39 protein-coding genes and 2 pseudogenes are annotated in these 40679 nt (G+C 71.4%); 26 read left to right on the top strand and 15 right to left on the bottom strand.

Going from position 1 to position 40679, the window contains the following annotated elements:
* Positions 1 to 4088: beta-ketoacyl synthase N-terminal-like domain-containing protein (locus ABZY57_RS18635; RefSeq protein ID WP_356513198.1), on the bottom strand; the 4088-nt coding region annotated here is incomplete at its 3' end.
* A gap of 347 nt (positions 4089 to 4435) precedes the next feature.
* Between ABZY57_RS18635 and ABZY57_RS18630 the strand changes: the two genes are divergently transcribed.
* On the top strand, positions 4436 to 5971 hold the full coding sequence (locus ABZY57_RS18630) for an amino acid adenylation domain-containing protein (RefSeq protein WP_356513196.1): 1536 nt from the start codon (positions 4436 to 4438) through the stop codon (positions 5969 to 5971).
* 177 nt (positions 5972 to 6148) lie between these two features.
* Here ABZY57_RS18630 and ABZY57_RS18625 read toward each other — a convergent pair whose 3' ends face one another.
* Positions 6149 to 7726 carry an MFS transporter gene (locus ABZY57_RS18625; RefSeq protein ID WP_356513194.1) on the bottom strand — a complete coding sequence of 526 codons (1578 nt, stop codon included), beginning with the start codon at positions 7724 to 7726 and terminating at the stop codon, positions 6149 to 6151.
* A 100-nt stretch (positions 7727 to 7826) separates the two neighbouring features.
* On the opposite strand from ABZY57_RS18625, the gene ABZY57_RS18620 reads away from it, so the two are divergent.
* On the top strand, positions 7827 to 8486 hold the full coding sequence (locus ABZY57_RS18620; RefSeq protein ID WP_356513192.1) for a helix-turn-helix domain-containing protein: 660 nt from the start codon (positions 7827 to 7829) through the stop codon (positions 8484 to 8486).
* 43 nt (positions 8487 to 8529) lie between these two features.
* Here the strand turns inward: ABZY57_RS18620 and ABZY57_RS18615 are convergent, their stop codons facing one another.
* Positions 8530 to 10065, bottom strand: coding sequence for an AMP-binding protein (locus ABZY57_RS18615; protein WP_356513190.1), 1536 nt, complete (start codon positions 10063 to 10065; stop codon positions 8530 to 8532).
* 183 nt (positions 10066 to 10248) lie between these two features.
* On the opposite strand from ABZY57_RS18615, the gene ABZY57_RS18610 reads away from it, so the two are divergent.
* Positions 10249 to 10491, top strand: coding sequence for an acyl carrier protein (locus ABZY57_RS18610; protein WP_356513188.1), 243 nt, complete (start codon positions 10249 to 10251; stop codon positions 10489 to 10491).
* Here the strand turns inward: ABZY57_RS18610 and ABZY57_RS18605 are convergent.
* Positions 10488 to 11477, bottom strand: coding sequence for an ACP S-malonyltransferase (locus tag ABZY57_RS18605; protein WP_356513186.1), 990 nt, complete (start codon positions 11475 to 11477; stop codon positions 10488 to 10490). The two genes, ABZY57_RS18610 and ABZY57_RS18605, sit on opposite strands and share 4 nt — an antisense overlap.
* 279 nt (positions 11478 to 11756) lie before the next feature.
* Here ABZY57_RS18605 and ABZY57_RS18600 point away from each other — a divergent pair, with 279 nt between their 5' ends.
* Positions 11757 to 12515, top strand: coding sequence for an alpha/beta fold hydrolase (locus tag ABZY57_RS18600; RefSeq protein ID WP_356513184.1), 759 nt, complete (start codon positions 11757 to 11759; stop codon positions 12513 to 12515).
* 67 nt (positions 12516 to 12582) lie between these two features.
* Here the strand turns inward: ABZY57_RS18600 and ABZY57_RS18595 are convergent, their stop codons facing one another.
* Positions 12583 to 12819 (bottom strand): hypothetical protein, encoded by a 237-nt coding sequence (locus tag ABZY57_RS18595; protein ID WP_356513182.1) that lies wholly within the window; start codon positions 12817 to 12819, stop codon positions 12583 to 12585.
* Positions 12803 to 13123, bottom strand: a complete 321-nt coding sequence (locus tag ABZY57_RS18590) for a hypothetical protein (protein ID WP_356513180.1) — start codon at positions 13121 to 13123, stop codon at positions 12803 to 12805. The genes ABZY57_RS18595 and ABZY57_RS18590 overlap by 17 nt, the downstream gene beginning before the upstream one ends.
* 653 nt (positions 13124 to 13776) lie before the next feature.
* On the opposite strand from ABZY57_RS18590, the pseudogene ABZY57_RS18585 reads away from it, so the two are divergent.
* Positions 13777 to 13968, top strand: a pseudogene (locus ABZY57_RS18585) (CorA family divalent cation transporter); the annotation flags it as partial.
* 499 nt (positions 13969 to 14467) lie between these two features.
* Here ABZY57_RS18585 and ABZY57_RS18580 read toward each other — a convergent pair.
* Positions 14468 to 14803: a hypothetical protein gene (locus tag ABZY57_RS18580; protein ID WP_356513178.1), complete on the bottom strand. Its 336-nt coding sequence runs from the start codon at positions 14801 to 14803 to the stop codon at positions 14468 to 14470.
* Positions 14804 to 14844: 41 nt separating this feature from the next.
* On the opposite strand from ABZY57_RS18580, the gene ABZY57_RS18575 reads away from it, so the two are divergent.
* From ABZY57_RS18575 to ABZY57_RS18560, 4 genes are all read left to right on the top strand, one after another.
* Positions 14845 to 15090: a DUF5959 family protein gene (locus ABZY57_RS18575; protein ID WP_356513176.1), complete on the top strand. Its 246-nt coding sequence runs from the start codon at positions 14845 to 14847 to the stop codon at positions 15088 to 15090.
* A gap of 284 nt (positions 15091 to 15374) precedes the next feature.
* A complete protein-coding gene (locus tag ABZY57_RS18570; protein WP_356513174.1) occupies positions 15375 to 15758 on the top strand; it encodes a hypothetical protein in 384 nt (127 codons plus the stop codon).
* Between the two features lie 339 nt (positions 15759 to 16097).
* Complete coding sequence (locus tag ABZY57_RS18565) at positions 16098 to 16436, top strand: non-heme iron oxygenase ferredoxin subunit (protein ID WP_356513172.1); 339 nt, start codon at positions 16098 to 16100, stop codon at positions 16434 to 16436.
* Entirely contained in the window at positions 16433 to 16912 is a 480-nt protein-coding gene (locus ABZY57_RS18560; RefSeq protein WP_356513170.1) for a thioesterase domain-containing protein, read from the top strand. The genes ABZY57_RS18565 and ABZY57_RS18560 overlap by 4 nt, the downstream gene beginning before the upstream one ends.
* Here the strand turns inward: ABZY57_RS18560 and ABZY57_RS18555 are convergent.
* The 3 genes from ABZY57_RS18555 to ABZY57_RS18545 form a co-directional block, all read right to left on the bottom strand.
* Positions 16898 to 17044 carry a hypothetical protein gene (locus ABZY57_RS18555; protein WP_356513168.1) on the bottom strand — a complete coding sequence of 49 codons (147 nt, stop codon included), beginning with the start codon at positions 17042 to 17044 and terminating at the stop codon, positions 16898 to 16900. The genes ABZY57_RS18560 and ABZY57_RS18555 overlap by 15 nt on opposite strands.
* A 14-nt stretch (positions 17045 to 17058) precedes the next feature.
* The gene (locus tag ABZY57_RS18550) at positions 17059 to 17214 is read right to left on the bottom strand and encodes a hypothetical protein (protein WP_356513166.1); all 156 of its coding nucleotides are present in this window, start codon (positions 17212 to 17214) and stop codon (positions 17059 to 17061) included.
* 65 nt (positions 17215 to 17279) lie between these two features.
* Positions 17280 to 17861, bottom strand: coding sequence for a TetR-like C-terminal domain-containing protein (locus ABZY57_RS18545; protein WP_356513164.1), 582 nt, complete (start codon positions 17859 to 17861; stop codon positions 17280 to 17282).
* Positions 17862 to 18259: 398 nt separating this feature from the next.
* Here ABZY57_RS18545 and ABZY57_RS18540 point away from each other — a divergent pair, with 398 nt between their 5' ends.
* Entirely contained in the window at positions 18260 to 19144 is an 885-nt protein-coding gene (locus tag ABZY57_RS18540) for a TIGR03620 family F420-dependent LLM class oxidoreductase (RefSeq protein ID WP_356513162.1), read from the top strand.
* A 39-nt stretch (positions 19145 to 19183) separates the two neighbouring features.
* Here the strand turns inward: ABZY57_RS18540 and ABZY57_RS18535 are convergent, their stop codons facing one another.
* Positions 19184 to 19363 (bottom strand): hypothetical protein, encoded by a 180-nt coding sequence (locus ABZY57_RS18535; RefSeq protein WP_356513160.1) that lies wholly within the window; start codon positions 19361 to 19363, stop codon positions 19184 to 19186.
* On the opposite strand from ABZY57_RS18535, the gene ABZY57_RS18530 reads away from it, so the two are divergent.
* Positions 19352 to 19684: a DUF6059 family protein gene (locus ABZY57_RS18530; protein WP_356513158.1), complete on the top strand. Its 333-nt coding sequence runs from the start codon at positions 19352 to 19354 to the stop codon at positions 19682 to 19684. The genes ABZY57_RS18535 and ABZY57_RS18530 overlap by 12 nt on opposite strands.
* Before the next feature lie 31 nt (positions 19685 to 19715).
* Here the strand turns inward: ABZY57_RS18530 and ABZY57_RS18525 are convergent, their stop codons facing one another.
* Both ABZY57_RS18525 and ABZY57_RS18520 read right to left on the bottom strand, forming a co-directional pair.
* The gene (locus tag ABZY57_RS18525) at positions 19716 to 20366 is read right to left on the bottom strand and encodes a DUF1326 domain-containing protein (protein ID WP_356513156.1); all 651 of its coding nucleotides are present in this window, start codon (positions 20364 to 20366) and stop codon (positions 19716 to 19718) included.
* A gap of 172 nt (positions 20367 to 20538) precedes the next feature.
* Complete coding sequence (locus ABZY57_RS18520) at positions 20539 to 21408, bottom strand: DUF2182 domain-containing protein (RefSeq protein ID WP_356513154.1); 870 nt, start codon at positions 21406 to 21408, stop codon at positions 20539 to 20541.
* An 856-nt stretch (positions 21409 to 22264) separates the two neighbouring features.
* On the opposite strand from ABZY57_RS18520, the gene ABZY57_RS18515 reads away from it, so the two are divergent.
* The 10 genes from ABZY57_RS18515 (at position 22265) to ABZY57_RS18470 (ending at position 32295) form a co-directional block, all read left to right on the top strand.
* Positions 22265 to 22723 carry a hypothetical protein gene (locus ABZY57_RS18515; RefSeq protein WP_356513152.1) on the top strand — a complete coding sequence of 153 codons (459 nt, stop codon included), beginning with the start codon at positions 22265 to 22267 and terminating at the stop codon, positions 22721 to 22723.
* Positions 22724 to 22861: 138 nt separating this feature from the next.
* Entirely contained in the window at positions 22862 to 23971 is a 1110-nt protein-coding gene (locus tag ABZY57_RS18510; RefSeq protein ID WP_356513150.1) for a PLP-dependent cysteine synthase family protein, read from the top strand.
* Positions 23968 to 25269 (top strand): MFS transporter, encoded by a 1302-nt coding sequence (locus ABZY57_RS18505; RefSeq protein WP_356513148.1) that lies wholly within the window; start codon positions 23968 to 23970, stop codon positions 25267 to 25269. The genes ABZY57_RS18510 and ABZY57_RS18505 overlap by 4 nt, the downstream gene beginning before the upstream one ends.
* A gap of 415 nt (positions 25270 to 25684) precedes the next feature.
* Positions 25685 to 26890: an ATP-binding protein gene (locus tag ABZY57_RS18500; protein WP_356513146.1), complete on the top strand. Its 1206-nt coding sequence runs from the start codon at positions 25685 to 25687 to the stop codon at positions 26888 to 26890.
* Positions 26887 to 27726, top strand: coding sequence for a roadblock/LC7 domain-containing protein (locus ABZY57_RS18495; protein WP_356513144.1), 840 nt, complete (start codon positions 26887 to 26889; stop codon positions 27724 to 27726). Before ABZY57_RS18500 ends, ABZY57_RS18495 begins: the two co-directional genes overlap by 4 nt.
* Positions 27719 to 28111, top strand: coding sequence for a DUF742 domain-containing protein (locus ABZY57_RS18490; protein ID WP_356513142.1), 393 nt, complete (start codon positions 27719 to 27721; stop codon positions 28109 to 28111). The genes ABZY57_RS18495 and ABZY57_RS18490 overlap by 8 nt, the downstream gene beginning before the upstream one ends.
* 5 nt (positions 28112 to 28116) lie before the next feature.
* Positions 28117 to 28677, top strand: coding sequence for an ATP/GTP-binding protein (locus ABZY57_RS18485; RefSeq protein ID WP_356513140.1), 561 nt, complete (start codon positions 28117 to 28119; stop codon positions 28675 to 28677).
* Between the two features lie 10 nt (positions 28678 to 28687).
* Positions 28688 to 30121, top strand: coding sequence for a cytochrome P450 (locus ABZY57_RS18480; protein WP_356513138.1), 1434 nt, complete (start codon positions 28688 to 28690; stop codon positions 30119 to 30121).
* 111 nt (positions 30122 to 30232) lie between these two features.
* The gene (locus tag ABZY57_RS18475) at positions 30233 to 31483 is read left to right on the top strand and encodes a cytochrome P450 (protein ID WP_356513136.1); all 1251 of its coding nucleotides are present in this window, start codon (positions 30233 to 30235) and stop codon (positions 31481 to 31483) included.
* Positions 31480 to 32295 carry an enoyl-CoA hydratase/isomerase family protein gene (locus tag ABZY57_RS18470; RefSeq protein WP_356513134.1) on the top strand — a complete coding sequence of 272 codons (816 nt, stop codon included), beginning with the start codon at positions 31480 to 31482 and terminating at the stop codon, positions 32293 to 32295. The genes ABZY57_RS18475 and ABZY57_RS18470 overlap by 4 nt, the downstream gene beginning before the upstream one ends.
* 114 nt (positions 32296 to 32409) lie before the next feature.
* On the opposite strand, the gene ABZY57_RS18465 is transcribed toward ABZY57_RS18470, so the two are convergent.
* The gene (locus tag ABZY57_RS18465) at positions 32410 to 32559 is read right to left on the bottom strand and encodes a hypothetical protein (protein WP_356513132.1); all 150 of its coding nucleotides are present in this window, start codon (positions 32557 to 32559) and stop codon (positions 32410 to 32412) included.
* A 552-nt stretch (positions 32560 to 33111) separates the two neighbouring features.
* Here ABZY57_RS18465 and ABZY57_RS18460 point away from each other — a divergent pair.
* Together ABZY57_RS18460 and ABZY57_RS18455 are read left to right on the top strand one after the other, a co-directional pair.
* Positions 33112 to 34401 (top strand): NAD(P)/FAD-dependent oxidoreductase, encoded by a 1290-nt coding sequence (locus ABZY57_RS18460; protein WP_356513130.1) that lies wholly within the window; start codon positions 33112 to 33114, stop codon positions 34399 to 34401.
* Positions 34402 to 34555: 154 nt separating this feature from the next.
* Positions 34556 to 37138 carry a protein kinase gene (locus ABZY57_RS18455; protein ID WP_356513128.1) on the top strand — a complete coding sequence of 861 codons (2583 nt, stop codon included), beginning with the start codon at positions 34556 to 34558 and terminating at the stop codon, positions 37136 to 37138.
* Between the two features lie 78 nt (positions 37139 to 37216).
* Here ABZY57_RS18455 and ABZY57_RS18450 read toward each other — a convergent pair whose 3' ends face one another.
* Positions 37217 to 38263 (bottom strand): M4 family metallopeptidase, encoded by a 1047-nt coding sequence (locus ABZY57_RS18450; RefSeq protein WP_356513126.1) that lies wholly within the window; start codon positions 38261 to 38263, stop codon positions 37217 to 37219.
* A gap of 294 nt (positions 38264 to 38557) precedes the next feature.
* Between ABZY57_RS18450 and ABZY57_RS18445 the strand changes: the two genes are divergently transcribed.
* The 3 genes and pseudogenes from ABZY57_RS18445 to ABZY57_RS18435 form a co-directional block, all read left to right on the top strand.
* On the top strand, positions 38558 to 39205 hold the full coding sequence (locus ABZY57_RS18445; protein WP_356513200.1) for an RNA polymerase sigma factor: 648 nt from the start codon (positions 38558 to 38560) through the stop codon (positions 39203 to 39205).
* Positions 39202 to 40104 carry a hypothetical protein gene (locus ABZY57_RS18440; protein ID WP_356513124.1) on the top strand — a complete coding sequence of 301 codons (903 nt, stop codon included), beginning with the start codon at positions 39202 to 39204 and terminating at the stop codon, positions 40102 to 40104. Before ABZY57_RS18445 ends, ABZY57_RS18440 begins: the two co-directional genes overlap by 4 nt.
* A gap of 137 nt (positions 40105 to 40241) precedes the next feature.
* Positions 40242 to 40679 (top strand): annotated as a pseudogene (locus tag ABZY57_RS18435) (hypothetical protein); the annotation flags it as partial.

Below are 40679 nucleotides of genomic sequence, written 5' to 3'. Positions count from 1 at the left end.
GGCAACACCACCCCACCGGCATCGAACAACACCACCGGCGGAACAACACCACCCTCAACCAACCCACCCAACAACGGCAGATCAACACCCACCACACCATCAACCACAGCCAACGGATCCCAACCCAGCCGGAACAACCCACCACCCGACCGACCACGACCCGCCACAACCAACTGCTCCGCCGACACCGCACGCGACACCAACGAACCCACCACCGCAACCGGCACACCCACACCATCCGCAACGGTGAGTGACAGTTCGTCGGCTCCCTTCGTCGTGATGCGCACGCGCAGCGACTCGGCCCCGGCCGCGTGGAGTTCCACGCCGTTCCAGGAGAACGGCACCCTGGTCCCCTCGGGCAGCGGTTCGCCAGAGCCGAGTTCCGCCGCGTGCATGGCGGCGTCGAGCAGCGCCGGGTGCAGTCCGAAGTCCCGGGCTTCGGAGCCCGCTTCCTCCGGCAGCGCCACCTCGGCGAACACCTCGCCGTCGCGCCGCCAGACGGAGCGGACGGCCTGGAAGAGCGGGCCGTATCCGTAGCCCTGGTCGGCGAGCTTCGCGTAGAGGCCGGTCGTGTCGACGGGCTCGGCGCCCGGGGGCGGCCAGGCCGTCAGGCCGAAGGAGTCGGCGGCGGGCGGTACGGCGGAGCCGGCGTCGAGGAGGCCGCTGGCGTGGCGCTCCCAGGGGGTTTCGGGGGTGGCCTCCTGCGGGCGCGAGTAGCAGGCGACCGTACGCCCGCCCGAGGCGTCGGGCTCGCCCACCGCGATCTGGAGCGTGATGCCGCCCTCGTCAGGGAGGACCAGCGGTGCTTCCAGGGTCAGTTCGACGACCCGCGGCACGCCGGCCCGGGCGCCGGCCGCGACGGCCAGTTCCACGAAGGCGGTGCCGGGCACCAGGGTGGTGCCGGCGATGACGTGGTCGGCGAGCCACGGGTGGCTGCTCAGGGAGAGGTTGCCGGTGAGGACCACGGAGTCGGAGCCGGCGAGTTCCACCACGGCCCCGAGCAGGGGGTGTTCGGCGGCGGTCTGGCCCAGGCCGGCGGCCTGCCCGTGCGGGATCGGCGGGGTCAGCCAGAACCGGCGCCGCTGGAAGGCGTACGTCGGCAGCTCGACGGGGAGCGTGGTGCGGTCGGCGTGGTGGGCGTGCCAGTCGACGTGCGCGCCGCGGGCGTGGGCGAGGGCCAGCCCGGAGAGGGCCTGGCGTTCCTCGTCGTGGTCGCGCCGGAGCAGGGCGGCGAAGGCGGGGGTGCCCGGCCGGCCGTCGAGCGCGTTCTGGGCGAGCACGGAGAGCACGGGGTCCGGGCCCAGTTCCAGGAAGGTGTCCACCCCGCTGTCGGCGAGCCGGAGCACGCTGTCGTGGAAGCGGACCGCTTCGCGCACGTGCCGGACCCAGTACTCGGGCGTGCACAGTTCCTCGGGCCGCGCGGGCAGCCCGGTGAGGTTGGAGACGAGGGGGATGTTCGGCCGGTGGTAGGTGACGATCTGCGCGACGCGGCGGAACTCGTCGAGCATCGGTTCCATCAGCGGCGAGTGGAAGGCGTGGCTCACCCGGAGCCGAGAGGTGCGGCGGCCGGCGTCCTTGAAGTGGCGGCCGATCTCCTCCACCGCCTCCTCGGCGCCGGAGACGACGACGGAGTCGGGGCCGTTGACGGCGGCGATGCCCACCTGGGCTCCGAGCAGCGGCAGGACCTCCTCCTCGGTGGCCTGCACCGCGAGCATCGCGCCGCCGGAGGGGAGTTCCTGCATGAGGCGGCCGCGGGCGGCCACGAGCGTGGCGGCGTCCTCCAGGGAGAGGACGCCCGCGGCGTGGGCGGCGGCCAGCTCGCCGATGGAGTGGCCGCACAGGAAGTCGGCGCGCAGCCCCCAGGACTCCAGCAGCCGGAAGAGCGCCGTCTCCACGGCGAACAACGCGCACTGGGCGTACGCGGTCTGGTCGAGCAGGCGTGCCCCGTCCGAGTCGGGTTCGGCGAACAGGACGTCCCACAGCGAGTGTTCGAGTTGCAGGTCGAGGTGGCCTACGGCCTCCTCCAGGGCGTGGCGGAAGACCGGCTGGGTGTCGTACAGCCGTGCGCCCATGCCGATGCGCTGACTGCCCTGGCCCGTGAAGAGGAAGGCGAGGCGTCCGCCGGAGGCGGTGCCGCGGAACACGGCGGGGTCGGCGGCGCCGTCCGCCACGGTGCGCAGGCCCTGGAGGAGTTCGTCGCGGCCCGCGGCGAGGAGGACGGCCCGGTGGCCGAGCAGGGCGCGGGTGGTGCCGAGCGCGTGGCCGAGGTCGGCCGGGGCGGTGTCCGGGTGGGCCTCGGCGAAGGTCAGCAGGTTGCGGGCCTGGGCCCGCAGCGCCTGCTCGTTCCTCGCGGTCACGACGAGGGGGGTGAGCGCCGCGGGCTCCGCCGCCGTCGGTGGGGCGGGCTCGGTCGCGGGCGGTTCCTCCACGATCACGTGGGCGTTGGTGCCGCTCACTCCGAACGCGGACACGCCGGCGCGGCGCGGGCGCTCGCCGCGCGGCCAGGGCTGCTCGCTGGTGAGGAGCTCGATGTTGCCCGCGGACCAGTCGACGTTCGGCGAGGGGCCGTCCACGTGCAGGGTCCTGGGCAGTACCTCGTGGCGCATCGCCATGATCATCTTGATGATGCCGACGGCGCCGCCCGCGGCCTGGGTGTGGCCGAGGTTCGATTTGACGGAACCGAGCCACAGCGGCCGGTCCTCGAGCCGCTCCTGGCCGTAGGTGGCCAGCAGGGCCTGCGCCTCCACCGGGTCACCGAGGGTGGTGCCCGTGCCGTGGGCCTCCACCGCGTCCACGTCCGCGGTGGTGAGGCCCGCCGTGGCCAGCGTCTCGCGGATCAGCTTGCGCTGGGCGGCTCCGCTGGGCGCGGTGAGGCCGTTGCTGGCGCCGTCCTGGTTGATGGCGCTGGCACGGATGACCCCGAGGATCGGGTGCCCGTTGCGCTGCGCGTCGGAGAGCCGTTCGAGGACCAGTACGGCGACGCCCTCGCCGAACGCGGTGCCGTCCGCGGCCTCGGCGAACGCCTTGATGAGGCCGTCGGGGGCGAGTCCGCGCTGGCGGCTGAACTCGGTGAAGACCGCGGGGCTGCCCATCAGGGTGGCTCCGGCGGCCAGCGCCAGCCCGCATTCGCCGCGGTACAGGGACTGGACGGCGAGGTGGAGGGCGACCAGGGAGCCCGAGCAGGCGGTGTCGACGGTGAGCGCGGGGCCTTCCAGGCCGAGGGCGTAGGCGATGCGTCCGGAGGCGATGCTGAGGGCGCTGCCGGTCAGCAGGTAGCCGTCGAGTCCGGCGGAGGGTTCGTGGGAGCGGGGGCCGTATTCGAGTGCTCCGGCGCCGACGAACACGCCGGTGCGGCTGCCGCGCAGCGCGGTGGGGGCGATCCCGGCCCGCTCCAGGGCCTCCCAGGAGGTCTCCAGGAGGAGCCGCTGCTGGGGTTCCATGGCCAGTGCCTCGCGGGGGCTGATGCCGAAGAAGTCCGCGTCGAACTCGGCTGCCCGCTCCAGGAAGCCGCCGGTGCTCGCGTAGCTGCGGCCGGAGGCGTCGGGGTCCGGGTCGAAGAGGTGGTCGAGGTCCCAGCCCCGGTCGGAAGGGAAGGGACCGACCACGGTGCGTCCGTCGGACACGACCTGCCACAGCTGCTCGGGACTGTCGATGCCGCCGGGGAGGTGGCAGCCGATGCCGACGACCGCGATGGGCTCGTCCTCCGAGGGGCGCTGCGGGAGTTCCGGCGCGGCGTCCTGCTCACCGAGGAGTTCGGCGCGCAGGTGCGCAGCGAGCAGGATGGGCGTCGGGTGGTCGAAGGGCACCGTGACGGGCAGGGCCAGGCCGGTGGCCGCGTTGAGCCGGGCGTGGACCTCGACGAGCGCGAGGGAGTCGAGTCCCAGCGTCTTGAAGGGAAGCGCCGGGTCGATCGAGGGCTCCTGCGCCGGGCGGACCCGGCGCAGGACCTGGCGGGCCTGTTCGACGACCAGGTCGAGGAGGACGCGGGACTGCTCGGAACCGGGCAGGCCTTCCAACTCACGGGTCAGGGCTTGCCGCTCCGTCGGGAGGTGCTCGCCATCGGAACCGACCTGGCCGGGCTTGGTCATCGAGACTCTCCGCGTTTCTGCTTCTGATCGTGGGCAGGTTTCACTTGAAGACACTGGCAAAACTGCACCGTACGGAGAGGAAGTGGGTCGATGAACCCCTAGGCCCCCCTAGGCAATACCCCGGGAACAAGACCCCGACGTACAGCGGAAACATCCCTCCCGGAGAATGCCCACTGTTTACACCGGGGAAATAGCCGACGATTATTGCCGGGCCAACCTGCCCGTGATACTGAATCGTTGGAATTTCCCTCCGCGGGGCATCACCGGCAGACAAGGGACCAATCGTGACGGCTTTGCTGGAATCTCACACGACCACAGGCACACCGCCTGATTTCCTCCACGAGTTCATGCTGGAGACGGCACGCACCGACCCCGGCCGGGCGGCCGTGACGGAAGCCTCCGCCGACGGGGAGCCGCGCGTGTACTCGTACGGCGAACTGGAGGCGCTGGCCCATGAGTACGCCGGGGCCCTGACCGGGATGGGGTTGGACGTCGGGGACCGGGTCCTGCTGGAGTCGGACACCTCCGCCTGCGCCGTGGCCGCCCTGCTGGCCTGTTCGATGGCCGGGCTGACCTTCGTACCGGTGAGCCCGGAGACCCCGGCCAAGCGGCTGGAGGCCATCGCCGAGGCGGCCACCCCGGCGCTGCACCTTCAGGCCGCGGACGGGCTGCGCGAGGCCGGGGCCCTGCCCGGGGACGTCGGCCTGGCCCGCTTCGGTCCGGCCGGGCTGGAGGTGGAGCGGGCTCCGCGGGAGCGGGTGCGCTACCGCCGCAGCGCCGCCACCACCGACCTCGCGTACGTCATCTTCACCTCGGGAACCACGGGCCGCCCCAAGGGCGTCGCGATGAGCCACCGCGGGGTGCTCGCCTTCTACCGCGGCATGCTGCGCAAGGGGATCGTCGGTCCGGGCGACCGGGTCGCGACCACGTCCCCGCTCCAGTTCGACTTCGCGCTGCTGGACATCGGCCTGGCGCTCGGGAGCGGAGCCACCCTGATCCCGGTGCCTCGGGCCATGGTGACCTGGCCGCGGCGGCTGCTGCGGTTCCTCAAGGAGTCGGGGGCCACCCAGGTCAACGGAGTGCCCTCGATGTGGCGGCCCGCGCTGCGCCACGAGGCGGAGCTGGTGGCGCAGCTCGACCAGGTGCGCGGGGTCCTGTTCTCGGGTGAGCCGTTCCCGCTGCCCGAGCTGCGGGCGCTGCGGCAGCTGCTGCCGGCCGTGCGGATCGTGAACTGCTTCGGCCCCACCGAGGCCATGGCCTTCTCGCTCACCGACGTGCCCCACCCGCTGCCGGCCGATGCGGACCGGCTGTCGATCGGGCGGGCCTACGACGGCGCCGAGATGATGCTGGTGGACGAGGACGGCACGGTGATCGAGGGGACCGGGCGCACGGGTGAGATCCACATGCGCGGGCCCTCCCTGTTCACCGGCTACTGGGGCGACCCCGAGGGGACCGCGGCCGCCCTGGTGCCCGACCCGCTCAACCCCGCCTCGGGCCAGCGCGTGTACCGGTCCGGGGACCTCGCGTACCGCGGGGAGGACGGCGAGTTCTACTTCTGCGGGCGGATCGACGCGCAGGTGAAGATCCGCGGCAACCGTGTGGAGCTGGGCGAGGTGGAGCGCAGGATCACCGGGTACCCGGGGGTGGCCGCGGCCGTCGCCCTCGTGGTGCCGAAGGGGGAGGACGGCGAGGCGGTCCTCGGCGTCTGCCTGGTCCAGGAGGCGAACGCGCCGGCCCTGGTCCCGGCGCGGCTCAGCGCCTTCTGCAAGGAGACGCTGCCCACGTACATGGTTCCCCGCGAGCTGCGGGTGCTCGACGAGTTCCCGGTGACCCGCAACGGCAAGACCGACCGGGCCGCGCTGCTGGAACTGCTGCGTTCCTGACGGATCGCGCAGGGCGTGCGGCGCACGGCGCGTGACGCGCCGTGCGCCGTACCCTTCGGGCCTCAGGCACGACAGAGCTCTCCGCCGGATCCGGCCCCCTGGGGGTCGGATCCGGCGGAGAGCTCTGTGTTGTCACCTCCGTCGCGCCGGCGGCCCTCCCGAGGAGGGGCCCGCCGGTCAGGACGGGTGGGCCACCGGGGTGGCCTGATCCTCTTCGGCCTCGTCGGCCTGTCCCTGCTGTCCCTCGTACGACAAGTGGCGCAGCCGCAGGACCGCGAAGACCGCGGCGAGGACGGTCAGTCCGATGCCCAGCCACGCGACGTTGTTCATCGAGGTGGTGAAGGCGTCACGGGCGGCGCTCGCCAGTTCCGCGCCACGGTCGCCCGTGTACGTGGCCGCCTCGGCCAGAGTGGCACCGAAGGTGTCGTGCACCGTGTCCGGCAGCTCCTTCGCGGCCGGGAGTTCCTCGTCCAGCCGGGACACGTACAGGGCGGTACCGATGCTGCCGAAGATCGCGATGCCGCTCGCGCCGCCGAACTCCTGGAAGGTGCGCTGGAGGGCGGAGACCGCCCCGGTGCGCTCCGGCGGGGAGACCGTGACCACCACGTCGGTGAGCAGGACGAGCGTGGTGGACGTGCCGGCTCCGACCAGGGCGATGGCCGGGATGACCAGCCACAGCTGCTGCTCGGTGCCGAGCCGGGTCATCAGGAAGAAGCCGGCCCCGGCGAGGAGCAGCGCGCCGGCGATCACGTAGGCCGGCCGGATCTTGTTGACCAGCTGGGTGGCCATCGATGCCAGGAATCCGGTGGCCACCGGGGTGACCAGCATCCAGCAGCCGGCGATCATCGGGGACATGTCCAGTACGTCGAGCAGGTACTGGGTGCTGAAGAGACCGAAGCCGATGACGCAGAAGAACGCGGTCATGCTGAGCAGCAGCACGGGACCGAAACCGCGGTTGCCGAACAGCTTGAGGTCGATCATGGGCGAGGCGAGGCCGCGCTGACGCAGCAGCAGGGCCGCCCCCGCGATCAGACCGAGGGCCACGGCGCCCGCCCGCTCCGGGGTGAAACCGTTGATCGCCAGTTCCTTGACGCCCCAGATCAGGCTGAGCACGGCGACGAGCGAGAGCAGGGCGGTGACCGGGTCGAAGCGGGAGCGCTTCTCCTTGGGCACGTGGCTCTCGGGGACGAGGAACGGCACCGCCACGAGCAGCACCGCGATGATCGGAATGTTGATCAGGAAGATCGAGCCCCACCAGTAGTGGCTGAGGAGCAGACCGCTGATCACCGGCCCGAGGCCGGTTCCCAGGGCCATCCCGGTGGAGAAGATCGCGATGGCGCCGCGGCGCTGCTTGTCGTTCTCGAAGAGGGAGCGCACCAGGGCCAGTGCCGACGGCATCAGGGTGGCGGCTGCCACGCCCTGGGCCGCACGGGCCGCGATCAGCATCCCCGGGCTGTCCGCCAGGGTGGCGGCGACGGAGGCGAGGCCGAAGAGGCCGGCGCCGATCAGCATCAGGCGGCGGCGTCCGATCACGTCGCCGATGGTCCCCATGCTGATGAGGAGGCCGGCGAGCATGAAGCCGTAGATGTCGATCATCCACAGCTGTTCGGTACCGGTCGGCTGGAGGCTGCCGGCGATGGACGGCACTGCGAAGTACAGCACCGTCAGATCCATGGAAATCACGATGGGCGCGACGGTCAGCGCAGCTAGCGCTATCCATTCTTTACGCCCGGCCAGAGAGCCAGGTTCAGTCATGACGGCAAATATACAGCGGTCCAAGACGTTTGTACAAGTCATTTGTATAAGACAGTCGATGTATAAGACATCTGTTTGAAACTGGGGTAGGCTTCGCGGCATGGGACATCGTGAAGACCTGCTGGTCGGTGCCAAGCGCTGCCTGATCGAGAAGGGTTACGCCCGCACCACGGCCCGCGACATCGTGGCCGCGTCGGGGACGAACCTCGCTTCCATCGGCTACCACTACGGATCGAAGGAAGCGCTGCTCAACCAGGCGCTCATCGCCGCCCTGCAGGACTCCACCGAGGAGCTGCAGCGCGCGATCATGTCCGATCCGCTGCCCGACGAAGACCCCGCCGATCCCATCGCGCGCTTCGAGAGCATCTGGAGCAAGGTCATCGAGCAGTTCACGACGCACCGTCAGTTGTGGCTGGCGAGCATGGAGATCTTCGCTCAGATGGACCACGTGGAACTGGTGCGCGAGGCGCTGAGCGAGGGCATCGAGCAGGGACGCAGCGGTATGGCGGACCTGTTCATGCACCTCACCAGCGATGCGAGCGACCCGGAGGAAGCGGACACGGTCCGAGCCGTCGGATCGCTCTTCCAGGCCCTGGCCACCGGCGTGATGGCGCAGTGGCTCGTCGACCCCGACCGGGCACCGACCGGGCAGGACCTGGGCATCGCCCTGCGCTCCCTCGTGTCCTGGGTGGACCCGAAGCAGCGCGCCGCCCTCACCCGCGCGGCGACCGCCCCCGTGGCGGAAGCCACCACGTCCTGACCGGCGCCACGTTCCCGCTCCGCCGGCTCACCGCTCCGCCTGCTCACCGCTCCGCCGCCGGGCCCACCAGCTCGGCGGCCTCCTTCGTCAGCAGCCCGCGGTCGGTCTTGCGGTTGGAGTTCAGCGGGAACTCGGGCAGGTTGCGGAAGTACCGGGGCATCATGCCGCGCGGCAGGATCTGTCGCAGTTCCCTCGCGAGCACGGCCGGCTCCGTCTGCGCACCGGTGTAGAAGACCACCAGCTCGGTACCGCCCGCGCCCTCGGCGGTGACCGCCACCGCGTCCTCCACTCCCCCGCACTCGCGCAACGCGTGCTCCACCTCGGCCAGTTCCACCCGCCAGCCGTGCAACTGGACCTGGGTGTCGAGGCGGCCCAGGTAGACCAGTTCCCCGTTGTCCCGCAGCCGCACCCGGTCGCCGGTGCGGTACCAGTCGCGCCCGTCGCGGCGTACGAACCGGCCGGCGTCGTCCGCCGGGTCCAGGTAGCCGCGCGTCAGCTGGGGGCCGCTGATGCACAGCTCCCCCTCCCGCGCCGCCGGTTGGTCCTCCTCGTCCAGCAGTACGTACGCGTGTCCCTCGTGCAGGGCCCCGATCGGGGCCAGGCCGTTGACGCACAGCCCCGGTGAGAGCTCCGGCGACCAGCGGTGACGGGTCACCGTGATGGTCAGCTCGGTGGGCCCGTAGATGTTCTCCAGCGTGGAACGGTCCGCGGCCGCCTGCCAGGCCTCGGCGTCCGCACCGCGCAGCGCCTCCCCTGCGAACAGGCTCCAGCGCAGCGAGCGCATCCCGCCGGGAGCCAGCCCGCCGGTCCGGCGGACCAGGGAGATGGCGCTGGGCGTGGAGAACCACACCGTCATCCGACGGTCCTCCAGGAAACGCGGCAGGTCCAGATAGGCCTGCGCGGGCACCGCTTGGGCCGTGGCCCCGGCTCCCCAGGCGCAGAAGAGATCGAACATGGCGCAGTCGAAGTTCAGGTCGAAAGTCTGCGAGAAGACGTCGTCGGGTCCGAAGTCGTAGCGTTCGTCCATCAGCCGGAAGTAGTGCCCCAGACTGGCGTGGCTGATCGGGACGCCCTTCGGGCGGCCGGTGGAACCGGACGTGAAGAGGATGCACGCCGTGGCCCCGTCGGCCGCGGCGATCGGCTCCGACAGTGCGCTGCCCGGCCCCGCGGGGGAGGTCCCCGGGGCCAGGACCGGCAACTCGATCCCGGTCGCGGCCAGTGCGGCCAGGCCCGCCTCGTCGGCGATCAGCGTCGAGGCCCCCGACAGCTCCAGCATGTGGCGGGTCCGGGCGGCGGGGAAGCCGGCGTGCAGCGGTACGACCGTGGCGCCCGCGTACAGAGCGGCCAGGACGCCCGCGTAGGCGGTGATCCCCTGGTTGGCCAGCACCCCCACGGCGCGCGGGCGCTCCCCCGCCCTGGCGGTCAGCGTTCCCGCCCAGTCCAGCGCGAGCTCGTGGAGCTGCTCGTAGCTCGCCGAGTCCGCGCCCACCCGCACGGCCGTACCGCGTGGCGAGGCCGCCAGTCCGTGCAGGAATCGGTCGTGCAGGGAGACCTGGGTGTCCGGGGTTCTCTGGTTCATGGTCGCTCCGGGGCTGGGCCTGCGCGCCGCTCGGCGACGAGGCGCTCGTCTGGCTCGGGTCGGAAGCCGGGCACTAGGGGCAGCCAGGGGTTGTCCCGGCACCGGCGGATGGAGTTCGGTCAGGACGGGCCCCGGCCGGGCACCCGTACGAACCGTCAAGCAGTCGGAGAAGTGGAGAAACCCATGTGGGACAAGCAGTTCGAAGAGACCCTGCGCCATCACCTGCCGTTCCTGCCGTCCTCGCAGGAACTCCTCCCCGACGCCGACTTGCGGGACCTCGGCCTCGACTCCCTCGGGACCGTGGAACTGCTCGCCGCGCTGGAGTCGGCCTACGGGATCCGCTTCGTCGACGACGCGCTGAGCCTGGAGAACTTCTCCCGGCCGGACGCCTTGTGGTCGGTGCTCTCCCGCCGCACCGCGGCCTAGGCCGGGCTCCGTGCGGGCAGAGCCGGCGCCCGGCGCGGGCCGGGCTCCCCTCGCCGGGGCGCCATCGCCGTCCTCGGGTCCACCTGGACCACCTCGAAGTTCCGGGTGGTGACGGCGACCCGGCCGAACAGGCGGTCCGGCCCGCACATGAAGAGCCGGCTGACCCCCTGACCACGCAGCCCGGAGACCACCTCCGGCCAGCGGACCGGCAGCGTGTAGCCGTCCAGAATCATCCTCCGCACCCCCTCCCCGGAGTCCACGACCCGGCCGTCCTGGTCGGCGATCAGGGGCATCTCGGGGGTGCGGAAGGTCAGCTCGGCCACCACTTCCCGCTCGATGCGCTCGCGCAGCTCGCCGAAGGCGGCGCAGTGCATCGGCGGCTTCATGCTGTACAGGGGGAGGCCACCCACCGCGCGCAGCCGGGCATCGAGCCCCTCGACCTCGGCGCCGTCCAGGGACAGCATGAAGAAGTCCTCGTCGATGTGGCACGAGATCTCGTGCCAGGCACCGCGCTCCGCCAGCTCGGCGAGGATCTCGTCGAGCCGGTCGCCGGGAGTGCGGGCGAAGGAGTGGGTGACCGCGTCGCGGTACTCACGGGCGAAGTACTCGTCCTCGCGTCGCGCCATCTCGGCGGTCATCCACACCGCATCCGCGAAGTCCAGGGACCCCGTGTGGACCGCGGCCGCCTTCCCCCCGAAGCTGGCCCCCGCGCAGACCGAGGGGCGTGCGCCCAGCGTCTCCTGCGCCCAGGCCGCCAGCGCCAGGCAGTTCACCAGGAACGCGACCTGGGCGGCCTCGGAGTAGTCGCCCTCCGATTCGCGGTAGCGATCCACCAGGGAATAGCCGAGCACCTCGTCGGCAGCGGCGGCCATTTTGCGCGCGATGGGATTGATCAGCATGAACTTCGCCGACTCGGAGAAGGGGGAAGGCCCCATGCCGGGAAAAGCGATCGCATCGCCCGCACGGAACTCCGGCTGTGCTTCCATGGATTCCCTCCACTCGGTGGCCACAAAGGCCGGTATGCCGCCGTTCGGCTCGGCCAGTCTGCAGGTGCTCACCACTGGCAACACCCCCTAACGGCCCCTTACCCGACCGCACCGAAATGGTCCGCGCCGATAGTGGTAAGGGCCGCTCCGTGCTCGTGCCGAACAGTGGCTTTGAGGGGCCGGCGGGGATTGGCCGCATCCCCGAATGGCGTTTGAATGAAGCACTGCTCACGCCCATCACGAGCTCGTGCGGCGTGATCCGTCGACGGAAGGCACGCCATGACCCAAAGCCCCGCGCAGACCGGCGACTGGGTGCGCCGGTTCCATCCGGCACCGGCCGCGCCCGTGCGCCTCGTGTGCTTTCCGCACGCGGGCGGGTCCGCCCCGTTCTACTTCCCCGTGTCCCGGACCCTCTCGCCGGACGTGGACGTCCTGGCCATCCAGTACCCGGGGCGCCAGGACCGGCGCACCGAGCCCTGTGTGGACGACGTGGGCCGGCTTGCCGACCTGGTGACCGCCGAGTTGCTGCCCTACGCCGACCGCCCGTTGGCCCTCTTCGGCCACAGCCTGGGAGCGACCCTCGCCTTCGAGGTCGCCGTCCGCCTGGAAGCGGCGGGGATCGTCCCGCTGTGGCTGTTCGCCTCCGGCCGGCGCGCGCCCTCCCGCAGCCGCCAGGAGCAGGTTCACGAACTCCCCGACGAACTGCTCGTCGCCAACCTCAAGCGGCTGAGCGGCACCGACCCCGTGCTGCTCGCGGACCCGGAGCTGCTGGCGACCGTACTGCCCGCGCTGCGCAGCGATTACCGGGCCGCCGAGACCTACCGCTACCAGGAGGGGCCTCCGCTGGCGTCCCCCATCCTCGTCCTGACCGGTGACGAGGACCCCGAGGTGGACCTGGAGGAGGCGAAGAGCTGGGCGGAGCACACCACGGGCGCGTTCGAGGTCCAGGTCTATTCCGGCGGCCACTTCTACCTCACCGACCACGCGGCCGCGGTCACCCGGGAGATCTCCCGACGCCTGGTGTCCGCGTCCTCATGAGGACGGCCCTGCCGCCATGAGGACGGACGGCTCGGCAGGCTTCGGGCGGAGCCGGTGCGGCATGGCCTCACCAGGGAATCGGGCCGTCCTCGGCCAGGAAGGCGCCCGTCGGGCCGCCCTCGCCCGCCGTCGCCAGGCCCACCGCCATCGCCGGGCCCACCGCCATCGCCGGGCCCACCGCCATCGCCGGGCCCTCCTCCGCCGTGCGCATCCCGGTGTGGCGGTTGAGGTCGGTCGCGCAGTAGCCGGGACTCACCGCGTTGACCAGAATCCCCTCGGCGCGCAGTTCATCGGCGTAGAGCACGGTGATCGCGTTCAGCGCGCTCTTCGAGGTGCAGTAGGGGAGGAGGAGAGAGGAGTAGGCGGACCACGGCCTGCTGCCCGAACCACCAAGCCGCCAGCCCCTCCGTATGGAAGGGGCCGTTGAGTTTCACCGTGATGTCGACGTCGCCGTCACCGCGGTCGTTGGCGTTGTTGGGGTACGAGCCCTTCGACGCCACCGTGATGTCGAGCCCCTGGAACGGCACGTGTCGGAGCACCGCCTGTTTCACCATGCGCTCGGCGCGCTCCAGCCGGAGCTGTTCGGAAGCACCCGGGGGGTTTTCCATTTGTTGATCAAAGCGATCCGCTGTTCATACGTCAGCTGTCGTGCCATGAACACCTCCAGGATCCGGCGCGCCTGCGCCGGCCAACAGCGTACGAGCGGGCACCGACAGCGGCACACCTATGAATCCGCATGGCCGCCCACGTCAGAGGCGACCAGGGCAGGGAGCTTGCCACCACGGCGTAAGCAGGGGGAGCGGCTCGACATCCCAGAGCCGCAGTGCCGCCGACCAGGGTCAGCGAAAGACCGCGGGCCGCCCAGCGCGCCCGGGGTTCCGCCTGTCAACGTCGCATCGTCACCAGTCATCGGATACGTTGCCCACCCAAGCGATCGGCCGGCCCTCGCTGGTCCGTCCCCAGTGCGGTTCCTCCAGCCTCGCCGAGCCCCTCCAGCCCCGCTGCGTTTCCTGCTCTCGCCCCGCCGCCACTCCCCTGAGTAACCTGTCGTGAGCGACGGAGGACGCCCCCGGACCTGCGGCGCCCTCTTGGCGAGACAGTCTCCGCTGGGGGGAATCTGGGGGGAAAGAGGCCTCGTTGGGGGGCGGCTGGGGGGAATCGGCTGCACAAACGCGCAGCAGGGTGAAAGAACCTGGAAGGTCGATTGCTGCAGGTCAGACCGCCCGCGCTACCGATTCCCGCAGGTCAGCGGTGTAAGGGTGACGACTTCAAGACGATCTCCTCGTGGGCCGCCATCTTGTTTGCACCCACACTCGTGGGAACCATCTACGGCATGAACTTCGGGGACATGCCGGAACTGAAGTGGGCGGGCGGCTACCCCTTCGCAATCCTGCTGATGGCAGTCGTCTGCGTGAGCCTGTATGTCATCTTCAAGAAGCGCGACTGGCTGTAGGCAGCAGCTCCATCCCATCCACCGTCGTGAAGATGCTCGATGACCTGGAAGAACTTGTCGACGTGGGACCGCAACGCGGGCGACCGCTCGGCATCCCGAGGTAGTGGCGACCTCTACCCAGAACCCAGGCATTTCCGATCACTACGGAGTGTTCCACTCGACGAGGAACAACAGGAGGGTGAGCGCGCACACCAGAAAGACCCCCCGACACGAGGAGACAGCCAGTACGGGATTCCTTCGGCCTGAAATATGCGACGGCAATACACACCGCGAGGACGACGAGGACCGGAACCATAAATAATATCCTTGTACGCCTCTGCGGCCGTCTTTGCCGGGTCTGGGCGATTGTTGGACATGGCCATCCGCTGCGGAATGGACATAGCGGGCACGCCATCGTCCGCCCTGACCGTCTTGCCGCCGGCCAGGATCTGTCGTGGGCGGGATCGGTGACGTACGACCACCACCGCCGGCCTGCCGGCCGGTTCGCGGAGCCGGGCGATCAGGTGGTCGAAGGTGCCGAGGGTGCATCCGGCGCGTCTGTCGGCGGGCCGGGCGGGGAGGGGTCGGCGTCCCGGGCGTGGTCCGGGCCTCCCGGGTCGTGCCGGCGAGTCCGTACGAAGCGCAGCAGGCGGGTGCTGCCGTATCCGAGCAGCCAGGGCAGCAGCGTGATGCCCCCGACGTACACGGCCAGGTAGCCGAGGAAGTCCGTCAGGTGCTCCGGCGCTTCCACCGCGCCGTCGACCCGTACCGGGCGTTCCCACCGGCTCAACCACCCGAGGCGGAGTTCACGGGCTCCCAGCGCGGGTGCGTGCCGCCCCTCGCGCCCAGCAGCCAAATCGCTCGGTCTCCTTCTAACAACCGCCAACAGAATGCCGATTGGGCCGGTCCCCGGCTCGCATCATCACGACCGCCTTCGCCAACGGGCGCCTTGGGTTGCGTTTGTCGCCCGAAGCCATGGATGACTGGTCAACAGCCGTGGACGGACTGTGCAACGGGCAAGGCGTCTGCTGGACGGCCGCTGGCGACACCGAGATCCGGATGGAGATCGCCAGCAACTTCTCGATGCCCCGTCCCCTCGTCACCGTGGACGACAGCGGCGGGTCCGGGGTTTCGGTCCGGTAGTGACGACGACGCGGTCAAGAAAATACTGGCAGTGACTTCAGGTCGGGACGAGGCCACACGTCGGCAGCGGTGCACTCAGCCAGGTCCCTGAGCGATCCAACCACCTGGGAGATCATTCTGTTTGGGGTTGTAAGGGCCGTCCCGTAGATGATCTCCGGTCTTGATCGGGGGCGGATGGCGGCCAGGTCAGTCCGTCGCCTGGCCGGTGGGCAGGGCAGTCAATTCGGTTGCCGACCCTCCTCCCCGCGGCTGATCCTGGGCACTCGCCGAGCAGGGAGGGCAGGATGGGTCTCATGCTCTTCCCCGGAGACGACGACGTGAGCAGCCCGGACGTCTCCTGGTCCTACAGCGGCTTCGCCGCGTTCAGGAGCTGGTTGGCACAGGCTGACGGGTTCACCCTCGCCGACATGCACGGCTTCGGCGGAGACCGCCCGTGGAGCAACGTCTCCACCACGCTGGCACCGCTCCTCGATCACCCCGATGACAGCGGTCCCGATCTGACACCGGCTCAATGCGCTGCCATGTTGCCCCGCCTGGAGGCAATCACCGCCCAGTGGCCACACGGTGACAGCGACCCCGTGCTGGGGCGGCGCATCGACGACGTCCGCGAGCTGATCGCCGTCATGAAGTTCTGCCTGGACAAGGACGTCGAGCTCATTTTTGGTTGACCCTCGACCACAGACGATCTCGGCGTTCGACGTCACCTGCGTGGACGGTGTGCGGCTGGACTGCTTCCGGGGACGCTGGATGATGCTCCGGGATCTGCTGGTCACGGCCATCACCGTCGCGGCGGACGACGCGGGACCGTCGGCGCCTCCCAGCCGGGCGTTCGACAACCGGCGCGTCCCAGACGGGCGTTGACCGTCGGCGCCTCCCGGCCCTGCGCTTGAGAGCCGGCCCGTCGGGGCCGCGGTGCCGCGTCCCAGTCAGCGCTTAGCGCGCTTTTAGGGTCGGGCGCCATGCTTGCGACACGCAATGTCGCCCCTACGACACCACAAGGAGCTGGGATGAGCCAGAGCTATGTCCGCGCCTGCGCATTGGCCGACGTACCCGAGGAAGGGGTGCTCGCCGTCAACGTCGACGGGACTCAGGTGGCCGTCGTCCGCAGCGCCGGCCAGGTGCACGCGCTGGAGGACCGCTGCTCGCACTCGGACGTAGCGCTGTCGGAGGGCGAGGTGTACGACGGCGTGATCGAGTGCTGGCTGCACGGCTCGTGCTTCGACCTGCGCACCGGGAACGCCGACAGCAAACCGGCCACCAAAGCGGTTCCGGTGTACAGCGCGAAGGTCGAGGGTGACTCGGTCTTCGTCAGCCTCGCGACCGACAACCAGGAAGTACCGCGATGACCCTTGCCACGACCGACGCCCAGGTGTGGATCCGGCGCTTCCACCAGGCTCCGGCCACTGCCCCGCGGCTGGTCTGCCTGCCGCACGCCGGAGGCAGTGCCAGCTACTACTTCCCGTTCTCCGCCGCGCTGTCCCCGGCGGCCCAGGTTCTGGCCGTGCAGTACCCGGGCCGCCAGGACCGCCGGAACGACCCGAGCCTGCGCAGCGTGCCCGAGCTCGCCGAGGCCGTCTTCGGGGCTCTGGCCGTCGAGACCTACCGGTGCGATCCCGGCGCGACGGTGTCCTGCCCGATCTCCGTGCTCACCGGCGACGCCGATCCCCGCACCAGCATCGAGGAGGCGCGGGACTGGCGGCAGCACACCGGCGCCGACTGCGCGGTCCGTGAATTCAGCGGCGGCCACTTCTTCCTCAATGACCACCAGCCAGAAATAACCGAATTCATCACCCGTGCAAGCGGGTGGTCATTCCTCAATTGAATCCCGCCCCCCGCGAGGAGTGGTGACCCCCAGGACGACGCCGGCCCTGGGGGTCACCCAACGCAGGGCATCGGCCTGGCGATCCGCCTGATAGGGGGCCAACGTCAATGGCCGGTAGAACGTCTCCCGCATCGGGATCTCGGAGATCAGCTGGAGCAGGGGGCCGGCCAGCTGCCGCGATCCGTCTGCTCCAGGCGACCCATCAGCAGGTGGTTGCGTCCCGAGGTCATGCGCTGCTGGAACTGGTGGACGTCGAGCGTGTTCTCGCCGAGCGAGAGCAGGTACCCCGGCACCCGGGTCACCAGCCCGCTCCCGGCGGAGCCGGGGCGCGCAAGCCCGCATCAGGGAAATCACCCGGGGCTGGGATTTACGCAGCCGTCAGCGGCACGAGGATGTCATCCACGATGGATGCCAGGTAATCGTCCGGAACCTTCGGACCCTGGTGCACGACATAGTGGACGATCATGGCCGGGCCGACCGTGGCGACCATCTCGGAGTCGGCTCCCGCCCGGAGCCGACCCCGGCCGACGCCGGCCCGGAGCACCTCGAGGAGCAGCTCGTGGCACGGGTCCATGACCCGCTGGCCGACGACGACGTGCATCATCCCGCCGGCCGCCTCGGCGGCTTCGCTCCGGACGACCTGGAAGACGGTGCCGTGCGTGACGGCGATGGCGTCGCGCACGCAGCCCAGGAGCGCCAGGAAGTCCTCTCGCACATCGCCGGTCAGCACGATCGCGGAGGGGTTCGGCAGAACGCTGCTGAGCGCCGAGGTGACCAGTTCCTCCCGGTTCGACCATCTGCGGTACAGCGCGGCCTTGCCCGTACCGGCACCGGCGGCGACGCCTTCCATGCTGAGACCTGCGTAGCCGACGGTCCGCAGCTGTTCGAGGGTCGCGGCCAGGATGGCGTCCTCCAGTACCTTGCCACGCCTGCGCGTTCCCGAACTCATCACGGCTGCTTGCCCGTTGGCCTCCGCCATGAACTCAACACCTCCGACTGGACGCCGCGCGCCGCCACTTGTGAGCCAACCCCCACCCACCCATAGTGAACAACACCCCCGCCCGGCTTCGAGCACCGCGGAGGAGTACGTCGCGAGTCGAACCGTCGCGATTGCGGGTGGTGGGCCCGTTGGCCGGGACAGATCTGGCGAAGACGGACGCGGTGAACACGTTCCTGATGGGCGGCGACGAGCCTCGACCCGCGCCCTTGGGCAGGCACTGGTCAAGCGAATCCGCGGCGCGGCGGCACGGCGCGCCGGGCAATCAAGGAATCCATTGATAGGGAACGGCCCCGTACCGTATCGTGAATTGCAGCCCAACTACCTGCGAGAGCAAGGGTTTTGTCCTGATGAATGACGTCAGGCCGGATGTCGGCCGACTCGGATTGTGGACCGACCAGTTCGACAACGTGCCACTCCCGCAAGCGGTGGAGGCGACCAGGGAGATCGAGGAGCTCGGCTACGGCGCGCTCTGGCTCGGCGAGCTCTCCGGCCGGGAGGCCATGACCCAGGCCACGCTGCTGCTGTCGGCGACGTCCCGGCTGAAGGTGGCCACCGGCGTCGCCACCGTCTACGGGCGCGACCCGGTGACCATGGCACAGGCGCAGCGGACGCTGCACGAGTGTTTCGGCGACCGCTTCGTGCTCGGCCTCGGGATCAGCCACCCCTGGTTCGTGGAGAGGATCCGCGGGCTGTCCTTCGGCCCGCGCGTGTCCACCATGCGCGACTATCTCGACCGGATGGACGCCGCCCCGTTCGGCCCTCCCGGGGCGGCGAAGCAACTCCCCCGGGTCATCGGTGCCGTGGGCAGCAAGATGCTCGGGCTGGCGGCCGAACGGGCCTCCGGCGCCGTGCCTTTCGGCATGCCGGTCGAGCACACCGCGCGCACCCGGGCCCTGATGGGCCCTGATGCGTTCCTCGGGGTGTTCCAGGCCGTACTGCTCGGTCCCGAGGACCGGGCGACCCGGGACCAGGCCTGGTCCCACGTGGCGGAGTCGCTGCCCAACCGGGCGGACATGCTGCGCACGCTCGGCTACTCGGTCGACCTCGCGGGCCCGGACGCCGAGCGGCTGGTGCGCTCCCTGGTCGTCTGGGGCGGCCGGGACGCGATCGCCGCCCGAGTCAGGGAGCACCTGGACGCGGGTGCCGACCACGTCTCGCTGTCCGTGATCGGCACCCGCCCGGATGAGCTGCCGCACCGCCAGTGGCGCGAACTGGCCGGCCTGCTCGACTGACGGGCGGCCCGGCCCGCCGGCCCGCCGGCCGGCCCGCCGTCAGAGGGCGGGATCGGCGGAGAGCTCGTCGAGCGGGTGCCACGCCGGCGAGCGGGGCGTCGGCCGGTCCATGACGACCACCGGCACCAGCTCCAGCTCCAGCTCCACGCCCACGCCCTCGGCCTCGGCCTCGACGTCAGCGAGACCTTCCCTCCGGCGCGCCGCCCAATGATCGCCCAAGAGCCTGTCGCCATCCTGGTGCCGACCGGCAGCAGCGATCCGAATCGGAGGCACGTGATGGGCAGAAGCCTCTGGGCAGTCATCCTCCGGGGGATCCGCAAAGTCGTGCCGGACTGGGAGACACTCGGCCTGTGCTGGGGATCGATCTCCGTAGGAGCAGTGTCCCTCCCTCCGATCCCTCCCACCGAGGCCGCCGACCCCCCGGCAACGCCGGCAACCGACGCCTCCCTCTCGGGTCCCCCCTCGGGCCATCCGGAGCGCGTGGACCCGTCCGCCCCCCTCAGCGAGGTCGAGCGCGCGCTGTGGTCCCAGCTGACCTGACTCGTGGGCTGGCGACCTGACTCCCGGGCTGCTACGGCCCGGTCCAGTCGAAGGTGATGTGCTTGCTGGACTGGCCCTCCCGGCTCCAGTGGAAGCCGAAGGCATCGGCGCGGTCCGCGGTGGAGCGGCCCCAGGTGGCGACCTGCCCCGGCCCGGTCTCCGAGCCCGGCAGATTGGTCGACTGGACCCGCGCGCCCTCCGGCGTGGTCGGCCCGGTGAGAGCCACCGCACTCGCCTCCACCCGGCCGGGGATCGTGGCGCGCCAGCCGCCGAGGTCCTCGTCGACCTCGATCTCGATCGGGGCGAAGTCCATGCCCCGCATCTCGGGGCCGAACATGGTGACCATCTCGGCGGGCCAGCTGCCCGCCTGACCACCGAAGATCATCTGCAGGGCTTCGCGCTGCGCGTCGTCGGCACGCTCGTCGAGGAACACCGCCCCGTAGGAGTCGGTGTGCTCGGCCCACACGTTGCCGACGAACGAGCCGAGCATGAGCACGTTGAGGCCGTCCAGCGGTACGTCGCCGTAGTTGCCCTCGCGTACGTGCCAGGCCAGGACTCCGTCGCATTCGCCGTACGTGGGCAGCTGGGCAAAGGAGCAGGGGCAGGGAACATTGCACCTGCACGTGTCGAACCAGTCCCCGGCCGCGTGCCATCTCGGGACGGTCACTGTCGTCTCGGACATCTCATCGCCTCCACATGGCCCTGCGCCGGGCTGGGAGCACAGCGGGGGCGAGCGGGGGCAGGGGGCACAACGGCGACTCCCCCGCCGGCCGTCACCACGGGCGCTCGGCGGCACGGGCCATCACGTCAATTCTCCTCCCGGCTCCTGCGCCGGTCAAAGCCGGGACCGCCGCTCAGAACAGACTCGTCAGGGCCGTCAGCGCCGTCGAGGCCGTCAGGCCCGCCATCTCGTGCATGTCCTCCATCGGGGGAGCGCCGCCCAGGCCCGGCAGCAGCCAGTCCTGGAAGGGGGCCAGAGCCGCCAGGACGAGGAAGGCGATCCCGACGGCCCAGGTCAGCCAGGGGCCCCGCCGCCAGAGCTTCTCCAGGAAGATCACCAGGGCCACGGCCGCCATCGCGGCCACGTTCATGACGCCGAGCGGGATCAGGACGATCATCAGCCCCCAGCAGCAGCCGACGCAGTACAGCCCGTGATGCGCACCGACCCGCAGATCCCTCGCCCACGGCCGGAACCGCGAGTACCGCAGGAGCTGGAACATCGGATTGCGGCAATGCCGCAGGCAGACCCGCTTCAGCGGCCCGAACTGGTGCAGCCCTGCGAGGAGGAAGGCCCCGGCTCCGATCCAGCGGCCGGCGTCCGGGTTGCCCTCCACCAGGCGTCCGGTCACCGCCAGGGCGCCGTACGCGAGCAGCCCGAAGCCGGTCCAGGCCAGCAGATAGCCGCTGACGAACTCGGCGATGTGCAGCGCACGGGCCGGGCCCGCCGAGCGGCGGCCGATCCCCCGTACCCAGGTGATGGCGACCGGCGCCACCGACGGCAGCATCATCGCCGCCATCATGACCACCCACAGCAGCAGGAAGAGCGGCAGCGCCAGCCCCATGGTGCCGGGCTCCATGCCCATGTGGCGGGCCTGCCCGATCGTGAGCACCCACGCGAGGACGGCGATGAGCACCATCAGCGTCCAGCCGACCGCCAGATCGCGGCGCGGAAGAAGGATGCCCGGCCGGGTCGGCGCCGGCGGGGCCAGACGGACGTGCGGCATGGCCTACGCACCTCCGGGGATGGCGGATGCCGTGTCCCGAGCACCTCTCCAGCTCAGCACAGAACCCGCGCGTCAGCGATGCAGCGGCTGAACGGCGCGGCTGCGGCAGGCCCCTCGCCCCGCGCCGTACTCCGGGCCTCCCCCGCTGATGACTTCCTACAACCCTTGCCCCGGCGGGCAGTTGGATCGGACACTCTTGCGCGAGCGGCCCGCGGGACCCGGCGGACGGCGACTACGATCACGGGGTGATGACAGCTCGGTCGCGTTCCGCAGGCCGGCCGACGCTCTCGCTGGCGTATCGGCTGGTCATCGCCGCGCTGACCTTGCTCCTCCTCCCCCTGTCGGGCACGTGCTGCTCACGTGCGGAACACCACGGTGGAGGCGTCGCGCCGGTCGCCTCCGGCTCCCTCGCGCATGCGGCGGGCCCGGCAGCAGCGCCTGCTGCGGGCTGCTCCGAGGACGCAGGCCACGCCGCCGATGAGGGTGTGCGCCGCTCGACGAGCGCACCGTCGCGGGTCGCGGACACGCCCGCCCTGGCCCACGCGCCGGACGAGGGGCAGAATTCCCGACCCCTACGGGTTACGCGACCGGCCGAGCGGTCGAAGCGATTCCCTGCCGGGCCCGCAGAGCATCTCAGATCACGGACCGTCCTCCAGGTGTAGGCGCCGGACCCTTCGAGCTTTCCGAGCTTTCCGACGACACCCCACGGGGTGCGGGATACACGGATGTGCCCACGAGACGGCGATATGTTCAACCATCTCGGCCTCCGGCGTTCACATCCACCTGGCCCCGCGTGCACCCGCCCATGCCGTTTCTCCGTCCGTCGGCCGAGAGGAACGACTGCCACGGAGGACCTGTGCTCCGCTTCCGCCTTCCACCCTGGGCCCGCCGCGTTCCGTCCTGGGCCGGCGTCCTGCTCGCCTGCGCGCTGAGTGTGCTGCTCCTGGCTGCCGTCCACTGCTCCTCCGCCCTCTCCAACGACGGTCACGGCCACCTCTCCCTCTCCCTCTCCCCTTCCCCTTCCGAGTCGGCCGAGTCGGCCGAGTCGGCCGGATACGAAGAGCCCCCGCACGATGCCCCGTCCCCCGGCCGTTCTCAGCACGAGCACGGTTCCGCCTGCTCCGCGCCCTGCCTGACCACCTGGGTCTCCGGCGCGGTGCAGCGCCCCGCCGAGACGGACGCAACCCCCGTCCCGCGCGAGCCCGGGGCGGTGCACCCCACACCGGCCACCGCGGTGGTGTCCGACTCCGCCAGATCGCCCATAGCCCGCACCGGTCGCTCCGCGCTGGCCTGCACGTGCCGGTGGCGGATCTAGACCACTCGTCCCGTCCCGCAGCCGTACGCCGCGGCTGCCGCACGTCGTCCTTGGGTGCGGGAACCCCGGTTCCTGATGCCCTCCGATGGCGTGCCGTCCGAACGAGTCGTCGAAGCCACCACGAACGAAGGCACAGCCATGCATTTCGCGACCACCGACACGTCAGCCACAGGCCCGGGCCGCACGGCCCTGTCGGAGCTGGTGGGCAACACCCCGCTGTTGCGCATCTCCGAACCCCTCACCCCGACGGGACGCGGCTTCTGGGCGAAGCTGGAGGGCTTCAACCCGGGCGGCATCAAGGACCGTCCCGGCCTGCACATGGTCGAACGGGCCCGAGCCCGCGGCGACCTCAAGCCCGGTTCGAGGATCATCGAGTCCACCAGTGGAACCCTGGGCCTGGGCCTCGCACTGGCGGGCATGGTCTACGGGCACCCGATCACCCTGGTCACCGATCCGGGCCTGGAGCCGTCCATGACCCGACTGCTGGTCGCGTACGGCGCCCAGGTCGACATGGTCTGCGAGCCGCACCCCGACGGCGGTTGGCAGCAGGCCCGCCGCGACCGCGTGCGGCAGCTCCTGGAGCAGTACCCGGACTCCTGGTGCCCGGACCAGTACAACAACCCCGACAACACCGGCGCCTACGCCCCGCTCGCCCTCGAACTGGCCACCGAGCTGCGGCACATCGACGTACTCGTGTGCAGCGTCGGTACCGGGGGCCACTCCGCCGGGGTCTCACGGGTGCTGCGTCAGCTCTACCCGGATCTGACGCTGGTGGGAGTGGACACCATCGGCTCCACGATCTTCGGACAGCCCGCCCGGCCGAGGCTGATGCGCGGACTGGGGTCGAGCATCTACCCCCGCAACGTCGCCTACGAGCACTTCAGCGAGGTGCACTGGGTCTCCCCCGCCGAAGCCGTGTGGACCTGCCGCCAACTGGCCGGTTCCCACTACGCCACCGGCGGATGGAGCGTCGGAGCGGTCGCGCTGGTCGCCGGCTGGCTCGCCCGGTCGCTTCCCGAGGACGCACGGATCGCGGCCGTCTTTCCGGACGGCCCGCAGCGCTACCTCGGCACCGTCTACGACGACGGCTACTGCGCGGCCCACGGTCTGCTCGGCTCCCCGCCCGCCCCGGAGCCGGACCTGATCGGCCGCCTGGACGAGAAGGAGGTCACCCGCTGGACCCGCTGCACCACCGTCGTCGACCCGCTCACCCTCGGCGGAGCCGGAGCACGGGAGCAGTCCCGGTGAAGGACACGATCGAGCAGGTCCGCTCGTACGGGAGCAGCGTCCAGCTCCTGATGGTCAACCAGTTCACCATCAACCTGGGCTTCTACATGCTGATGCCCTACCTGGCCGCCCACCTGGCCGGTCCGCTGGGCCTCGCGGGCTGGCTCGTCGGGCTGATCCTCGGTGTGCGCAACTTCAGTCAGCAGGGCATGTTCCTCATCGGCGGGACCCTGGGCGACCGGCTCGGCTACAAGCCGATGATCATCGCGGGCCTCGTGCTGCGCGTCATCGGATTCGCGGCGCTCGGACTGGCCGAATCGGTGCCCGCGCTGCTGGCCGCTTCGGCGGCCACGGGCCTGGCGGGAGCGCTGTTCAACCCGGCCACCCGGGCCTACCTGGCGGCAGAGGCGGGTGAGCGCCGTGTCGAAGCGTTCGCCCTGTTCAACGTCTTCTACCAGGCGGGCATCCTGCTCGGCCCGCTGGTCGGCATGGTGCTGACGGGTGTGGACTTCAGCGTCACCTGCCTTGCGGCGGCAGGCATCTTCGCGATCCTGAGCATCGTCCAGATCCGGGCCCTGCCCGCCCGTCGCGCCGACCGCGCCGGCACGGCGGAGGAGGAGCGCGAGGGCGTCCTGCGGCAGTGGCGGCGGATGTTCTCGAACCGACCGTTCCTGCTGTTCTCCCTGGCCATGATCGGCTCGTACGTCCTGACCTTCCAGGTCTACCTGTCGCTCCCCCTGGAGGTCAGGCGCCTGGGCGGTGACGGAACGTCCGGCACGGTCGCGGTGGCGGCCTTGTTCGCGGTGTCCGGGCTCTGCACGATCGTCTTCCAGACCAGGGTCACCGCCTGGTGCAAGGCCCGTATGGAGGCGGGCCGCGCCCTCACCTGGGGTCTGCTGACGATGGGGGCGGCCTTCGTGCCGCTCCTCGCGGCCTCGGCGGTGCCGGTGCCCGACGGCGGGGTGGGGCTGTGGCTCCTGGCCGCACTGCCCTCCGCCACGGCAGCGCTGCTGCTGGCGGTGGGGACGATGATCGCCTACCCCTTCGAGATGGACACCATCGTCCGCCTGGCGGGCAGTCACCTCGTGGCCACGTACTACGGCCTGTACAACACCATCTGCGGAATCGGCATCACGCTCGGCAACCTCGTGACGGGCATGGCGCTGGACGCGGCCCGGGAAGCGCGCGTGCCCGCGCTGCCCTGGGTGGCGCTCCTCCTGCTCGGCCTGGCCTGTGCGGCCGCGCTCCACGCGCTGCACCGCACCGGCAGGCTCTCCGCCGGGCGGACGGAGGGGGAGCGTCGCACGGTGGCCGCCTGACCCCCGGCCGCCCGTGCCGGCGGAACACCGCCGGCCCGGGCGGCCCCGGGCCCGGTTGACGGGGCCTCAGGCAGATGTGAGAGATCGCCACTCCTCTCGTGAAGAACTGTTTAACGACTCGATAGCGGGAGGGGTGGCCGATAGCAGATGTGACGGGCCGAAACAGCATGTCAACCGGCGCCTGTGACACCCGGGTTGGGCGGATTTCGCGCCATAGCGGGCGTCAGGGGGGTTGAAGATCCGGTGATAGCATCCCGGCATCTGCGATCTTGTTCCATTTCGACGCAGATGCTGATTTGGATCGGCGGCATGCTCTCCGCGTAACAGCAGGTGAACCGTGCCGATCAGCTGTGTTGCGGGGCCTCGCGAGGTGTATCTGCAGCCGTCCGCATGGCACGCGCCGGGAAAGGTTTCCATGAATCGAGACGCACTTGTGTGGTGCCTGGTTGCGGTGGCGGCGATAGCCGTTGTCGCGGTCGTGGCACTCGTCGCCCGCAACAGAGCGCTGGGGGCGAAGAAGGAGCACACCGAGGCCGAGCTGAGGCACCAGCTCCTCACGGCGGACAGCTACCTGCACGCGTCGCACGCCGAGCTGCAGAGATTCCGCAGCGAGCAGGACGCCACGCTCCGCGCAGCCAAGGAAGCGGCGGAGGAGAACACCAAGGCGGTCCTCAAGGGTGCCGCCAGCCTCCTGCAGAGCCTCGCGGCCGAGCAGACGACGCTGCTGGACGGCATCCAGCGCAAGTACGGCGGACACACGGTCCTCAGCGACCTGTTGGACGTGAACCACGCCAACGCCCAGATGGCGCGCAAGGCTCAGGGCATCGCCGTCATGTGCGGTGCGCCGCTCGGCCGGCGCAACAGGCCCGCCAGCGTCTACGACGTGGTGCGCAGTGCCCAGGGCCAGATCCGCAACTTCCACCGGGTCGCCATCATGCAGCAGACCAGTCTCGCCCTGAAGGCGTCCGCGGTCGCGCCCGTCGCCCTCGCCGTGGCGGAGCTGCTGGACAACGCCGCGAGCTTCTCGCAGCACGACGCACCGATCGAGGTGACGTTCCAGCGCGTCCAGAACAACCTGTGCATCGTCATCGACGACGCCGGTGTCAGCATGAACGACGAAGAGCGGCAGCGGGCGACCGCGCTGCTCTCCGGGGAAGTCGCCCCCCGCCTGTCGCAGCTCGGGACCCAGCCGAAGTTCGGCTTCCCGGTCATCGGCCTGATCGCGCGCCAGCACGGTTTCAAGGTCGACGTCACCGGAGTCTCCCGATACGGCGGCGTCAGGGCCGTCGTCCTCTTGCCCGAGGAGCTGTGGACCATGGAGGAGATGCCGCCCGTCCAGGAGGCTCCGGTCAGCGAGATCCGGCGCGTCACCGAGAGCCGGCCGCCGCAGGCCACGACGCCCCCGAGCCCGACGTCGCGCACGATGCACGGTCTGCCCAAGCGCGGCGCACGCCAGGCGCCCATCGCGAGCGTCCCGGATCCGGACGCCACCGCACCGGCGCCGCGGACCTCGGGGGAAACGGGCCGCGCCTCCGGGCGCAGTCTGGGCGCCTTCCAGCGCGGCACGCTCTCCGGCCGCAACCTTGACGCCACCTCGTTCGAAGGGCCCGAAGAGGCATGACCTCAGACCTCTCGTGGATGCTCGAGGACATCGTGCACAACGTGCCCCGTGCGCGGCACGCCGTCCTGCTCTCCGCCGACGGCCTTCCCCGAGGCGCGACCGAAGGGCTGGCCGAGAAGGACGTACGCACCATCTCCGCGGCCATGGCCGGGATGCAGTCGCTCAGCCGGGCCACGGCCCACTTCGCCGGACCGGAGGAGGACCGGCAGTGGAACCAGACCATCATCGAGTTCTCCCACGGCTGGAGCTTCCTGATCGGGGCGGGTCAGGGCTCCTACCTCGCCGCCGCGGCAGCGCCCGATGTGGACATGCAGCAGATCTCCTTCCGCATGCACCGCCTCGTCGCACGCCTGGGCAACAACCTCACCTCGCCGCCGCGGGTGAGCACCGAGGACGCCGGAGGTCCGCGCGGGAGCGCCCCCCGGCAGCAGAGCGCCGGTGACGCGGGATTCGCCCTCGGCGAGCTCGACCGGGTGATGGCCGAGGTCAAGGGCGCCCGGCACGCCGTGCTGCTGGGATCGGACGGTCTTCCCCGCGGGGCGACCGAGGGGATGAGCCGCGACCTCGCGGACACGATCTCCGCGGCCATGACGGGCATCCACGCCTACAGCCGGGTCACCTCCCAGTTCGCGGGAGCCGTCGAGGACGCGGAATGGCGTCAGACGGTCATCGAGTTCCAGCACGGCTGGATCTTCCTGATGGCGGCCGGCCCCGATGCCTTCCTGGCCGCTGCCGCCGAACACGACTGCGACATAGAACAGTTCACGACGCGTCTGCACGAGGTGGTTCCCAGACTGACCGCGACGGCACCGGCGAAGGGGACAGGTCATGCCTGATGGGTTCGAACAGGACGAAGAGCTGGAACTGACCTCTCCGTTAGTCCCCCTCTTCGTGATCACGAACGGACGGGCACTGCCCCCGGAGCACGAGTACGAGCACACGACGCTCGTGACGGCGGCGGTGGAGAACGGACAGGCCGCGGCGCGCACGCTGTCGCCGGAAGCGGGGCAGGTCATGGACCTGGTCGCCAAGGGCTTCCTGTCCGTGGCCGAGGTGGCAGGGCACACGCACCTGCCCCTGGGCATCGTCCGCATCCTGCTGGCGCAGTTGGAGGACGACGGTCTCATCCTCGCGAGGACACCGATACCACGCGCCGAACGTGTCGACAGAGAACTGGTCAGCGCCGTGCTCGAGGGCCTGAAGAATCGATTCGGAGCGTAACGCGCGTGTACCTGGATCCAGACGTCTCCCACGCGGTGAAGATCCTCATAGTGGGTCACTTCGGGGTCGGCAAGACCACCTGCATCGGCAGTCTCTCCGAGATCGAGCCCCTGCGGACCGAGGAGGAGATCACCGAGGCCAGCGTGGGCTTCGACGACCTGTCGGGCACGCCCGACAAGACGACCACCACGGTCGCCATGGACTTCGGCCGGCTCACACTGAGCGACACCCTGGTGCTCTACCTCTTCGGAACGCCCGGCCAGGAGCGCTTCAAGGAGATGTGGGAGGAGCTCTCGCGGGGCGCTCTGGGTGCGCTGGTGCTCGTCGACCCGGAGCGGCTGCACGAGTCCTTCCCCGTCCTGGACCTCGTCGAACGTTTCGGCCTGACGTACGCCATCGCCGTGAACCACTTCGAGGGCACCACGCACTACCCGCTCGACGAGGTGCACGAGGCCCTGAACCTCACCGCCGACACTCCTGTCGTGGAGTGCGACGTACGGGACCAGAACTCCTCCGCGCGGGCCCTCATCACCCTCGTGAAACACCTCATGTCCCAACTCGGCTAGGAGCGCAGGAATGCAACAGCCACGTGATCCGCAGGAGATACCCCCCGGCTGCCCCGCGCACGGGAACGTCCAGATGTACGGCCCCTCGTTCGGAGCCGACCCCGACAGCCACTACGCACAGCTGCGCGCCTACGGTCCCAGTGCGCCCGTGGACATCGCCCCCGACGTCCAGGTCGAGCTCGTCACGAGCTACGACGCCGCCCTGTACGTCCTGCAGAACCCGGCGTCCTTCGTGCGCGACTCGCGCCGCTGGAACGCCCTGGCCGAAGGCCGCGTCCCGGCGGACAGCCCGGCACTGCCCATGATGGGATACCGCCCCAACGCGCTCTTCAGCGACGGTGCGGCCCATGCCCGGCTGCGGCGGGCCGTCACCGACAGCCTCGCCACGGTCAACGAGCACCAGCTCATCAGGCAGACACAGCAGTCCGCCAACTACCTGATCAGTCAGTTCAGTACCGACATCCGCGGCCAGGCGGAGCTGATGGCCGAGTACGCCCAGCCGCTGCCCCTGCTCGTCTTCAGCGACCTGTTCGGCTGCCCGCCCGAGATCGGCGACCGCGTGATCGCCGGCATCAGCGGCATCTTCGAGGGAACGCCCGGCGCCGACGAGGTGCTCGGCGGGGCGCTCACCGAGCTGATCGCCCTCAAGCGGCGGCGTCCGACGGACGACCTGACGACGCGCCTGATGGAGCACTCGGCCCAGCTGAGCGACGAGGAGGTGCTGCACCAGCTGGTCACCCTGCTCTCCGGCGGCACCGCACCGCTGGCCGCGGCCATCGGCACCAGCAGCGCCCTGTACCTCGGCGAGGACTGGCAGGGTGGCCTGCCGGTCGAGGACGCGGTCTCGCAGACGCTCTGGAACTACGCGCCGATCGCCAACTACGCGGCTCACTACCCGACGCACGACGTGGAGCTCGGCGGCAGGGTGATCCGGGCCAACGACCCGGTCCTCGTCTCGTTCGCCGCGGCCAACACCGACCCGAAGCTGACGCAGCACCGCGAACAGCTCAGCGCCAAGGCCCATTTGGCCTTCGGGGCGGGCCCGCACGCCTGCCCCGCCAAGGACCCGGCTTTCATGATGGCCGTAACGGCCGTCGAGACGCTGCTCAACCAGCTTCACGACGTCGAGCTGCGCGTCCCGTTCAAGTCGCTGACCTGGGCTCCGAGTCCGTGGAGCCGCTCGCTGGTCACCCTCCCGATCCGCTTCACCCCGCGGACCGTCCACCAGGCAGCCGGACCGGCCGGTGTCATGGGGTCGGCCGGGGCGCCCGGGGCGCCCGGATCTCCCGGATCACCCGGATCGCACGCGGGCCGGATGCCCCACCAGCAGGCGCCCGCCGGCTCCCCCGCGGGGGCAGGCCCCTCGCGTACGAACGCCGGTGCCGCGCCGCAGCCCAAGGGCGGCCTGTTCAGCCGCTTCCTGGCGTGGACCAGGGGCGAGTGACCGAGAGGTCCAGTGTGATTCTAGTAACGTCCTGAGTACTCAGTGGTAGTGGATGCGCTAACGATCATGCGGGTATGCATGGCGGCTGGTTCTCAGAAAGGAGCCGCCATCATGGGCGTTGCCATCACTCCGACGTACGACCGTCGGGCGTCCGCCTCCCTCTTCTCCCGTCTCCGGACGGCCAGAGGGCAGGCCGACCCCTTTCCCATCTACGGCGAACTCCTCGCACGGGGCGAGGTGGTGCCCGCCCCCTGGGGCGGTTTCGCCGTGACGGGCTTCGCCGCCTGCGATCAGATCCTGCGCAACCGCCAGTGGCTGGAGCCCGACCGGGAATGGCGCGAGCGCCAGGGGACCGGGACCCGCTGGAACGCCCCCTCCTCACGGGAGATGGGCCATACGCTCGCCGCACTCAACGCCCCGGACCACACCAGGGTGCGGCGGGCGGCGGGCACGTTCGACCGCGGCACCGTGGAGCGCATCGGCCGCAACGTGAAGGGGACCGCGGATCAACTCCTCGACGCCTTCACGGAGCGAATACGCACCGGCGAGGCGGCGGACTTCTCCGAGCTCGTCTGCGAGGAACTGCCGGTGGCCACCATAGGCGACTGGCTCGGACTCCCGCGGGCCGACTGGCCGAGGCTCCGGGAACTGACGCACGATCAGGTGTTTACCCAGGAGCTGCTGCCGTCGGCCAGCCAACTGGCCCTATCGGACGCCGCCACGGCCGAACTCCGCACCTATTTCATGGACCTCGTGCACGACCGGCGCGCCCATCCCGGCGATGACCCCGTCACCCGGTGGATCCAGACCTGGGACGCGATCGAACCCGACCGGGACTTGGCCGACGAAGGCGTCTACCACCTGGTGCTGTTCGTCCTGCTGGCCGCCCTGGAAACCACCGCGACCCTCCTGTCGACGATGACGCTCCGGCTCGTCGAGAGCCCCGACCGCTGGGCCATGGTCGCCGACAACCCGGACCTCGTGGCCGGGTTCGTGGAGGAGACGCTCCGCTACGACCCGCCCACCCACGTGATCAGCAGGGTCGCCTCCCGGGACACCGTGCTGGGCGGCTTCGAGATCGGCCGCGACGAGATGGTCCACCTCATGATCGGAGCGGCGCACCGGGACCCGGCCCGCCACCGCGACCCGGACCGGTTCGACCCCGAACGCTCCCCCGACCACCTCGCGTTCAGCGGCGGCATCCACTACTGCCTCGGCGCGCCGCTGGCCCGCCTCGAAGCCCAGACCCTGCTCCGCCAACTGGTCCGGCGCCTCCCCCGCCTCACCCTCGTACGCCCCCCGTCGATGGCGCCCCGCGTGGCGTTCCGGCGACTCCTGAACCTGGACGTAGCACTCGCATGACCGACTCGCTCCCCGTCGCCAAGCCTGTCCCCGCCCCCGCCCCCCTCCCCGCGTACGTCCGGACCGCCCCCAAGTCGGTACGTGCCGAACAGGACGGACCCGTCCTGCACGTGCGCCTCAACCCCTGGGGGCAGGACGACACGTTGGACACCGCGGTCCTCGACGACCTCATCACCCTGCTCGACGAACTCCACGAGAGACCCGACGTCCGGATCCTGACGCTGTCGTCACTGGGTACGGACTTCTGCCTCGGCGCCGACCGGAGCGAGTACCAGGCGGCGCTGGCCGCCGATCCGTCCGGCGTGGGCCTGCGGCGCATCGCCGACAAGGCGCACCGCCTGTGTCAGGCCCTGGAGAACACCCACGCGGTCACCATCGCCCGGCTGCACGGGCGGGTCGTCGGCGCGGGCCTCGCCCTCGCCTCGTTCTGCGATCTGCGCGCCGGCGCCGACACCAGTCGCTTCCGCATGCCGGAGATCGGCATAGGGCTGCCGCCCGCCTGGGGCGGCGCGATGGGACGCCTCGTCTCGGAGGTCGGCGCCTCCAGGATCCGCGAGCTCATGCTCACCTGCGACGTCTTCGACGCCGACACGGCCCACCGGATCGGCCTGCTCCACCGGACCGCCCCGCTCGACCAGTTGGACAGGGTGATCGATTCCTGGACCAGGCCCCTGGTCCGGCGCTCCCCCGAGGCGCTCGTCCTGACCAAACGGATGCTGGCCGGCTACGCGCGGGCGGACAGGACGGCCGACGTCTCCCTCCTCGACTCCCACCTCCTGGCAGCCACCCTCCACCAGCACGCCAGGAGCTGATCCCCGGGGGGACCTCGGGCACCGGGCCGCGGCCTCCTCCGCCCGTCGCGGAGGACGGCCGGAATGGCCGCTCATCGCGCTCGGGTCGGATGCCGGTGCGTTCCCGGGTAGGGCCTAAGCCAGGTGATCCAGGAGCCAGGAGCCGTGTGCGGGGGAGATCAGCAGGCCGTCCGGGTCCGCGGGGCCGGTGGTGCTGTCGTCGAAGTCCTCGTCGCTCGGCCCACCGGCGACGTCACCGCTGACCAGCTTGAGCTTCTTCGGCATCCGCGGCCAACCACCCACCGCTTCCAGTGCGGTGTCCTCCTCCGGGGAGGGCGCCGCTCCGTTGAAGGAGAAGTACCCCCTGGCCCGGTGGTCCTCCCTCTTCGGGCGCCCCCGCCACCGGCGCCGGTAGCAGCTCCGCGAGTTCGGCCATCTCCTGCTCGCCGCCCGTCCGGCCCGAGGTGACGCGCTCGGCCAGGAGGACCAGTCCCAGGTACCGCAAGCGGGAATCCTCGTGCCGGATGAGGAGTCCGAACACGGCCGGCGGGCAGAGCTGCGCGTCGAGACGGCCGGCCAGTCGGCCGACGTCGGCGCGACGCACCGATTCCAGGAAGGACTTGTCTGCCGGCATCGTCATCGTCGGACTCTAACCGGGACGTTCCCGCCCCCTGGTACCGGCCGGTGAGGCGAGCGGCCGCCGGGGCCCTCACAGTCCGGCCCGGACTTCGCGGTCGGGCGCGATCTTGACAAGTCCTCATGAGCATGACACCAGTGGGGAGCCGCACCACTCCCACTCCCGTCAGCAGCACCCCACCCGAAGGGGGCGATCAGCGCATGCCCGGCCCTGAGAGCGCGGAATACGACTACGACGTCGTCATCAGCGGAGCCGGCCTCGCCGGAAGTGCCGCGGCGATCCTGCTCGCCCGGCGCGGCGTCCGCGTCGCGCTGCTGGAACGCCGCTCGGACCCCGGGGCGTACAAGGTGCTGTGCACCCACTCCCTCACCGCCAACGCCTACCCGGTGCTGGACGAGCTCGGCCTCGTCCCCGCCCTGGAGGAGGCGGGTGCCGTCCGCAACGAGGCCCGCTGGTACACCCGTTGGGGCTGGATCACGCCGAAGCCTGCTCCGGGCGGACCCGAGTTGCCCTACGGGTACAACGTCCGGCGCAGCACCCTCGACCCGTTGATCAGGTCCCGGGCGGCGCAGACACCCGGCGTCGAGCTGCTGCTCGGCCACCGGGTGACCGGGCTGCTCCGGGAAGCCGGACGGACCGTCGGGGTCCGCGCGACGGCTCCGCACGGCGAGCGCGAGATCCGGGCCCGCCTGGTGGTCGGCGCCGACGGCAAGGACTCGGCCGTGGCGGAGTTCGCCGGCATGCGCGCCCGGAGCTACGAGAACACGCGGTTCGGCTACCTCGCGCACTACCGCGGTCTTCCGCTGCCCGGCGGGATCGGCCATACCTGGTTCCTCGAACCCGACATGGCGTACGCGTTCCCGAACGACGACGGGGTGACGGTCATCGCGGTGCTCCCGGACAAGGAGCGGCTCCCGGCCTTCCGGGAGGACCTGGAGGGCAGCTTCTCCGCGTTCGTCCGCGCCCTGCCCGAGGCGCCGCCCATCGACGCAGCCGAGCGCGTTTCGAAGATCATCGGTACGGTCGACTACCCCCTGCTCAGCCGCAAGCCGACCGCGCCGGGCATCGCGCTCGTCGGCGACGCCGCCCTCACCAGCGACCCGTTGTGGGGAGTGGGATGCGGGTGGGCCCTGCAGACCGCGCAATGGCTGGCCGAGGCGGTCGCCCCGGCCGCGACCGGTCGGGGCAGGCTCGACAGGTCGCTCGCCCGGTACGCGCGCAGACACCAGTGGCGACTGCGCGGCCACCAGCACCTGGCGGTCGACTTCGCCAAGGCCCGTCCGTTCAATCCCGCGGAGGAGATGGTGTTCTCGGCGGCGGCCCGCGATGCGTCGATGGCGCGGCACATGCACCTGTTCGCCTCCCGCCTGATCGGCCCGGTGCGCTTCCTGAACCCCCTGATGATGGCCAAGGCCACGGCCGTCAACATCAGACATCGCGGGGCGCCCCCGGCACCGGACCGGGCGCAGGACGGTCGGGGGACCGCCTGATTCGGCCCGTCGGACCGGCCGGCCCGGACGCGGGCCGCCGTACCCGCCGCGCCCTGCGGAGCGGGGACGGCCGGACGGGTGCCTGCTCGGTGTGGATGCGCAGGTCCGGGATAGGGTGCCGCCGACGGACGTACTCGGGTGGGCGGGACGGGACATGACACTGCGGGACGGGGATCCGCGCGCGATCGGCGGGTATGTCCTGATCGCCCGGCTGGGTTCGGGCGGGATGGGGACGGTGTACTCGGGGCGGGCCGCTTCGGGGCGGCTCGTCGCGGTGAAGCTCGTGCACCAGCAGTTCGCGGACGACCCGGAGTTCCGGACCCGGTTCCGGCAGGAGGTGGCGGCCGCCCGGCGGGTGAGCGGGGCCTTCACCGCCGCGGTGGTGGACGCCGACCCGGACGCGGAGCGGCCCTGGATGGCCACCCAACTGGTGCCGGGGTGGACCTTGGGCGCACGGGTGAAGGCGGACGGGCCGCTGCGCGGGAGCGCGCTGCGCCTGCTCGCGCTGGGACTGGTGGAGGCGCTGCGCGAGCTGCACACCACCGGGGTGATCCACCGTGACCTGAAGCCCGACAACGTCATGCTGACGGACGACGGGCCGCGGGTCATCGACTTCGGCATCTCGCGGGCGGCCGGGCAGCAGACGCTGACCTCGACCGGGCAGATCCTGGGGACGCCGCCGTACATGTCGCCGGAGCAGTTGTCGGCTCCCGCCCGGGTGCGGGCCTCCTCGGACGTGTTCTCGCTGGGGTCGGTGCTGGTGTTCGCAGCGACCGGGCGGGGGCCCTTCGACGCGGAGTCGCACTACATGACGGCCTACCGGGTGGTGTCGGAGGCTCCGGACATCGCGGGGCTGGCCGATTCGCTACGGGCCGTGGTCGGGGCGTGCCTGGACAAGGAGGCCGCCGCCCGGCCGGGACCGGACGAGCTGCTGGCCGCGCTGGCACGGATCTCGGCGGCCGACTGGGAGAACCCGGTCGGCGAGGAGGGCGGCCCGGGCGGGGAGGCCCGTAAGCCCGGCGGGGCCGGGACGTGGACCGGCTCGCGGGCCGACGCGGACGCGGATCCGGCGGCAGGTGCCGTCGGGAACCCGGACGCGGATCCGGCGGCAGGTGCCGTCGGGAACCCGGACGCGGACGCACATGCAGACACAGCCGCAGACCCAGACACAGGCGCAGGCGCAGACACAGGCGCAGACACAGACGGCACCGGAGGCCCTGCGGGATCGACCGCCGCGTCCGGTGAGGAAGCCGAGGACACGGACGGGCCGCTCACCCGGCCGTCGGGGCCTCCGACCGGCCCCGCCGGAGACCTGGAGGCCCGGCGTCGCCGGCGGATGTCCGGGCCGCGCCGACGCGCCCTGCTCACCGGGGTGCTCGTGGCTTCGCTGCTGGCCGGCGGCGGGTACTACCTGGGGTTCGCCCCGCGGGACGGCGGCCCGCGGGACGACGCCAAGGCCCCTGCGGCGTCCTCCGGGACGCCCGGCCCCTCCGGCGCCACCACCCGTAAGCCCTCCCAGCCGGCCGTCACCGGGACCCTCGCTCCCTACCTGGCCACCGACGGCGGCACCCCGGGCGGCAGCCGTGCCTACGCGGACTCCCCCGCCCGGCGCCCCGCGGGGTGGCGGGCCTGGGACGGCATCAGGGAGATGGCGGCCTGCGTCTACGCGGCCTCCTCACTGGCGTGTACGTCGCCCTACCCCGGCAGGAACGGTTCCGGCGACGGGCTCAGCCGGTACGACGCGGCGACCGGCGAGATGCTGTGGGGGCAGATGCTGCAGGACTCAGTGGACGGGCAGGCCCCTTTGGTGGCTCCCGGAGCGGTCGCCGGAACCCACACGGTCATCGTGCCCGGCAGCAAGGGGTTCACCGCGCTGGACCTCGTCGAGGGCACGCCCCGGTGGGAGTTCCCCACCAAGGAGAAGCTGAAGCGGGCGGTCCTGGACGCCGACGGCAGCCGGGTGTTCGCGGTCTCCGCGTCCGGCACGGTCACCGCCCTGGAGACCCGGTACGGCAAGCTCCTGTGGCAGCAGGCGGTGTCCGGGTCCGAGGACGACTATCCGGCACTGCGGGTGGACGGGGACCGGGTGTACGTACAAGGGCGGACCCAGAAGGCCGACATGGGCTTCCAGACCTTCGTGACCGCCCTCGACGGGGCCTCGGGGAAGAAGCTGCCGTTCGGGAGCCCCCAGGACGGCACCCGGTTCGCGATGCCCGGGACCTGCGAGACCCGCGGGCTGACCCTGGCCAGGGACGTGTACGAGGCGACCGTCTTCCTGTGCAGCAAGGAGAACGGGGCGGGCGTACTGCGCGGTGAGCCGGCGAAACGGCGGAGCGCGGACCTCCCGTACGCCGGAACCACCCTGTCCGGGCCCGCCGCGGCCGGGGACAAGGTGTACCTGATGGCGACCGCGGCGGGCGGCGAACCGGGGTTCATGGAGCTCAACCAGGAGTCCGGCGGCGCCGTGTGGCGGATTCCGCTGGCGAAGGAGTGCACCGACCCGGAGCGCCCGGAGGCCGCGAACGCGGTGGTGGTGACCGACGGTCTGGCGTACGTACGGTGCCGCACCTCGGGCGTGGTCATCGACCTGGCCGCCCGCAAACAGACGGGCCGGTTCACCGTCCCGGGAGGCGTCCGCCCCGGGACGGACGGCCCGTCCGGCTTCCTGGTGGTGGGCGGAATCGTCTTCACCCCCACCGCCAAGGGGTGGTCCTCCGTCGAACCCTCCCCGGTCTAGGACCTGTTCCCCGGAGCGCGCCCCTTCCCCGGCTCCCCGGCCCGCGCGTCACCGGTTCCCCGGCTCCCCCACGACGGCCTAGCCGATGCCGGGGATCTGGCGGTCCCTGAACGCCGTCCGGACCGCGTCCGCGGCGCTGGTCCCGTACATGCTCCGAGCGGTGGCGATCGTGGCGAGCGCCGCGTCCCGGAAGCTGGTGTCGGGGGCGAAGTCGAACTGTGCGTTGACGATGATGCGGTCGGCCGTCCTCGCGCCCAGGGCCCCGCGGATGTCGAGGAGGGCACGGGACCAGATCTCGCCGTCCGCGTGCACCTCGCCGGTGCGGTCGGCGTAGACCTTGTCTCCGTCGATGCGGCGCAGGCAGTGCGGGGCCGCGCTGTAGTCGACCGAGTCCCAGTCGGCCACGCACGCCGGGTCCGCCCCGCGCGGCCAGCCGCGGACGGCGGCGGCGTGGTCGCCGACCGCGACGGCCAGGTAGTCGCCGAAGGCCTCGCCTATCGCCCCGGCCTCCGGGGAGGTGCCGAAGCCGGGGACCTGCGCGTGGTGCACCGCGTGCCCGTACTCGTGGACGATGACCTCCGCGTCCTCGGCGTCGTCCACGCCGCCCTTGCCGAAGCGGATCTCGGCCTTCTTGTCGGTGAAGAAGGAGTTGTCGGCGCCCCACTGGTTGATGCGGACGGGCTGGGCCCGGTCGTTGGCTCCGCGCAGTTCGCTGCCGAAGCCGAGGCCTTGCAGGTACTCCTGCGCCTCGTTGACCCAGAAGTAGGCCATGACCTGCTCGAACTGGTCGTCCGCGCGGGTGTACCGGCCGGCGTCCAGGGCGGCCGCGGGCGCGCCGGTCTCCGACCGGATGTACGCCCACCGGCCGGAAAGGCCCCCGCCGGCGTCCAGGTTGCGGAGCGCGGCCGAGGCGTAGGCGGAGTCGGGTACGGCGCCGGCCGAGTCCTTGGCGTCGACGAGCGTCTGATCACCGGTGGACTGGACGGGGTTGACCATGAAGACACGGCCCCGGGGCAGGGCGGACGCGGGCGCCGAGGCATCGGCCGAGGCGGGTACGGCCAGGCCGAGCAGGGTCAGGGACGCGATCACGGCAGCGGTACGGCCGCGGGAGGTACGGCGGGACATGGACATCCTCCTGTGAGGGACGTGTGGTGCCGGAAGAACGTGCGTGGTGGGGTGCGGACGCGATCCTTGCTCAACGTCCCCGCGTTTGACCAGCCCCGGAGCGAAGCAACTGATCCACCGGGGCTACGGGAAGCGGCCGAACCGTAGGCCGGCCGTCGGCCGGGGTGAGCCTTCCGGCCCGGGTGGCGCATGATGTCCCGCGTGCACAGTGCGGAGGAGTTCGGCGGAGCCGACAGCGGAGCGGGTATACCGGCGACCCGGGGCGCCCCGGGGGACCAGGGCGCCCGGGGAGACATGACGGGCGCCGTCCGGGCGGCGCAGCAGGGGGACGAGGCGGCCTTCCAGGCGCTGTTCCGCGCGGTGCAGCCCGTACTCCTGCGCTACCTGACCGTCCTGGTCGGTGAGGACGCGGAGGACGTGGCGTCCGAGGCCTGGCTCCAGATATCCCGGGATCTGGGCTCGTTCAGCGGGGACTTCGACGGGTTCCGCGGCTGGGCGTCGACGATCGGCCGGAACCGGGCCATGGATCTGCTGCGGCGGCGTCGCCGCAGGCCGGCCGTGAGCGTACCGGTCGAGTACCTGCACGACCGGGCGGCCAGGGAGGACACCGAGGGGGCCGCGCTGGCCACGATGGGGACCGGTGCGGCGCTCGCCCTGATCTCCCTCCTGCCCCGCGATCAGGCGGAGGCCGTGCTCCTGCGCGTGGTCATGGACCTGGACGCGGACAGCGCCGCCCGGGTGCTGGGGAAGCGGGCCGGGGCGGTACGGATGGCCTCGCACCGTGGGCTGCGCAAGCTCGCCAAACTCCTCGAACAGCAGGGGGCGGGGGCCGCGCCGAGCGGGGGCATACCGGGTGAACCGGTCGATCCGGGGCGGTCCGAGAAAACTTCTGCCCCAGGAGTGACACCGACGACGGCTCCGACGCTGAAGGGCACGAAATGAGCACCCACCGATCCCGCCGGATCGACCACGCCACGGCCGAGCAGTTGCTCGCCGGCGCCCGGTCGCAGGTCTCGGGCACGCCGGGTGTGTCCGATTCATCCGAGTTGGCCGATTCGCCCCGCACCTCGGAGCGTCACGAGGCCCTCGCGGGGCTGCTCGCCGCCGCCGCGGCTCCGGCGGGGAAGCACGAACTGTCCGGCGAGCAGGAAGCCCTCGCCCTGTTCCGGGCCGCCCGCCTCGCCCCCTCGCCCGGCCGGGTCCCGGTACCCGTGCCCGCACCGGGCTCCACGAGGCGGTCGTTGCTCACCCCGGCGACGCTCCTCGGCGCGAAGGTCGCGGCCGCCGTACTGGCAGCCGCCCTCGGCGGTGTGGCCGTCGCGGCCGGCACGGGCAACCTCCCCACCGTCCTCGGCGGCACCCCCGAGCACGACCTCCCGGCCGCCTCCCCCGCGCCCGGCACCCTGGTCGCGCCGGACGCGCCGTCCCCCGAGGCGTCCGGCCGCTCGTCCGCGGCGGTGCCCGCCGACCTGGCCGAGCTGTGCCGGTCCTTCGCCCGAGCCCCGGGCCCGCGCCCCGAGGAGGTCCTGGCCGAGCAGCGGTTCGCCGCGCTGGTCGCCGCCGCGGGAAGCCTGTCCGGTGTTCCGGGCTACTGCGCTCCCGTCCAGGGCGGCACACCGCAGCCGAGCGCCTCCGCGCCGGCCGCTTCGCCGACGCGTAACCCGCGGGCCGGCGCCCCCACACCTTCCGGCAAAGCCGATCCGAGCCGGCGTCCCGTCACCCCGGGGCCCGGCGCCGGAGAGCACGGGCCGCGCACCCGTCCGCCGGGACACCCCAGCACTGCCCCGTCCCCGCCCCGCCGGGACGTCCCGACCGGGCGCCCCTCGGGGGCGAACCCCTGACCCCGGGCGGGATCCGGTCCGGCGCAGCGCGGGTCGTCCCCCGTGTCCGTACCACCGCCCGGGTCCCGTCCACCACCTGTAGAGGCTGTCCACCGATGCACCGACCACCGGGTTCCACGGCGGAACCGTATCCGCACGTGCCCTTCCCCGAACCCCCGGCCGCACACGTGCCCTTCCCCGAGCACCTGGCCACGCACGCGCCGTTCCCCGAGCACCCGGCCACGCACGCGCCCTTCCCCGAGCACCCGGCCGCACAGACGCCCTCCCCCGAGCACCCGGCCGCGCACACGCCCTTCCCCGCCTCCGACCCGAGTCCCGTCTTCGTCGACTCCTCGGGCAGGCGCCAGCGCCGCGTACGACGCCTGGGGTGGCTGCTCGTCGTTCCGGCCGTCGGCTACGTCGTCCTCCTGCTGAGCTCCCTCTTCGGCGGGCCGACGCTCTCCTCCCCGCTCCTGCCGCTCCCCCACCCCTCCCAGGCCCCGGACTCCGCGCAGAGCAAGGCGCCGACCGCATCCCCGAAGCCCGGGTCCGGCGCCGCCCCGAAGCGCACCGGCGGCGCCGCTCACGGCGCCGCC

It is taken from the genome of Streptomyces sp. NPDC006450, assembly GCF_040612195.1.
GTDB lineage: Bacteria > Actinomycetota > Actinomycetes > Streptomycetales > Streptomycetaceae > Streptomyces.
The sequence above is the reverse complement of the archived record's forward strand: the minus strand, read 5'-3'. Positions and strand labels throughout refer to the sequence as shown.

Bases quoted from the DNA above. Each gene is read 5' to 3' on its own strand.
- ABZY57_RS18565 (WP_356513172.1), top strand. From the start codon at position 16,098: ATGAGCCAGAGCTATGTCCGCGCCTGCGCATTGGCCGACGTACCCGAG.
- ABZY57_RS18610 (WP_356513188.1), top strand. From the start codon at position 10,249: ATGTGGGACAAGCAGTTCGAAGAGACCCTGCGCCATCACCTGCCGTTC.
- ABZY57_RS18500 (WP_356513146.1), top strand. From the start codon at position 25,685: ATGAATCGAGACGCACTTGTGTGGTGCCTGGTTGCGGTGGCGGCGATA.
- ABZY57_RS18455 (WP_356513128.1), top strand. From the start codon at position 34,556: ATGACACTGCGGGACGGGGATCCGCGCGCGATCGGCGGGTATGTCCTG.
- ABZY57_RS18545 (WP_356513164.1), bottom strand. From the start codon at position 17,861: ATGAGTTCGGGAACGCGCAGGCGTGGCAAGGTACTGGAGGACGCCATC.
- ABZY57_RS18540 (WP_356513162.1), top strand. From the start codon at position 18,260: ATGAATGACGTCAGGCCGGATGTCGGCCGACTCGGATTGTGGACCGAC.
- ABZY57_RS18520 (WP_356513154.1), bottom strand. From the start codon at position 21,408: ATGCCGCACGTCCGTCTGGCCCCGCCGGCGCCGACCCGGCCGGGCATC.
- ABZY57_RS18460 (WP_356513130.1), top strand. From the start codon at position 33,112: ATGCCCGGCCCTGAGAGCGCGGAATACGACTACGACGTCGTCATCAGC.
- ABZY57_RS18440 (WP_356513124.1), top strand. From the start codon at position 39,202: ATGAGCACCCACCGATCCCGCCGGATCGACCACGCCACGGCCGAGCAG.
- ABZY57_RS18475 (WP_356513136.1), top strand. From the start codon at position 30,233: ATGGGCGTTGCCATCACTCCGACGTACGACCGTCGGGCGTCCGCCTCC.
- ABZY57_RS18560 (WP_356513170.1), top strand. From the start codon at position 16,433: ATGACCCTTGCCACGACCGACGCCCAGGTGTGGATCCGGCGCTTCCAC.
- ABZY57_RS18600 (WP_356513184.1), top strand. From the start codon at position 11,757: ATGACCCAAAGCCCCGCGCAGACCGGCGACTGGGTGCGCCGGTTCCAT.
- ABZY57_RS18480 (WP_356513138.1), top strand. From the start codon at position 28,688: ATGCAACAGCCACGTGATCCGCAGGAGATACCCCCCGGCTGCCCCGCG.
- ABZY57_RS18450 (WP_356513126.1), bottom strand. From the start codon at position 38,263: ATGTCCCGCCGTACCTCCCGCGGCCGTACCGCTGCCGTGATCGCGTCC.
- ABZY57_RS18465 (WP_356513132.1), bottom strand. From the start codon at position 32,559: ATGCCGAAGAAGCTCAAGCTGGTCAGCGGTGACGTCGCCGGTGGGCCG.
- ABZY57_RS18470 (WP_356513134.1), top strand. From the start codon at position 31,480: ATGACCGACTCGCTCCCCGTCGCCAAGCCTGTCCCCGCCCCCGCCCCC.
- ABZY57_RS18495 (WP_356513144.1), top strand. From the start codon at position 26,887: ATGACCTCAGACCTCTCGTGGATGCTCGAGGACATCGTGCACAACGTG.
- ABZY57_RS18570 (WP_356513174.1), top strand. From the start codon at position 15,375: ATGGGTCTCATGCTCTTCCCCGGAGACGACGACGTGAGCAGCCCGGAC.
- ABZY57_RS18530 (WP_356513158.1), top strand. From the start codon at position 19,352: ATGATCGCCCAAGAGCCTGTCGCCATCCTGGTGCCGACCGGCAGCAGC.
- ABZY57_RS18605 (WP_356513186.1), bottom strand. From the start codon at position 11,477: ATGGAAGCACAGCCGGAGTTCCGTGCGGGCGATGCGATCGCTTTTCCC.
- ABZY57_RS18525 (WP_356513156.1), bottom strand. From the start codon at position 20,366: ATGTCCGAGACGACAGTGACCGTCCCGAGATGGCACGCGGCCGGGGAC.
- ABZY57_RS18590 (WP_356513180.1), bottom strand. From the start codon at position 13,123: ATGGAAAACCCCCCGGGTGCTTCCGAACAGCTCCGGCTGGAGCGCGCC.
- ABZY57_RS18445 (WP_356513200.1), top strand. From the start codon at position 38,558: ATGACGGGCGCCGTCCGGGCGGCGCAGCAGGGGGACGAGGCGGCCTTC.
- ABZY57_RS18490 (WP_356513142.1), top strand. From the start codon at position 27,719: ATGCCTGATGGGTTCGAACAGGACGAAGAGCTGGAACTGACCTCTCCG.
- ABZY57_RS18615 (WP_356513190.1), bottom strand. From the start codon at position 10,065: ATGAACCAGAGAACCCCGGACACCCAGGTCTCCCTGCACGACCGATTC.
- ABZY57_RS18625 (WP_356513194.1), bottom strand. From the start codon at position 7,726: ATGACTGAACCTGGCTCTCTGGCCGGGCGTAAAGAATGGATAGCGCTA.
- ABZY57_RS18510 (WP_356513150.1), top strand. From the start codon at position 22,862: ATGCATTTCGCGACCACCGACACGTCAGCCACAGGCCCGGGCCGCACG.
- ABZY57_RS18630 (WP_356513196.1), top strand. From the start codon at position 4,436: ATGCTGGAGACGGCACGCACCGACCCCGGCCGGGCGGCCGTGACGGAA.
- ABZY57_RS18620 (WP_356513192.1), top strand. From the start codon at position 7,827: ATGGGACATCGTGAAGACCTGCTGGTCGGTGCCAAGCGCTGCCTGATC.
- ABZY57_RS18555 (WP_356513168.1), bottom strand. From the start codon at position 17,044: ATGCGGGAGACGTTCTACCGGCCATTGACGTTGGCCCCCTATCAGGCG.